At 60.9% G+C, this 57,671-nt stretch carries 47 protein-coding genes and 3 pseudogenes; 23 read left to right on the top strand and 27 right to left on the bottom strand.

Annotation, left to right across the window (positions count from 1 at the left end; all coding sequences use genetic code 11):
* Positions 1 to 841 precede the first annotated feature (841 nt).
* Both AC1DRE_RS17695 and AC1DRE_RS17690 read right to left on the bottom strand, forming a co-directional pair.
* Entirely contained in the window at positions 842 to 1,864 is a 1,023-nt protein-coding gene (locus tag AC1DRE_RS17695; protein ID WP_476985826.1) for a helix-turn-helix domain-containing protein, read from the bottom strand.
* A 340-nt stretch (positions 1,865 to 2,204) separates the two neighbouring features.
* On the bottom strand, positions 2,205 to 3,443 hold the full coding sequence (locus AC1DRE_RS17690; RefSeq protein WP_476985825.1) for an ROK family protein: 1,239 nt from the start codon (positions 3,441 to 3,443) through the stop codon (positions 2,205 to 2,207).
* A gap of 250 nt (positions 3,444 to 3,693) precedes the next feature.
* Between AC1DRE_RS17690 and AC1DRE_RS17685 the strand changes: the two genes are divergently transcribed.
* The 9 genes from AC1DRE_RS17685 to AC1DRE_RS17645 all read left to right on the top strand — a co-directional run bounded on the left by AC1DRE_RS17685 (position 3,694) and on the right by AC1DRE_RS17645 (position 13,674).
* Positions 3,694 to 4,830 carry a Gfo/Idh/MocA family protein gene (locus tag AC1DRE_RS17685; RefSeq protein ID WP_476985824.1) on the top strand — a complete coding sequence of 379 codons (1,137 nt, stop codon included), beginning with the start codon at positions 3,694 to 3,696 and terminating at the stop codon, positions 4,828 to 4,830.
* The gene (locus tag AC1DRE_RS17680) at positions 4,827 to 5,870 is read left to right on the top strand and encodes a Gfo/Idh/MocA family protein (protein ID WP_476985823.1); all 1,044 of its coding nucleotides are present in this window, start codon (positions 4,827 to 4,829) and stop codon (positions 5,868 to 5,870) included. Before AC1DRE_RS17685 ends, AC1DRE_RS17680 begins: the two co-directional genes overlap by 4 nt.
* Before the next feature lie 44 nt (positions 5,871 to 5,914).
* Positions 5,915 to 7,054, top strand: coding sequence for an ABC transporter permease (locus AC1DRE_RS17675; protein ID WP_476985822.1), 1,140 nt, complete (start codon positions 5,915 to 5,917; stop codon positions 7,052 to 7,054).
* A gap of 65 nt (positions 7,055 to 7,119) precedes the next feature.
* Complete coding sequence (locus AC1DRE_RS17670; protein WP_476985821.1) at positions 7,120 to 8,109, top strand: sugar ABC transporter substrate-binding protein; 990 nt, start codon at positions 7,120 to 7,122, stop codon at positions 8,107 to 8,109.
* An 80-nt stretch (positions 8,110 to 8,189) separates the two neighbouring features.
* The gene (locus AC1DRE_RS17665) at positions 8,190 to 9,041 is read left to right on the top strand and encodes a TIM barrel protein (RefSeq protein WP_476985820.1); all 852 of its coding nucleotides are present in this window, start codon (positions 8,190 to 8,192) and stop codon (positions 9,039 to 9,041) included.
* Positions 9,034 to 9,888: a sugar phosphate isomerase/epimerase family protein gene (locus AC1DRE_RS17660; protein WP_476985819.1), complete on the top strand. Its 855-nt coding sequence runs from the start codon at positions 9,034 to 9,036 to the stop codon at positions 9,886 to 9,888. Before AC1DRE_RS17665 ends, AC1DRE_RS17660 begins: the two co-directional genes overlap by 8 nt.
* The gene (locus AC1DRE_RS17655) at positions 9,885 to 11,381 is read left to right on the top strand and encodes a sugar ABC transporter ATP-binding protein (protein WP_476985818.1); all 1,497 of its coding nucleotides are present in this window, start codon (positions 9,885 to 9,887) and stop codon (positions 11,379 to 11,381) included. The genes AC1DRE_RS17660 and AC1DRE_RS17655 overlap by 4 nt, the downstream gene beginning before the upstream one ends.
* Before the next feature lie 26 nt (positions 11,382 to 11,407).
* Positions 11,408 to 12,421, top strand: coding sequence for a sugar phosphate isomerase/epimerase family protein (locus AC1DRE_RS17650; protein WP_476985817.1), 1,014 nt, complete (start codon positions 11,408 to 11,410; stop codon positions 12,419 to 12,421).
* A gap of 260 nt (positions 12,422 to 12,681) precedes the next feature.
* Complete coding sequence (locus AC1DRE_RS17645; protein WP_476985816.1) at positions 12,682 to 13,674, top strand: aldo/keto reductase; 993 nt, start codon at positions 12,682 to 12,684, stop codon at positions 13,672 to 13,674.
* A gap of 170 nt (positions 13,675 to 13,844) precedes the next feature.
* On the opposite strand, the gene AC1DRE_RS17640 is transcribed toward AC1DRE_RS17645, so the two are convergent.
* On the bottom strand, positions 13,845 to 14,186 hold the full coding sequence (locus AC1DRE_RS17640; RefSeq protein WP_476985815.1) for a DUF5655 domain-containing protein: 342 nt from the start codon (positions 14,184 to 14,186) through the stop codon (positions 13,845 to 13,847).
* A gap of 30 nt (positions 14,187 to 14,216) precedes the next feature.
* On the bottom strand, positions 14,217 to 14,975 hold the full coding sequence (locus AC1DRE_RS17635) for a DeoR/GlpR family DNA-binding transcription regulator (RefSeq protein ID WP_476985814.1): 759 nt from the start codon (positions 14,973 to 14,975) through the stop codon (positions 14,217 to 14,219).
* A gap of 148 nt (positions 14,976 to 15,123) precedes the next feature.
* Here AC1DRE_RS17635 and AC1DRE_RS17630 point away from each other — a divergent pair, with 148 nt between their 5' ends.
* The 9 genes from AC1DRE_RS17630 to AC1DRE_RS17590 all read left to right on the top strand — a co-directional run bounded on the left by AC1DRE_RS17630 (position 15,124) and on the right by AC1DRE_RS17590 (position 25,738).
* A complete protein-coding gene (locus AC1DRE_RS17630; protein WP_476985813.1) occupies positions 15,124 to 16,626 on the top strand; it encodes a rhamnulokinase in 1,503 nt (500 codons plus the stop codon).
* The gene (locus AC1DRE_RS17625) at positions 16,623 to 17,396 is read left to right on the top strand and encodes a class II aldolase/adducin family protein (protein ID WP_476985812.1); all 774 of its coding nucleotides are present in this window, start codon (positions 16,623 to 16,625) and stop codon (positions 17,394 to 17,396) included. Before AC1DRE_RS17630 ends, AC1DRE_RS17625 begins: the two co-directional genes overlap by 4 nt.
* A 104-nt stretch (positions 17,397 to 17,500) precedes the next feature.
* Entirely contained in the window at positions 17,501 to 17,689 is a 189-nt protein-coding gene (locus AC1DRE_RS17620) for a sensory rhodopsin transducer (RefSeq protein ID WP_476985811.1), read from the top strand.
* A 44-nt stretch (positions 17,690 to 17,733) separates the two neighbouring features.
* Entirely contained in the window at positions 17,734 to 19,254 is a 1,521-nt protein-coding gene (locus AC1DRE_RS17615) for a sugar ABC transporter ATP-binding protein (protein WP_476985810.1), read from the top strand.
* Positions 19,251 to 20,285: an ABC transporter permease gene (locus tag AC1DRE_RS17610; protein ID WP_476985809.1), complete on the top strand. Its 1,035-nt coding sequence runs from the start codon at positions 19,251 to 19,253 to the stop codon at positions 20,283 to 20,285. Before AC1DRE_RS17615 ends, AC1DRE_RS17610 begins: the two co-directional genes overlap by 4 nt.
* A gap of 64 nt (positions 20,286 to 20,349) precedes the next feature.
* Positions 20,350 to 21,348 (top strand): ABC transporter permease, encoded by a 999-nt coding sequence (locus AC1DRE_RS17605; protein ID WP_476985808.1) that lies wholly within the window; start codon positions 20,350 to 20,352, stop codon positions 21,346 to 21,348.
* Between the two features lie 58 nt (positions 21,349 to 21,406).
* Positions 21,407 to 22,465: a rhamnose ABC transporter substrate-binding protein gene (rhaS, locus tag AC1DRE_RS17600; RefSeq protein ID WP_476985807.1), complete on the top strand. Its 1,059-nt coding sequence runs from the start codon at positions 21,407 to 21,409 to the stop codon at positions 22,463 to 22,465.
* A gap of 164 nt (positions 22,466 to 22,629) precedes the next feature.
* Entirely contained in the window at positions 22,630 to 24,666 is a 2,037-nt protein-coding gene (locus tag AC1DRE_RS17595; RefSeq protein WP_476985806.1) for a bifunctional aldolase/short-chain dehydrogenase, read from the top strand.
* Between the two features lie 118 nt (positions 24,667 to 24,784).
* Complete coding sequence (locus AC1DRE_RS17590) at positions 24,785 to 25,738, top strand: ribokinase (protein WP_476985805.1); 954 nt, start codon at positions 24,785 to 24,787, stop codon at positions 25,736 to 25,738.
* A gap of 74 nt (positions 25,739 to 25,812) precedes the next feature.
* Here AC1DRE_RS17590 and AC1DRE_RS17585 read toward each other — a convergent pair.
* The 12 genes and pseudogenes from AC1DRE_RS17585 to AC1DRE_RS17530 all read right to left on the bottom strand — a co-directional run bounded on the left by AC1DRE_RS17585 (position 25,813) and on the right by AC1DRE_RS17530 (position 39,013).
* Positions 25,813 to 26,402 (bottom strand): annotated as a pseudogene (locus AC1DRE_RS17585) (ATP-binding protein).
* A gap of 133 nt (positions 26,403 to 26,535) precedes the next feature.
* Positions 26,536 to 26,640, bottom strand: a pseudogene (locus AC1DRE_RS17580) (Mu transposase domain-containing protein); the annotation flags it as partial.
* A gap of 223 nt (positions 26,641 to 26,863) precedes the next feature.
* A pseudogene (locus tag AC1DRE_RS17575) lies at positions 26,864 to 28,069 on the bottom strand (Mu transposase domain-containing protein); the annotation flags it as partial.
* Between the two features lie 401 nt (positions 28,070 to 28,470).
* Entirely contained in the window at positions 28,471 to 29,034 is a 564-nt protein-coding gene (locus tag AC1DRE_RS17570) for an RpiB/LacA/LacB family sugar-phosphate isomerase (protein WP_476985804.1), read from the bottom strand.
* Positions 29,035 to 29,813: 779 nt separating this feature from the next.
* Complete coding sequence (locus AC1DRE_RS17565; protein ID WP_476985803.1) at positions 29,814 to 30,845, bottom strand: nucleoside hydrolase; 1,032 nt, start codon at positions 30,843 to 30,845, stop codon at positions 29,814 to 29,816.
* Between the two features lie 222 nt (positions 30,846 to 31,067).
* Positions 31,068 to 31,793, bottom strand: a complete 726-nt coding sequence (locus AC1DRE_RS17560) for a gluconate 2-dehydrogenase subunit 3 family protein (protein ID WP_476985802.1) — start codon at positions 31,791 to 31,793, stop codon at positions 31,068 to 31,070.
* Between the two features lie 44 nt (positions 31,794 to 31,837).
* Positions 31,838 to 33,490: a GMC family oxidoreductase gene (locus AC1DRE_RS17555; protein ID WP_476985801.1), complete on the bottom strand. Its 1,653-nt coding sequence runs from the start codon at positions 33,488 to 33,490 to the stop codon at positions 31,838 to 31,840.
* Positions 33,491 to 33,563: 73 nt separating this feature from the next.
* Positions 33,564 to 34,625 carry an ABC transporter permease gene (locus tag AC1DRE_RS17550; protein ID WP_476985800.1) on the bottom strand — a complete coding sequence of 354 codons (1,062 nt, stop codon included), beginning with the start codon at positions 34,623 to 34,625 and terminating at the stop codon, positions 33,564 to 33,566.
* Between the two features lie 43 nt (positions 34,626 to 34,668).
* Positions 34,669 to 36,264 (bottom strand): sugar ABC transporter ATP-binding protein, encoded by a 1,596-nt coding sequence (locus AC1DRE_RS17545; protein ID WP_476985799.1) that lies wholly within the window; start codon positions 36,262 to 36,264, stop codon positions 34,669 to 34,671.
* A 59-nt stretch (positions 36,265 to 36,323) separates the two neighbouring features.
* Positions 36,324 to 37,499: a sugar ABC transporter substrate-binding protein gene (locus tag AC1DRE_RS17540; protein WP_476985798.1), complete on the bottom strand. Its 1,176-nt coding sequence runs from the start codon at positions 37,497 to 37,499 to the stop codon at positions 36,324 to 36,326.
* 128 nt (positions 37,500 to 37,627) lie between these two features.
* Positions 37,628 to 38,473 (bottom strand): aldo/keto reductase, encoded by an 846-nt coding sequence (locus AC1DRE_RS17535; RefSeq protein WP_476985797.1) that lies wholly within the window; start codon positions 38,471 to 38,473, stop codon positions 37,628 to 37,630.
* 102 nt (positions 38,474 to 38,575) lie between these two features.
* On the bottom strand, positions 38,576 to 39,013 hold the full coding sequence (locus AC1DRE_RS17530) for a GlcG/HbpS family heme-binding protein (RefSeq protein WP_476985796.1): 438 nt from the start codon (positions 39,011 to 39,013) through the stop codon (positions 38,576 to 38,578).
* A 514-nt stretch (positions 39,014 to 39,527) separates the two neighbouring features.
* Here AC1DRE_RS17530 and AC1DRE_RS17525 point away from each other — a divergent pair.
* The gene (locus AC1DRE_RS17525; protein WP_476985795.1) at positions 39,528 to 39,824 is read left to right on the top strand and encodes a hypothetical protein; all 297 of its coding nucleotides are present in this window, start codon (positions 39,528 to 39,530) and stop codon (positions 39,822 to 39,824) included.
* A 6-nt stretch (positions 39,825 to 39,830) separates the two neighbouring features.
* Here AC1DRE_RS17525 and AC1DRE_RS17520 read toward each other — a convergent pair whose 3' ends face one another.
* From AC1DRE_RS17520 to AC1DRE_RS17475, 10 genes are all read right to left on the bottom strand, one after another.
* Complete coding sequence (locus tag AC1DRE_RS17520; protein WP_476985794.1) at positions 39,831 to 40,046, bottom strand: hypothetical protein; 216 nt, start codon at positions 40,044 to 40,046, stop codon at positions 39,831 to 39,833.
* 1,114 nt (positions 40,047 to 41,160) lie between these two features.
* Positions 41,161 to 41,958: a putative hydro-lyase gene (locus AC1DRE_RS17515; RefSeq protein WP_476985793.1), complete on the bottom strand. Its 798-nt coding sequence runs from the start codon at positions 41,956 to 41,958 to the stop codon at positions 41,161 to 41,163.
* Entirely contained in the window at positions 41,955 to 42,854 is a 900-nt protein-coding gene (locus AC1DRE_RS17510) for a carcinine hydrolase/isopenicillin-N N-acyltransferase family protein (protein WP_476985792.1), read from the bottom strand. The genes AC1DRE_RS17515 and AC1DRE_RS17510 overlap by 4 nt, the downstream gene beginning before the upstream one ends.
* Before the next feature lie 15 nt (positions 42,855 to 42,869).
* Positions 42,870 to 44,552, bottom strand: a complete 1,683-nt coding sequence (locus AC1DRE_RS17505; RefSeq protein WP_476985791.1) for an ATP-binding cassette domain-containing protein — start codon at positions 44,550 to 44,552, stop codon at positions 42,870 to 42,872.
* Positions 44,549 to 45,442: an ABC transporter permease gene (locus AC1DRE_RS17500; RefSeq protein WP_476985790.1), complete on the bottom strand. Its 894-nt coding sequence runs from the start codon at positions 45,440 to 45,442 to the stop codon at positions 44,549 to 44,551. The genes AC1DRE_RS17505 and AC1DRE_RS17500 overlap by 4 nt, the downstream gene beginning before the upstream one ends.
* Positions 45,439 to 46,443 (bottom strand): ABC transporter permease, encoded by a 1,005-nt coding sequence (locus AC1DRE_RS17495; RefSeq protein ID WP_476985789.1) that lies wholly within the window; start codon positions 46,441 to 46,443, stop codon positions 45,439 to 45,441. The genes AC1DRE_RS17500 and AC1DRE_RS17495 overlap by 4 nt, the downstream gene beginning before the upstream one ends.
* A 9-nt stretch (positions 46,444 to 46,452) precedes the next feature.
* The gene (locus AC1DRE_RS17490) at positions 46,453 to 48,084 is read right to left on the bottom strand and encodes an ABC transporter substrate-binding protein (RefSeq protein WP_476985788.1); all 1,632 of its coding nucleotides are present in this window, start codon (positions 48,082 to 48,084) and stop codon (positions 46,453 to 46,455) included.
* A 1,551-nt stretch (positions 48,085 to 49,635) separates the two neighbouring features.
* Positions 49,636 to 50,151 carry a flavin reductase family protein gene (locus tag AC1DRE_RS17485; RefSeq protein WP_476985787.1) on the bottom strand — a complete coding sequence of 172 codons (516 nt, stop codon included), beginning with the start codon at positions 50,149 to 50,151 and terminating at the stop codon, positions 49,636 to 49,638.
* Between the two features lie 33 nt (positions 50,152 to 50,184).
* Entirely contained in the window at positions 50,185 to 51,519 is a 1,335-nt protein-coding gene (locus tag AC1DRE_RS17480; protein WP_476985786.1) for an NtaA/DmoA family FMN-dependent monooxygenase, read from the bottom strand.
* 354 nt (positions 51,520 to 51,873) lie between these two features.
* A complete protein-coding gene (locus AC1DRE_RS17475; RefSeq protein ID WP_476985785.1) occupies positions 51,874 to 52,608 on the bottom strand; it encodes an NADPH-dependent F420 reductase in 735 nt (244 codons plus the stop codon).
* A 164-nt stretch (positions 52,609 to 52,772) separates the two neighbouring features.
* Here AC1DRE_RS17475 and AC1DRE_RS17470 point away from each other — a divergent pair, with 164 nt between their 5' ends.
* The gene (locus tag AC1DRE_RS17470; protein WP_476985784.1) at positions 52,773 to 53,093 is read left to right on the top strand and encodes an ArsR/SmtB family transcription factor; all 321 of its coding nucleotides are present in this window, start codon (positions 52,773 to 52,775) and stop codon (positions 53,091 to 53,093) included.
* Positions 53,094 to 53,295: 202 nt separating this feature from the next.
* On the opposite strand, the gene AC1DRE_RS17465 is transcribed toward AC1DRE_RS17470, so the two are convergent.
* Positions 53,296 to 53,997, bottom strand: coding sequence for a GntR family transcriptional regulator (locus AC1DRE_RS17465; RefSeq protein ID WP_476985783.1), 702 nt, complete (start codon positions 53,995 to 53,997; stop codon positions 53,296 to 53,298).
* A gap of 234 nt (positions 53,998 to 54,231) precedes the next feature.
* On the opposite strand from AC1DRE_RS17465, the gene AC1DRE_RS17460 reads away from it, so the two are divergent.
* The 3 genes from AC1DRE_RS17460 to AC1DRE_RS17450 form a co-directional block, all read left to right on the top strand.
* Complete coding sequence (locus AC1DRE_RS17460; protein WP_476985782.1) at positions 54,232 to 55,398, top strand: mandelate racemase/muconate lactonizing enzyme family protein; 1,167 nt, start codon at positions 54,232 to 54,234, stop codon at positions 55,396 to 55,398.
* 93 nt (positions 55,399 to 55,491) lie between these two features.
* Positions 55,492 to 56,868, top strand: coding sequence for a cation:dicarboxylate symporter family transporter (locus tag AC1DRE_RS17455; protein WP_476985781.1), 1,377 nt, complete (start codon positions 55,492 to 55,494; stop codon positions 56,866 to 56,868).
* 114 nt (positions 56,869 to 56,982) lie between these two features.
* The coding region (locus AC1DRE_RS17450) for an NAD(P)-dependent oxidoreductase (protein WP_476985780.1) at positions 56,983 to 57,671 on the top strand (689 nt) is incomplete at its 3' end.

Here is a 57,671-nt window from a genome sequence, read left to right as displayed (position 1 = left end):
GCAGACGTACCGTTTCAGTGGCGGCGAAAACTTGCCGTGCGGACGGTGCACGTATGCCGTCATTTTTATCTTCGGTAACTATGTTATCTTATGTTCATATTGACATTAAAAGACTTTCCTGGGCCTGCGATAGTTTCGAAGTCCCGGCCCCGTTGATGTCCCACATCTCACAATTAAGTCCCTTCCCTGGTAACCCGCCGCGGCCTGGCTCTGTTTTTAGCAGCCAACATTAGTCGCGGACCAGTTTTCACATCGCGGATCTCCAGGCCAACGCGTCAGGGAAATGAACAAGACATAAACGTCCAGAATTGCTGAAGTGCTGTTAGCGGCGATGAAAAGCTGCCCATAGGCCGGCGGCCCGCGAAAATGCCCTCTGGTGGCCAACAAAGCTGCCCGTACACGCAGGGAAATTCACTAATCTTGGTTCACATGATGCCGGCTGGGAGGCTAGTCTAGGCCCCTGAGGCGTGACTCATGGACATTCTGCCCGAACCAGTCATCTGGCTCGGTGCCTTGATCAAGCCTCGTTCACCCCGGACAGTAGGCATGCGCAGGTCGACCCGCGCTTGACCTGATAAATGATTGTCCGGTTTCCGATGTGGCAGAAGCTGCGACCCGTGAGATAAGCGCCTCAACGCAGCTCCACCCCAAACTGTACCGACTATGGAAGGACCCGACGGACCCATCAATCTGGCGGCCAACAGGGAGAAGTAATGACCATCGAAAAGTGGATCAGATGATGAATGCACCGTCCCGCTCGTAGCAGAAGGGACGATAGGCGATACCGAGACCGGGTTCGCCGCTGGTCCATCCCCGTGACTCCGACCGCAATACCACCTTGTTAGGGCCTCAGTGACTCGCGCAGTCGTTGCAGGGCGACACGAACGTCGGTCTCGGATCGATGGATCTCCCTTACATTCATCCCGGTAAACTCTTTCACCGCACGACGCATGCTTTGAATGTTGGTGAATCCGCACGATGCCGCAATTTCTGAGTAGGTTATCTTTTGAGCGTCGGCCTGCAGGAGTAGCTCCAGCGCTCTGCGCGTTCTCAAGGCGCGTATGCGCTCACCCAGGTGGAGCTCTTCATTCTCGAAAAAGTAGAACAGGGAACGACGGGAGAGATTGAACCTTTCGGCGACCGTTGCCACGTCCAGATCAGCGTTGTCATAGTTAGCATCAAGGTATTTCTTCACCGCCCGACTTAGGGCTGGTTTCTGCGCCTCATCGCTGACCGGCGTTTCAAGCAGGGAACCCACCAGGGTCGCCATCACGGATCGGAGAATATCTCCGGTTCCCGATGCCTCGCGGTCAATGCCCTGCCGTTTCCAACTCAACAGCGCAGGAATTACGAAGGTGCCTACAATCGGATGCTTTGCGAGGTCAGGCAGGCGAAGTAGGGAGCCTAGCGCGGCCTCGCTCACATCTAGGCTGCTGCGGTCGATGTTGATCTGCAAGGCGTGAAAGCCCTCGGGCGCATCAAAACTGCCGCCCAGCGAGGTATCGATGAACCTGACGGCGCCCGGTGACACTGGCTCAGGCACGCCGTTGAGAGCGAGAATTAGGGCGGGCGCTTTCCTAAAGTAGGCCAGTCGCAGATCCCTACTGTCAGGATTCGGCGCCCACGAGCCCAAAGCCGGAGCGTTGACTATTTCTATGAGGCTGAAACCTGGCCCCGCAAGACTAATGGCCGAAGGAGTGAAAGGCACGGGATCAGCATGTGCCAACTTTTCCAACCGCATCGGAGTCTCGACAGCACTTCCGTACCACGTTCGCCAATGTTCGAACCTCTGTTCGGGGCTAAGCCCCTCCGGCACTGCATATCGTCGCAGATGACCGCTGTTCTCGGGAGCAGATTGAGGCATGCTATCCTCCTTTACACAGCTGAACCTTTCTGGCGGTCCTGGGGTGGCCACGACGTCTGAGGAAGCGGTTACGGTGGCTCATAAGACTGACCAGCAAGGACCTCAGCTGTTAGGTGTATTTTACCTGTGTACGTTTTGATTGGTGCGGTTATGGCTTTAATGCCGGCGCCCGAACCGTCCGGTATGGGCACCGCCTTCGCCTGGATGACATGCCGGTGGATAGGGCACGGGCTCGGAAAACGCCGCTATCGCCCACTCCACACACTGGCGTGCGCCTCTTCGACATCTCCGTTTGGAGACGTGGTCAAGGAAATGCGGATGCAATTGTTCGGCCACGGCGTCACGGAGCGGCCGGGAAACTTTGGGCGATGTGTTCCACGCTCTGCAGATCATCGGTATTTTGGTGTCCGCCGGGGTGCAGCCTGATCGCGAAATCATTGACTCGTTGAGGGGCGAGGGCATATTCGACAGCCAAGATGCTGGCCCCGACGACTCCAGCTTCCGGGCCGGTTTCGGATTGAGTGATATTCAGGTGCTGGGTCGCCAACGGCGTTGAGCGTGCATAGACCGTTTCACGGATTCCGGCGATCAGATGTTCTCCGGATTGAGCAAGTGATCCGCCGACGACAATCAGGGAAGGGTTGATGAGGCTCACACACATGTTGAGCATTTCTCCGATGTCGCGGCCAGCCTGCCGGACGGCTTGAATAGCAGCCAAATCGCCGGAACGGACGAGCAAGACGACGTCGTTTGCGGTGGTTGCTTCGAGTCCGTTTTCGCGGAGCTGGGCGGCGACGGCCGGAGCGCCTGCGATGGCCTCCAGGCAGGCAGTCTTGCCACAGCGACATTGAATTTCTGCCGCGTTGGAAACGGCAATATGACCGACGTCTCCGGCGACTCCTGCCGCGCCTCGCTGCAATATTCCTCCGCTAATAACACCCGATCCGATGCCGGTGGCGACTTTAAGGAAGATCATGTTGTCCACGTCGGGCCAGCGTGTCGCCCGCTCGCCGAGGGCCATAATGTTGACATCGTTGTCAACGAGTACGGGAACATCAAAGGTCTGCTGAACATAAGCTGGCACATCGAATCCATCCCATCCCGGCATGATCGGAGGGCTGGTGGGCTTCCCGGTGGAGTGTTCCACGGGACCGGGCAACCCGATCCCGACAGCGATGATGTCCGTTGCCGGACGCTTCTTCGTTTCCAAATGACCCTGCATTGTCATCGCTAGCCAGTCCAGAACAAATTCGGGCCCGCAGGAAATCTCAAGTCGTTCAGTAGTTTCCAGGAGAATCCTTCCCGACAGGTCCGTGAGAGCCACGGTCGCGTGCGTGGCGCCGATGTCGGCGGCAGCGACCAGCCTTGCACCGGGGTTAAAGGCTAGTCGCGCTGAGGGGCGGCCTCCGGTGGAAGCCGCATCCGACACCGGCACAACTAGCCCGAGTTCCAGGAGGGCCTCGAGGCGGGAACTGATGGCAGCTCGCCCCAAGCCCGTTATCCCGGCCAGGTCGGCCCTGGTTCGCGGGCGTCCGTCCCGCAGGATGCGCAAAAGTTCGCCGACACCGCCGTTGTGCATGTCTCTCCGTTTCGGGGCTCAAAAGAGGAGTGGGGAGCGTGAGGTCTTGACACACCACGCTTCACAGGACTCCGAGGGGACCTCATCTCCACTCAGTGTCAAGGTGCCCACTCACTCCCGTCCACTCGTCGAGGCCCTCAGCATCACAAAGTGCAGCTTCGGTGCGCAAACCGCCCCCAAGAGCGTCAAAAGGTGCAGACTTTTGCTGGTTGACTGACGAAAGCCCCGTGCTGCATGTCACTGTTTCGGCATGGAAAACAACAGAACCACGACAGCCCCCACCCGGTTACGGGCCGGGTTTGTCGGCGCCGGGTTCATGGCGGAGGTGCATAGCCGAGCCGCCCGTGCCGCAGGGGCGGAAATAGCCGGCATAGCGTCTTCGAGCCCTGCCAGTGCCGCCCGCGCCAAGGACCGCCTCGGCGTCGAACAGGCTTACGACTCCGTCCAGGACCTCGTCCAGGACGACATGATCGACATTATCCACGTCTGCACCCCGAACGCCACGCACGCCGCATTGGCGGAGGCCGCGCTGAAGGCAGGCAAGCACGTTATCTGCGAGAAGCCTCTGGCTACCAATGTGCAGGATGCCACCAAACTGGTGGAGCTGGCGGCTACGGCCGGGACGGTCGCGACCGTTCCCTTCATCTACCGGTTCCACCCGATGGTCCGGGAAGCCCGGGAACGTATTGCATCCGGCCAGACGGGACGGATCTCCACCATTCAGGGGTCCTATCTTCAGGACTGGCTGCTGTCGCGGGACGACGATAACTGGCGGGTGGACGCAAGTCTCGGTGGCCCTTCGCGGGCGTTCGCCGACATCGGCTCCCACCTGTGCGACCTCCTCGAATTCGTCACCAATGACCGGATCACCCGAATCGGCGCAGTTAGCCGCACACTGTTTTCCGGCCGGGCAAACCACACCGACATCCAGACGGAGGACCTCGTTGCCGCTGTATTCGCGACTGAGACCGGGACCGTGGGAAACCTCCTGGTCAGCCAGGTTGCGCCTGGACGGAAGAACCGCCTGATGATCGAGATCTCGGGTTCCGAGAGCACGGTCCAGTTCGACCAGGAAGCACCGGAGACGTTGTGGCTTGGTAAACGGGCCGGTTCCCAGCTGCTGGTCCGCGACCCGGACGCGCTCAGCCCCGAAGCGGCACGGCTCAGTGTCCTGCCGGCCGGGCATCCGCAGGGTTATCAGGATGCGTTCAATGCTTTTGTCGCCGATACCTACGCCGCAATCGACGGAGACATCCGCGATGGCCTTCCCACCTTTCAGGACGGGCTCAGGGCAGCCGTCCTAACAACAAGCATCATCGAATCCAGCAAGGGCGGTCAGTGGATCGATGTTCCCGGCATGAAACAACTAGAAGGAGTCCAGAAGTGAAGATTATCCAGGTAGGCCTCGGCGCATGGGGCGCTTCATGGCTGAACGTCATCCATCAAAGCAAAACCTGGGAACTGGCCGGCGTTGTTGACGTCAACCCGGACGCCGCTCGGACTGCAGGCGAACAATACGGAATCCCGGCCTACGCGAATATCCAGGAAGCCCTCAACCAGAAGGAAACCTTCGACGCCGTCCTCGTCATCGTTCCGCCCGAGTACCACGCCTCAGTGTCGATCCCGGCCCTTGAAGCTGGCGTGCACACACTAATTGAGAAGCCTCTTGCCCACAGTCTTGAGGACGGAGTCCGGATCATCGAAGCAGCGGAGAAGTCCGGCAAGCAGGCCATGGTGTCGCAGAACTACCGTTTCAAGCGGGCGGCCCGGACGGTTCAGCGCCTCATCAGCGAAGGGGTGATCGGAGACCTCGAGCACGTCTTCATTGATTATAAGAAGAACCCGCCGTTCGAGGGCTTCCGGCTTGAAATGGATGAACCCCTCATCGTGGACGCCATGATCCATCACCTTGACCAACTCCGCGGCATCGTTGGTGTCGAACCCACCGCCGTGCGTGCACGGTCCTGGAACACTGGCACCTCCAGGTTCAAGGGCAACGCCTCCGCGGTCGTGCAGTTCGACTGCGGCAACGGTGCCCGCGTCGTATACACCGGTTCATGGAGCTCCTACGGCCCGCAGACCAGCTGGGATGGCGACTGGGAAATCCAGGGCAGCAAGGGTGCCATCACATGGAAGAACAACGAGGTCACCATCAACTTCGCCTCACTGTTCGACACTGTATTCCTCGCCGGTGCGGTGGAACACGCCGGCGTCATGCATGTCGATCTGGATCCCCTGCCGGTCGAGGAACGCCTGGGGACCCTGGCAGCCTTCCGCGACGCCATCGAAACGGGGCATAAGGCTGAGACGGACGTCACCGATAACATCCAGAGCCTGCAGCTCGTCATGGCCACCGCCGACTCCGCCCGCCAGGACGGTGCGCCCATTCTTTTGAAGACCAACGCCGAACTCTTCGGCAGCCACTAGCACTTCCGACCCGAGGAAGTGTCGAATTGACTGGAGATACAACCATGCAGCCACAAACAGCCACCGGCTCCGCCGGTCCGGGTTCCGGGAAGGCTGGCCCCGGAAAATCCCAAGACGAGTCCCGTTCACGGCTTTCCGGCGTCGGTGACTTCATCGGTGCGCAGGGCCTGCTCGTCGTCGTCTTGCTCTTCGGTGTACTGCTGACATTCCTCAGCCCGGTATTCCTGACCACGGTCAACCTGGTAAACCTGCTGTACCAGTGCACGATCCTCGGTGTTTTCGCCATCGGCATGACCTTCGTGATCCTTACCGGCGGCATCGATGTCTCGGTAGGCTCGACCGCTGCCCTGTCGTCCGTGCTGTCCATGGGCGTGATCGTCAACATGAACATGCCGCCGGCAATCGGACTCCTGACCGGCCTCGTGGTTGGTGCCGGCGTCGGAGCTGTCAACGGGCTGATGGTCACGAAGCTGGGCATATCCCCGCTGATCGCGACCCTGGCAACACTCTCCGCCGGGTCGGGAATCGCCTTCGCCTACTCCGACGGCGGCAACATCACACCTGTTCCAAAGGTGCTCACCGACATGGTCAGCGCGAAAATCGCAGGAATCCCCCTGCTCATACCGGCCGTTCTGGTCCTGGCCTTCCTGGCCCACCTGGCCCTGACCCGTACCACCTACGGACGCTCCATTTACGCCGTCGGCGGCAACAAGGAAGCAGCCCTGCTTGCAGGGATCCGCGTCGACCGTGTCACGATGAACGCCTATATCATCGCCGGTCTCTCGGCGGGAATGGCAGGGCTCCTGCTCACCGGCCGCCTGGCCTCCGGAAGCCCGCGTGCCGGCGACGGCATTGAACTGACCGTCATCGCCGCCGTGGTCATCGGCGGAACCAGCCTCTTCGGCGGCCAAGGAAACATCAAGGGCACCCTGCTCGGCGTGCTGTTGATCGCCATGGTCTCGAACGCCGTAAACCTGCTCGGCATCCCCTCATCCTACGACCGTATCGTCCAAGGCGTCGTCATCTTCGCCGCCGCCGCCCTTGACGTGTACCGCTACAAGTACGTCCAAAAGAACCTGTCGCGGAAACGCAAGATCGGGCCGGCTCCGGCGATAGACCCGAAGACGGCCGGCACCCCGATCACCGGGCCCGCCACAGCGCACACCACCCGAACTTCGGCCTGACACCTCACCCGCTTACAGCCCGGCCCAGCAGGCACACCCAAGCACTCAACAGAAAGAGTAAGTCAATGAAGACCTCACCCAAACTGGCGGTCCTTGCGGCAATCTCCGCCGCCACCATCGCCCTGACCGGCTGCGGTGCACCCAGCGCCGCACAGGAAGCAAACAACGGAACGAAGACAAAGAAAATCGCCGTCCTGCTCTACAGCCAGAGCTTTGAATTCATGGTTGCCCTCGGGCAGGGCGTCAAGGATAAGGCGAAGGAACTCGGTGTGGAAGTCACAGTCCTTGATGCCAAAGGCGATTCCAGCACCCAGATCAGCCAGATCCAGGACCAGCTTGCCCAGGGCGTAGACGGCATCGTCCTTAGCCCGAATAACTCCGCTGAGCTCGTTCCCGGAGTCCAAATGATCCACGATGCCGGAAAGACCGTCACCACCGTTGACTCGGTGATCCCGGGCGACATCGCTGACGCTGCCGTCGCCTTCGACAACGAAAAGGCCGGCAAACTCGGCGCTGAAGCCTTGGCCAAACTGATGGGAAACAAGGGAACCGTCCTTGAATACCAAGGAGCCAAGGGCGCCTACCACGCAATTCTTCGCGGCAAGGGCTTCACCGAGGGCATCAAGCAGTCCCCCGACATCAAGGTCATCGGCCGTGACGCGCAGTGGACTGCAGATAACGCACTGTCCCTGACCGTCGATAACTTCACCGCCGATTCAAGCATCAACGGTCTCTTCAGCCATAACGACGAAATGGTGCGTGGCATCGTCTCCGGCCTCTCACAGATCAACAAGGACGCCCCGGTCGGAGCCGCAAACCACATCCCGCTCGTCGGAGTCGACGGCACACCGCTCGCCCTGGACCGCATCCGCAAGGGCATCCAGGACGCCACGATGGACCAGAACCCCTTCGAAATGGGAGCACTGGCCCTTCAGGCCCAAGTTGATCTGCTCGACGGCAAGCAGGTCCCCAAGATGCAACTGACCGACACCAAGCTCATCACCAAAGAGAACGTCGATGACCCCAAGCTGTGGGGCAACATCTTCAAGGACTAGAGCCCCCAAGCTCTAACTGCCGGGGCCGGGGCCTGCCACTAGGCCCCGGCAGAACCAACAATTCCAACTCAAGGAGAAACATGTCCCGCTTCAAGTATTCCTACAACGCCATCGTCTACTACCAGGAAGACATCGCCAAAGGCATCGACCGCGTTGCTCGCTACGGCTACGACGCCATCGAACTCGTAGGAGAACCCGCAACGCACAACGTCGAAGAAATCAACCAGCTCACCAAGGACGCCGGCATTGACGTCAGCTCCATCTGCAGCATCTGGTTTGGGGAGGAACGCGACCTGATCAATCCCAGCGCCGCCAACCGGCAGAAGGCCCTGGACTACGGCAAGTCGGTAGCCGACTTCGCCGCCGCCGTCGGAGCTCCGACCATCATCGTCGGACCTTCCCCTGTGGGTAAGACCGAAGCCCTGGCCAGCGACGAACAGGAATGGGAATGGGCTGTCGCGAACGTCCGCACGCTCGGCGAATATGCGGCCAGCGTCGGCATCAACATCACCCTCGAACCATGGAACCGGTACGAGACACATTTCCTGAACCGGCTCGACCGCGCCGTTGAACTCCTGGACGCTACCGGCCTGAAAAACGCCGGCGTGCACGGTGACCTCTTCCACATGAACATCGAAGAAGACACCATTCACGGCGCCTTCGCCCGTGCCGGCAGCAAGGTCAACCACGTCCACCTCGCCGATTCAAACCGTGCAGCCCCCGGCGTAGGACACATCGACTTCCGTCCGACACTGCAGACGCTGAAGGACATCAACTTCGACGGCTACCTGACCTTCGAACTCCTGCCCGCCGCATCAAACCCCTTCGCAATGATGGCACGCGGCGGCCACCTGGAGTTCCTGGACCCCTACACCGAAAAAGCCATCAACGAAATGAAAAAGCTGGAACAGGAGCTGTGGCCCAATGAGTAAATACCAGTTCGGAGTCAGCACCTTCATCCTCGTCTCCCCGTTCACCGACCAGGACGTCGATCAGTTCGATGTCGCCAAGGAGATGGGCTACGACCTGATCGAAGTCTGCATTGAAGACCCTGCCGTGGTCAGCGCAGAAGCACTGAAGAAGGCCTCAGAACGAACCGGGCTGCCCGTGTCCATCTGCGGCGCATTCGGCCCGGACCGCGACGTCTCACACGAGGACCCGCAGAAGCGGCGGCAGGGCATTGACTACCTGAAACAGTGCGTCGACATCGCCCAGGCCGTCGGATCACCCCACGTGGCCGGACCGATGTACTCAGCCACCGGCAAAGCCCGGCTGCTTCCCCCCGGGGAACGCCAGCAGCAGCGCCAGTGGGCGGCCGACAGCCTGCGTGAAGTGGCCGACTACGCCTCCGAACGCGGCGTCACCCTGGCCATAGAACCGCTCAACCGGTTCGAAACCGACCTGGTCAACACCGTCGAGCAGGGACTGGAACTGTGCGAGCTGATCGGCCGGGACAACGTAGGCCTGATGCTCGACACGTTCCACATGAACATCGAAGAGAAGACCATCGGTGCCGCCATCACCGCTGCCGGTGACAAGGTCTTCCACTTCCAAGTGTCAGAAAACGACCGCGGAACGCCCGGCAGCGGACACGTCCCGTGGTCCGAGACCTTTGACGCACTGAAAACGATCAATTACGAGGGTTCCATTGTGGTCGAATCGTTCCTTCCCACGGTCGAGGAAATCGCCAAGGCCGTTTCGCTCTGGCGGCCGGTGGCGCCCTCCATGGACGCGCTGGCCCGAGACGGACTCACCTTCCTCAGGAGGGAACTGGCATGACCGAGAAGCCCGGACTCGCTCCAGCAATCGTTGAAGCACGCAATCTCGTAAAACTGTTTCCGGGCGTCGTCGCCCTCTCCGGCATGAACTTTGAGCTTCATGCCGGAGAGGTGCACTGCGTCTGCGGCGAAAACGGAGCCGGAAAATCAACGCTGATCAAGACCCTCAGCGGGTTCTACACACCCGACGAAGGCGGCGTGTACGTGGACGGCGAACTCATGCCCTCCAGCACCGTAGCCTCCAAGGCCGCCGGCATCGCCACCATCTACCAGGAGCACAACCTGGTCCCGGACCTGTCCGTTGCAGAGAACGTTCTTCTGGGAAACTGGGGCGGACACAACGGCATCCTCTCCCGCCGCGAGATCCGCAAGCGCGCACGCAAAGCCCTCGACCAGGTCGCACCCCACCTCAACCTCGACACCCCTGCCATGGCCCTCTCAACGGTGGACGGTCAGATGGTGGAAATCGCGCGCGCCATAGCCCAGGACGCGAGAGTCATCATCATGGATGAGCCCACCACCGCCCTGACCGAGCAGGACGTTGAGAAACTGTACAAGCTGGTCAACGAGCTGCGGTCCAAGGGCCTGGCGATCATGTACGTTTCGCACAAACTGGAAGAAGTCTTCACACTGGCCGACCGGATCACCGTCATCCGCGAAGGCAAAACGGTCGCCTCATCCGTCCCGGCAGATGAACTCGACGCCCGCTCCGTGGTGCAGCTGATGGTGGGCAAGGACGTCGACCTCTACGAGCACATACCCCGCGAACGCGGTGAACTCGTTCTTGAGGCCCGGGGCCTCAGCCTGGCCGGTGCGTTTGAGGACGTGAACCTCCAACTGCACGCGGGAGAGATCGTTGGACTCGCAGGACTCGTCGGTGCCGGCCGGACCGAGGTTGCCCGATGCATTTACGGGGCAGACAAAGCCGACGCCGGAACCGTAGAGGTAAACGGCCGGAAACTGCGTCTGAATGGTGCATCTGCCGGCATCGCTGCCGGCATTGCCCTCGTCCCGGAGGAGCGAAAGCTGCAGGCCATCATCCCGATGCTGTCCATCCGCGAAAACACCACGCTGACCCTCCTGAAACAGGTTAGTAAATGGGGCGTGCTGCAGAGGGACTACGAAAAGAAGATGGTCGGCGACTACATCAAGGAACTCGATGTCAGGACCCCGTCTGCGGAAACGCCGATACAGTCCCTGTCCGGCGGCAACCAGCAAAAGGTCATCATCGCACGATGCCTGGCAAGCAACCCCAAGGTGCTCATCCTGGATGAGCCAACAAAGGGCATCGATATCGGTGCGAAGGCCGAGATCCACCGTCTGATCGAACAGTTGGCCCGCAGAGGCGTAGCCGTACTTGTGATCTCCAGCGAACTCCCCGAGCTGCTCGAGCTCTCCGACAGAGTCATGGTCATGCGGTCCGGCCGAGTAGTGGCCGAGCTGGACAAAGCCCAAGCAACCAAAGAGAACGTCATCGCTTACGCCGCAGCCTAAGCGATCCCACCAGAACGGATACAAGCATGCCCGATCAGCAGACCCGCCCGTACACCCTGTTCACCGGCCAGTGGGCCGACCTCCCGTTCGAGGAAGTCGCGCGCCTGGCCTCCGGCTGGGGCTACGACGGCCTCGAAATCGCCGTCTCCGGGGACCACCTGGACGCCTGGCGCTGGGACGAACCCGGCTACGTCGAAGCCAAACTCGCCGTCCTGAAGAAGTACAACCTGAAGGTCTGGGCCATCTCCAACCACCTCAAGGGCCAGGCCGTCTGCGATGACCCCATCGACTTCCGCCACGAAGCGATCGTCGGGTCCAGGGTCTGGGGCGACGGCGACCCCGAAGGCGTCCGCACCCGCGCCGCCGAGGAAATGAAACACACTGCCCGGCTCGCCAAAGCCCTCGGCGTGGACACCGTCGTCGGGTTCACCGGCTCCTCCATCTGGCAGTACGTCGCCATGTTCCCGCCCGTCCCGGAAAAGGTCATCGACGCCGGCTACCAGGACTTCGCGGACCGCTGGAACCCCATCCTGGACGTCTTCGACGAATGCGGCGTCCGCTTCGCGCACGAAGTCCACCCCTCCGAGATCGCCTACGACTACTGGACCACCGTCCGCACCCTCGAAGCAATCGGCCACCGCGAAGCGTTCGGGCTGAACTGGGACCCTTCCCACTTCATGTGGCAGGGCATCGACCCGGTCTCCTTCATCTGGGACTTCAAGGACCGGATCTACCACGTGGACTGCAAGGACACCAAGCTCCGCCCCACCGGCCGGAACACCGTCCTCGGCTCGCACCTGCCCTGGGGCGACCCGCGCCGCGGGTGGGACTTCGTCTCCGCCGGCCGCGGCGACGTCCCCTGGGAATCGTCGTTCCGCGCCCTCACCGCGATCGGCTACACCGGCCCCATCTCCGTGGAATGGGAAGACGCCGGCATGGACCGCCTCCACGGCGCCCCCGAAGCCCTCGCGGCGCTGAAGAAGTTCGACTTCCCCGCCTCGCAGACCAGCTTCGACGCCGCCTTCAGCAGCAAGGACTGACAATGCCGGGCAGCGTCGTGCAGCTGGGGCCAACCGGTCAATGGCTTTCGTCGGCCGTGCAAGAGAACAGAGAAGAGAAACTGTCGGATCATGACAGCTCATTGCCGTCGTAGACACGGGCGTACGCGGCTCCATCCGGTACAAGACCTTGAAGCCATTAGCAGCAAACGGATTTCGGGGGATCTGTCTCGCGACCCAGAACGGGTGCGAGATAGGTCCTTCGAGACTCTTTCGCTCCTGCCGAATTGAAGAGGGTAGAGATGAAGAAGCGAATGCTTGGCCATAGGGGATTGCCAGTGACGTCCGTGTGCATCGGAATTGGCACAGTGGATACTCACTCCGGACAGCTGAAGTTCCGAGCCGGTTTAGAAACGGCCGTGGCGACCATTCAACGGGTGCTGGAGGGACCTTTCAACTTCATGGATGCGAGTGGTGAATACTGGCAAGGAGCGGAGGGATCACGTCGGATTTCGCGCGCCATTCATGAGGCAGGCGGCCTGCCCGACGGATTCGTGCTGACGAGCAGAGTGGGACCCGCCTTAGGTCTCGACTTTTCGGGCGACAGCATTGTTCGGGCCGTGGAAGAGAGCCTTCAGCGGCTTCGCCTCGACAGTCTCCCGCTGGTCTTGCTACAAGATCCCGAAGGGCTCAGCCTTAAGGCAGCCACAGCCCCTGGCGGCCCTCTCGGGTCCCTTGTCGGGTTACGGGATCAGGGCTTGATCCGTCACCTCGCGATCGAGGGCGGTCCGGTAGATCTCCAACTGAAGTACTTGGCAACTGATGCCTTCGACGCCGTGTTCAGCCACACTCCGTATAACCTGATGGATCGGGCGGCCGAACCGCTGATCCAGAATGCAGTCTCCCGGGAGGTGGCATTCGTAAATGCCGCGCCGTTCACCGGCAGCTTACTTCTGCAGGGAGCGGGAACGCCCCCCCGTCGCACAAATTGGGAGAGGAGCCCGGCACGTCTGGAACGAAGCGATAAGATGCGGTTGATCTGTGCGGCGTATAGCATCCCCCTGGCGGCAGCTGCACTGCAGTTCTCGGTGCTCGATCCACGGGTTGCCTCAACGATCGTTGGCGTCAGTACCCCGTCGCAAGCCGAGTTTGTCGCGGACCTCGCACAGTGGAAAATTCCCGCTGCTGCCTGGGATGACCTACTTGATCTGGTGGAGGAAACCGACCTCGCTGTAAGTTGTCGCGATGATGTCATTCCGACCACGGATCTTCGCCTTACAGGGAGCAGCGTGTGACATTTCCTGCCCCCAATGCGCTCCCCCACACCCCCGACCGGCAACCCTGACAGCATCTTGAACGACAGACAAGAATCGGCACCGGCTCCCACCGCCTCGTTGCAACCATCGCCCAACAAGCTCACCGATCCGCGCCATGAACACCGCGGCGAGGGGCCACCGTGGCCGCCTCAGACGGTGTGGGCATATCCTTCGCGGATCCAGGTGAGCAGTTCGGCGTCGATCTCTGAGGGGTCCGTCAGGATGACTTCGTTGTGCCACCGGTTGGCCGACACTCGCTCGGCGCGGTGAATCCGTGCCGATTCGAGTTCTCTGGTCAGAACGATGTTGACCAGAATCCCACCACGGCGGGGATGGATACCAAGAAACGCTCGTCCGTGGACCACGTGGAACGACGACGCGTTCTCTAGCAGCTCACACCTGCGGAGTGGAGAGATCTTGTCCATAAGCGCACCGTAAATGCTGGACGAAATCGGGTCACCATCAATGCGTTCTCTTGCCGTGCGGGCCATTCAGCTAGCATACGGCAGGCCGACGACGCTTCAGAGGATGTCAGTGACGTCTCGGAAAGGGTCCAGTTTCGGGTCCTTGGGGTCGAGTTCCGTGACGAGCAAATCGATCCTGGCCATTGGGAGGGCGCGAGCGACGGAACGCGTACCGAGCTTCGATGAGTCTGTGGCGATGACAACCAACTGGGACGCGTCCGCCATCGCCTTCTTCACCTCAACCTGAGCCATTGTGGGTTCGCTGGTGCCGATGACCGGGTCGATGCATGTCGTCGAGAGAAAACATGTATTCAGTAAGAAACTGGACAACGAGGCCACGGCCAACGGCCCGACGAGGCTGGCGTTCTGCTCCTCGGATTCCCCTCCGGTGAGGTACGCGCGTATCCCTGGCCGATGTTGAAGGGCCGTGAACGTGGCCAATCCGTTCGTGATAACTGAGAGTTGCTCGACATCTTTTAGCGCGCTTGCGAGCTGAAAGACCGTAGTTGATGCATCAAAACCGATTGCTTGGTTTGACTTGATCAGGGGCACCAACTTCTCGGCGATACGGCGCTTTGCGGCAAAATGACGACCTTGGCGTTGATGGAAATCCTCGACACCGACGTAGACGGCACCACCCCTGACACGACGTGCGATCCCTTCCCGTTCCAAATAATCGAGATCGCGGCGAACGGTCATTGGGTGCACGTCGAGTTTTTCAGAGGCGGCAGCCAGGTCAACTGTGCCGTCCTCGCGAAGGATCGCTCTGAGCATTTCTCGGCGTTCTTCCGTGGCTGCAGTGCCGCTTAGCGTCATGTCGCCCCCTTGGTTGTCATAGAACTAATCCTACCGCCATTTGTTAGATCGTGTTCAAAACTCTTGCATCGAGTGAAATTCCTTGATAAATTTCACAGCATGTACCACCCGGTGCATCACCGTCTTTCAGTGTCGAGAGTGAGGATCCATGCCTGCGTTTATAGCGGTTGACCTTGGAGCCACGAGTGGGCGGGTCTGTTACGGGATCATCGAAGATACACAGATCGAAATGAAAGAAGTAACACGATTTAGCAACGACCCGCTTCTGGTCTCGGGCGTTTTGGAGTGGGACACTGCCCGGCTGTTTCAACAGACGCTCATTGGCCTTCGCACCGCCCTCGCGTCGCTAGGCGAACGGGGCCATTCGGCCAACGGCGCAGGTATCGACAGTTGGGGTGTCGACTACGGCATCGTCCGCTCTGGCGCACAGGACTTCCCGCCAGCGCGCCATTACCGGTCAGCTCCGTCCGAGACCGTCGAACGTCTCCGGCAGCGGATCCCGGCCCGGGTCGGGTACAGCATCACGGGCATCAATCCGCTCCCCATAAATACGCTCTACCAACTCTCGGACGCTGCCCAGCGAGGCGAACTGGATGGTACAGAGAGAGCCCTCCTAATCCCCGATCTCTGGGTGCACGGCCTCACAGGCACCTTCGGGGCCGAGCGTTCGATCGCGTCAACCACGGAACTCGTGGACATATCCACCGGTAGCTGGTCTCCGCAACTGGCCTCACGGGCCGGCATCCCACTCTCAGCCCTGCCACAGCTGTGCGATACCGGGACCGCTGCCGGGGAAATTCTTCCGGCCATCCGCGGCGCCATCTCAGCAGCCGAGCCGTTGATGGTGTATCGCGTCGCAGAACATGACACCGCCTCGGCTGTGCTGGCGCTACCCGCCGAAGAACCGTACGCGTTCATCTCGTGCGGCTCGTGGTCGCTCGTGGGACTCGAACTGGACCGGCCGGTACTGACCGAGGATTCACGATCAGCAAATTTCACGAATGAGCAGGGTGCCTACGGCACGACACTTTTCATGAGGAATCTGGCAGGTCTGTGGCTGCTCGAGGAATGCGTCCGGCAATGGAACAGAGACGTTCGTAGCCGCTTCACAATCCCGGCTCTCCTCCGCGCAGCCCAGGATGTCCGGGCTCATCAATTTGTCATCGACGTTGGCGACCCTGCCTTCCTGGAGCCTGGCGACCTTCCAGCACGAATTGCGAGCTATTGCCAACAAAACGGTCAGCCGGTTCCCGAAAGTCATGCCGAAATGACCAGGTGCATCGTAGACAGCCTGGCCCTGGCATACCGCACAACGATCGCCAAGGCCCAGGAGATCAGCGGGGAACCCGTCGAGGTGATCCACATGATCGGCGGAGGTGCCAGAAACTCGCTGTTGTGCCAGCTGACCGCCGACGCGTGCCAGCTCCCCGTTCTGGCCGGTCCCGCCGAAGCCACGTCCTTGGGCAACCTCCTGGTCCAAGCCATCTCCACGGGTGCAGTCGAAAACGTGGCCCACGCCCGCAAGATCGTTCGGGCCAGCACCGAACCGCTGCGGTACAACCCGGCCTCCCACAGGTCCTCATTGCTTGCCTGGCAGACAGCCGGGCAGAAACTGCATAACCTCCAAGCCGCGCGAAAGGAACAGTCGTGAGCCATGAAATAGCCGACGACATTGTCAGGCTCTGCCGAACCCTCGGAGAACCCGGGCGGGACTTAGTGATCCTTGCTGAAGGAAACGTCTCCGGGCGAGCGACCCCGGAGACGATGTTTGTCAAGGCGTCAGGGGCTAGCATGGCGGCGGCCACCCGAAAAGACCTGGTTGAGGTCCGGCTGGCTCCGCTTCTGGCCCTTCTGCACGATGACACGGCCGATGATGGAACGGTTGCGCGCGTACTGATGGAAAGCCTCGTCGACTCCGAAGACAAGAGGCCCTCCGTTGAGGCTTTGCTGCACGCTGTCTGCCAGGAATACGGGGGGGCGCCGGTCGTCGCCCACACCCATCCGGTCAGCGTCAATGCGTTGCTTTGTTCCGACCAAGCCACGGAGCTCGTCTCAGGATCCCTCTTTCCCGACCAGGTGGTGGTCCTGGGCAAGCACCAGCTGCTCATTCCCTACACCGACCCGGGGCTACAACTGGCCCGCAGCGCACGCCGCGAACTTCAGCACCATATCGCTGCGTTCGGTGGGCCGCCGAAGGCTCTATACCTTGTCAATCATGGAATGTTTGCCTTGGGCCAATCTGCCACGGAGGCTCTGCACATCACAGAAATGGCTGTGAAATGCGCCCGCATCATCGGTGGCGCCCTTTCCATTGGCAACACTACACACCTGTCCGAACCAGACGCCGAGCGCATCGACTCGCGTCCGGACGAACACCTCCGCCGCCAGGAGCTTCTCAACTCCGGCGGCCAGCACCAGTGACCTCGGAGTTGGTGCGGCTCACCCTGAACCGCAACTGACCCAATAGACGACCAATGCCATCATCGGCACCGAAACCAGCCTTACTACATCGATCGGGAGATCCCATGTCTGATTCTGACAAGCACGAGAAAATTTTGACACGGCTGGCGAACCATGGCCTGCACATCCCCGCAGGAGTCCCCTATGCCCGCATGGTGACCAGCAACATCCCCGGGCTCGCTCAGTACAGCCGCTTGGATACCACGCAGGGCGCCTACACGTTGACGAACGCCACCCCCACGGGAAGGGATTAATCCACTTGTCCAGTCACGCTTCCACGGCCTTCGTCGGCGATGTTGTGCTTGAGCTGTCCGGAGTCTCTAAGTCGTTCGGAGCAGTGCAGGCGCTCCGAAACGGCGAGTTGACGCTCAGGGCCGGCTCCATTCATGCCCTGATGGGTGAGAACGGAGCCGGTAAGTCAACAATCGTCAAGATCATTGCAGGTCTGTACCACCGGGATGCCGGTTCGTTCGCCCTCGACGGAATCGAGGTGGACTTTCCGTCCACTGCTGAATCCAAGAATGCCGGCATCGCCGTCATTTACCAGGAGCCGACCCTCTTTCCCGATCTTTCCGTCACCGAGAACATCTTCATGGGCCGCCAGCCCATGAAGTCCTGGGGACGGATCGACCGGGCGGCGATGAGAAAGCACGCGCAGGAGCTTTTCAATCGCCTGAATGTGCATATTGATCCTGACAGGCCCGCCCAGGGACTGTCCATCGCAGATCAACAAATCATCGAAATTGCCAAGGCGATATCGCTGGATGCGAAGGTCCTGGTCATGGATGAGCCGACGGCGGCCCTTAGCCTCGCCGAGGTCGACCGGCTGTTTGCCATCGCCAGGGCGCTGCGCGACGAGGGGCGTGCGCTGTTGTTCATCTCGCACCGATTCGAGGAAGTGTATGCGCTCTGCGACACGGTGACCGTAATGCGCGACGGCGAGTACATCTCCACCGATCTGATCGGGGAGACCGATGTCCCGTCGCTCGTGCGAAAGATGGTCGGACGGGATGTGGACTCACTCTTTCCAAAGGAAGAGGCCACGATCGGTGACGTCGCCTTAGATGTCCGGAACCTGAACTCCACCGGGACGTTCCATGACATCAGCTTCACCGTGCGGGCTGGAGAGATCGTTGGTCTCGCTGGCCTGGTTGGGGCCGGGCGCAGTGAGGTCGCCCGAGCCATCTTCGGTGTCGACAGCTACGATTCGGGGCATGTCTCGGTCTACGGCGACACTGTTCCGAGAAAAAACACTGCCGCGGCAATGAAGCTCGGTGTTGCGCTTGTGCCCGAGGACCGGCGGCAGCAGGGCCTCATCCTGGATTTCGGTGTGGCACGAAATCTGACGCTCTCCATCTGCCGAGGACTCGCTCGTTTCGGTCTCCTCTCCTCCAAGGCGGAGAATTTGGCGGCTGACGGGTGGGCCCGGCGCCTGCAGGTCAAGTCCCATTCCTTGGCGACGGCAGCAGGAACGCTCTCGGGCGGCAATCAGCAAAAAATCGTCCTGGCCAAGTGGCTCGCGTCTCAGCCACGGGTACTCATCGTTGACGAGCCGACCCGCGGCATCGATGTGGGAACCAAAGCGGAGGTCCACCGCCTGCTCTCACAGCTTGCGGGCCAGGGGCTCGCAATCCTCATGATTTCCTCAGAACTACCGGAGGTGCTCGGCATGGCCGATCGTGTTCTCGTCATGCGTGAAGGAAGAATCACGTCACAGATTCCCCGCGCAGAGGCGACGGCGGAAACCGTGATGTTCGCAGCAACGCACGACAGGCACCAGGTCCTGGCGGCCACGAACGTGATGGAGCCGACCCAGTGACAACCCTCATCTCCCCTGCGCGCAAGAACCCCGGAGCGCAGGCTGTCGAAACGCTCCTGAAGTCCCGCGAAACGGGCATCGTTCTCGCCCTCCTCCTGGTCCTCGTGGTGACAACGGTCCGAAGCCCCGCGTTTCTCGTCAGCACCGACGGTTTCCGGGACCTCCTCCTCACTCCGGCAATCTTTGTGCTGCTGGCCATCGGACAGGCGATGGTCATCATCACCCGCAACATCGACCTTTCAGTCGGATCCGTCGTCGGGCTCACCGCCTATCTGACGGGACGCCTCTTCGTTGATTTCCCTGGGATACCGATTCCGGTCGTCATTATTGCCGGAATCGCCCTCGGTGCTCTCCTCGGACTGATTAACGGAGCACTGATCGCCTATGCAAAGGTTCCCGCTCTCGTGGTCACGCTGGGTACGCTCTACATTTACCGGGGTGTGGACGTGTGGTGGGTCGGGCGCAAACCGATCAACGCGTCGGACATGCCACGCGACTTCCTCGGCTTTGGTGTCAGCTCGTTCCTGAACATTCCCACGCTGGCCATCATCGCGGCGCTGGTGCTGGTCGCCGTCGGATGGTACATGAAGACCACGCGTGGGGGCCGCGAGCTTTACGCCATCGGCTCCGATCCCTCAGCAGCGACGCTGTATGGTCTGCGCATCACGAAGCGGGTAATACTCGCCTTCGTTGCATGCGGGGCGCTGACCGGCCTCGCCGGCGTCTTGTTCGCCGCCCGTTATGGGACGGTCGATTCGCAGGCTGGCACCGGCTTTGAACTCGTCTCTGTCGCGGCCGCCGTCGTCGGCGGAATCGCCATCTTCGGCGGCAGCGGAAGCGTGCTCGGAGCCGCGATCGGTGCCGTACTCCTGCTGACCATCAATCGGGCCCTACCGCTTCTGGGAGTGCAGGATTTTTGGCAGCAGGCGGTCGTCGGAGCCCTCATCCTCGGCGCCATCGCGCTGGATCGAGTTCTCGCCCTTCGCCAATTCCACAAACTCATCGAGATCAGGGACAACGCAAATGACTGACTCATCCACATACTTTCAGCCTGCCCCGGCCCGGAGCCAAACCTATCCCTACTACAGTGCCCCGATGTGGAAACGGTTCTTCCTCACCCGCGAATTCGCCGTCGTCATCGCCTTGATTATCGTGGCTGTCGTCGCGTCGATGTCGATCCGCAAGTTTTCCAGTCCCCTCACCTTGGGATACTTGCTGCTGGATGTCACCCCGATCCTCCTCATCGCGTTGCCGATGGCCCTGATTCTGATCTCAGCGGAAATCGACCTTTCGGTGGCAAGCATTGTCGGACTGAGCAACGTCACGCTCGGGGCCTTGTTCGACGCCGGTTGGCCCGTTGAGCTCGCGGCGCTGGCAGCGCTGGTGCTCGGCGTTGTCTGCGGAGCCATCAACGGTTTTCTCGTCACCGTCGTCGGGTTACCTTCCCTCGCCGTGACAATCGGGACGCTGGCGCTATTTCGTGGAGTCGCCGTCGGCATCCTGGGAACGAAATCCGTGGTGGACTTTCCCGACTATTGGACGACACTGGCGACGTCCGTATTTGGCAAAAGCGGTATCCCCTACGTCATCGTTCTGGTCGTCGTTCTGGCCCTTGCCTTCGTCCTCCTGCTTCATTTCACGCCCTTCGGACGCGGGATATTCGCCATCGGACGCAATCAGGAAGTCGCCGCCTTCTCCGGTGTGAAAGTTCAGCGGACAAAGTTCATCCTTTTTGTCCTGTCGGGGCTCGTCGCGGCCCTTGCCGGCATCTACTTTACGTTCCGCTACGGGAGCGCGCGCGGTGACAACGCGGAGGGACTGGAGCTGACGGTCATCGCCGCGGTACTTCTCGGCGGCGTCTCCATCTTCGGCGGCAAGGGTGCAATCCATGGAGTGCTCGCAGGCGTCCTGTTGATCGGCACGCTTCAAAGTGCCCTGCGTTTTGTCAACGTAACCTCCGACGTCATCAACATTGTGGTCGGCGCACTGCTGGTCGCGTCGATCGTGTCACCAAGCTTTCTTGCCTGGCTCAAGGGGAAAATTACCCGGGCCGCCAAGGAGGGGGCATCGAAAACCCCAGCCCATCATGGGTAGGCGAACCTCCGATCCAGTCCCATCTCACTTTTGTCCGTCATTGAAAGGAAACGAAGAAATGTCGCTATTCACATCCCGAGGGACACGTGGCTCTCGTCTGGCCGCACTAGCAGCGGTCGCCGCCAGCGTGGCCCTCGTCACCTCCGGCTGCGGCGCAGGAGAGACCTCTGCACCGTCCGGCTCCTCCCAGGAGGGTGCCGCCAAGGACCTGAGCATTGGCTTCCTGCCCAAGGCGCTGGGCAATCCCTACTTCCAGGATGCGGCCAAAGGCAGTGAGGAAGCGTCAACGGAGCTCAAGGGGACGTTTGCCGAGGTCGGACCTGCTGTTTCGGCAGCAGATGCCCAGGTCAGCTTCATCAACACACTCAGCCAACAGGGCGCATCCGGAATCGTACTCTCGGCCAGCGACCCCACTGCTCCGGGTTCGGCTCTGACTGCGGCACGGAAGGCCGGAACGAAAGTAGTGACCTTCGACTCCGACGTTGAGCCTAAGTTCAGGGACTTGTTCATAGCCCCGGCGACTGATGAGAGCATTGCCAAGATTCAGGTGGACCTGCTCGTAAAGCAGATCGGTGAGAGCGGAGAGGTCGCGATCCTCGGCGCATCGGCCAACGCCAAAAACCAGAACGCATGGATTACCGGCATGAAAGCCGAACTGGCGAAGAACCATCCGAACCTGAAGCTGGTGGACACCGTCTACGGCAATGATGACGACCAGGAGTCATTCAACAAGACCGCCGCGTTGCTGCAGTCCCACCCTCAGCTCAAGGGCATCATCGCCTGCACCAATGTGGGCCTGGCCGCCGCAGCACGCTACATCTCGGACTCGTCGTCCAAGGGCAAGGTCGCTTTGACCGGCTTGGGCACACCGAACGCGACGCGCGACTACATCAACAACGGCACAGTCTCAGCCTTTGCACTGTACAGCCCGAAGGACATGGGCTACCTGGCCACCTACGCGATCAACGAGCTTGCCAAGGGAACGATTACCGGCAAGGAAGGCGAAACCTTCACAGCGGGCCGGCTAGGGAAATACACCGTCGGCAAGGACGGCGTCCTTAACGTAGGTGACCCGATCGTCTTCGACAAGAGCAACATCGGCAATTTCGACTTCTAACACACCACGTCGAGGGGTTTGCTGCTGGCAGGGAACTACACCCTCCAGCGGCAAACCCCTCGTTCGATGAGCAGGACTGCGAATTGTCCTGCCAGCAGAGAGTAACGCTGACCAAACAGCCGCTGAGCACCTCAGCACCCAGCCCGATTGGAAGCATGATTAACATGGAAAACCACGCTGTTGAAGACCTGATTGCACGTTCCAACCGCCTGGGCGCGGATAAACGGAACACCAACTTCGCCGGCGGCAACACCTCGGCGAAGGGCACGGAGAAGGACCCGGTGACCGGTGAGGATGTCCAGCTGCTCTGGGTGAAGGGCTCCGGCGGTGACCTTGGCACGCTGAAGGCTCAGAACCTTGCGGTGCTGCGCCTGGACCGGCTGAACGCTCTGAAGAGCGTCTACCCCGGGGTGGAGCGTGAAGATGAGATGGTGGCTGCTTTTGATTACTGCCTGCATGGCAAGGGCGGCGCTGCACCCTCGATCGATACCGCGATGCACGGGCTCGTGGACGCCGCGCACGTGGATCACCTGCACCCGGATTCGGGCATCGCGATCGCCACCGCGGTGGACGGGGAGGCGCTGACCACCAAGATCTTCGGTGACAAGGTGGTGTGGGTGCCGTGGCGCCGTCCCGGGTTCCAGCTGGGCCTGGACATCGCCGCGATCAAGGACGCCAACCCGCAGGCCGTCGGCACCATCCTGGGCGGGCACGGCATCACCGCCTGGGGCGCCACGTCCGAAGAAGCGGAACAGAACTCGCTCTGGATCATCGACCAGGCCGAGAAGTTCATCGCCGAGAACGGCCGGTCCGAGCCGTTCGGTGCCAAGCTTCCCGGCTACAGCGCCCTCCCGGAAGCGGAGCGCAAGGCCAAGGCTGCCGCCCTCGCCCCGGTGATCCGCGGGCTGGCGTCCACGGACAAACCGGTCCTGGGGCACTTCAGTGATGACGCCGTCGTGCTGGACTTCCTGGCAGCCGCCGAGCACCCGCGGCTCGGCGCGCTGGGCACCTCCTGCCCGGACCACTTCCTGCGCACCAAGGTCAAGCCGCTGATCCTGGACCTGCCCGCGGACGCCTCGATCGAGGACTCCATCGCCCGGCTGCAGGAGCTGCACGCCGACTACCGCGAGGACTACCAGGGATACTACGACCGCCACGCTACCCCGGAGTCCCCGGCATTGCGCGGCGCTGACCCGGCGATCGTGCTGGTCCCTGGCGTGGGAATGTTCTCGTACGGTGCGAACAAGCAGACCGCCCGCGTCGCCGGGGAGTTCTACCTGAACGCCATCAACGTGATGCGCGGCGCCGAGGCGATCTCCACCTACGCCCCGATCGAGGAATCCGAGAAGTTCCGGATCGAGTACTGGTCCCTGGAGGAAGCCAAGCTCGCCCGCCTGCCCAAGCCCAAGAGCCACGCCACCCGCATCGCGCTGGTGACCGGTGCGGCGTCGGGCATCGGCAAGGCCATTGCCACCCGCCTCGCCGCGGAAGGTTCCTGCGTGGTGATCGCGGACCTGAACCTGGCGAACGCGCAGGCCGTAGCCGCGGAACTCGGTGGCCCGGACGTGGCCATCGGCGTGCAGGCGGACGTCACCGACGAGGCGCAGATCGCCGCGGCCATCCAGGAAGCGGTGCTGGCGTTCGGCGGGCTTGACCTCGTGGTCAACAACGCCGGGCTGTCCATCTCCAAGCCGCTGCTGGAAACCACCGAAAAGGACTGGGACCTGCAGCACAACGTCATGGCCAAGGGCTCCTTCCTGGTGGCCAAGGCCGCTGCGAAGGTCATGATCGACCAGGACATGGGCGGGGACATCATCTACATCTCCTCCAAGAACTCCGTGTTCGCCAGCCCGAACAACATCGCCTACTCCGCGACCAAGGCAGACCAGGCCCACCAGGTCCGGCTCCTCGCGGCCGAACTGGGCGAATACGGCATCCGCGTCAACGGCATCAACCCCGACGGCGTGGTCCGCGGCTCCGGGATCTTCGCCGGCGGCTGGGGCGCCAAGCGCGCCGCGGTCTACGGCGTGGACGAGCAGGAACTGGGCAAGTACTACGCCCAGCGCACCCTGCTCAAGCGCGAGGTCCTGCCCGAGCACGTGGCCAACGCCGCCGCAGTGCTCACCAGCGCCGAACTGTCCCACACCACCGGCCTCCACATCCCCGTGGACGCCGGCGTCGCCGCCGCCTTCCTGCGGTGAAGAATGTTACAACTTCCGGAACGTCGAGCCGGGAACGTCGCCGACGACGGGCGCATGCCCGACGGAAGATTCGCGTCGGTTAATCAAGAACCGGCATCCACGAACACCAAGGAGAAGCATGTCCGCTGAAGTAGTCATCGTCGGGTCGGCAAATCAGGACTACATCATTGAACTCGATGTGCCGCCAGAACCCGGGCAGACAGTCCTGGCACATCGTTTCCACACGCAATCCGGCGGCAAGGGCGCCAATCAGGCCGTGGCTGCGGCACGATTGGGGAGTTCCGTCAGGTTTATCGCCGCCATCGGAGACGACGCCGAAGGAGCATCAATGCTCAGCAGCCTCAGAGCCGAAGGAATAGATACTCGCCAGGTCCAGGTCCTGCCGGGCGGCCGAACCGGTGCCGCGTTCGTCTCAGTCTTCCCCGACGGAGAAAACTCCATCTCAGTGGTTGCCGGTGCGAATCTTGGCCTGTCCGAAGCCCACGTCAGAGAATCCCTGAGCCACATTGGCCGCGGGGCAGTCGTGGTGGTCCAGGCTGAGGTGCCGGTGACTGCTATCCAGGAGACCTTGAATGCCTCACAGCGGGCCGGATTGCGATGCGTACTGAACCTCGCCCCCTACGTGCGCATTGACCAACGTCTCCTTCGCCATGCCGATCCCCTCGTGGTGAATGAGTCCGAGGCCAGCGCGCTGATATCCAAGCCCGTCTTCGATGAAGCCAGCTCCCGCGACGCAGCCCGTCAGCTTGGCGAGATCGCCTCCTCAGTAGTCATCACAATGGGCGCCGCAGGCGCCTACTGGCTCGACCAGAAGAATGAGGGCCACGTTTCGGCTCCGGCGATTGGCTCCGTGGTCGATTCCACCGGGGCGGGAGATGCCTTCGTGGGCGCACTCGCTGCGTGCTTGGCCGGCGGCGGACCACTCTCGGAGGCGGTCCAGTTGGGTGTTGTTGCGGGATCATTCTCGGTCATGAGAATCGGCGCTCAGTCTTCCTACCCGACGGCCAAGGACCTACGGAGCCACGAGGAGTCAACACGGTCTCCGGTCTTGCAGTACCTGCCCGTCCGGTGACATCGGCTACCCTGTCAGCGCTGGTCGAAAGTTGAGCCGTTACGTGGGGTGAAAACTGAGCCACGTTGACGGAATTATTCTGCCGTATTTTCTGTCTTGTCGAGGGCAGCGATTCGATCTGGTGGTTCCTGAGCCGGCTGGAGCCTTTGAGGGTGAGGACTTCCGCGTGGTGGACGATGCGGTCGCCATCGCGGAGGCGACGACTTGGTCCCCGAATACATCGCCCCAGCGGGCGAAGCTCAGGTTCGAGGTCAGGATCATCAAGGCGTGTTCATAGCGTGAGGACACGAGCCGGGAGAACAGCTTCGCGGCGTCCTGTTCGAACGGGAAGTAGCCGGCTTCGTCGACGATGACCAGACCGTAGCGCCGGCGCCGAACCAGTTCTGAGGACAGACGGCCGGTCTGGTGCGCTCCCTGCAGCCGAGTCACCCAGCCTGTGGCGGTGAACAGGACGCGGTGGCACAGCTGGGTGGCCCGCAGGCCGAGCACGGTGGCCAGATGGGCGATGGTTTCCCGTTTCAGCCAGGGTTGATGGTCGAAGATGAAGTCCTCCAGCGACTTCCCGGGACAGAACGGCGGCCAGGTATTCCTCGTGGCATCAGCCGACCTCGCGCGCCTGGTCAGCCGGACGGGCCGCGTACTCCCGGATCCGCGGTGCCAACATGGGCCGGGTCGGTGATCGTCTCTGGCCCCTGTCCCAGCACCGCAGGTGGGTCCCGGCGTTCCGTCCCTCGAAACTGATCCGCACCGTCTCCAGATCCGCGCGGACCTCCACGAAGCGTCCCTATGGCCTGCGTGTTCACCGAGTAGTCGTTGGAAGCGGCCCGGACGCAGTAGTCCCGGGGCCGACGGACCCGGGAAGAGAACCCCGTCGGCGGTGACACCGGCGGCAGCGCCAGCATCGCGGCCCGGTTGGCGCCGATCATCTGCGGGGCTTTCTCCGGTGTATCGCCCCGGGCCTAATGGAGGATCTTGATCCCGCCAAAGGGTTCAGAACCAAGTAAGCACCGAAAAAGTACCCGGACGAGCTGCGGTAGAGGGCGGTACGCCTCTGGTTGCCTCAAGTATTTATGGCCCCACCCGGTCCGAACCGGCCCTATCCGAGGGTATGTTTGAGGCGTGTCAGCGGGCTTCGACCGCGACGACGTCGGCACTGACAGCACCCACCTCCAGGGCCGAGACGGTGCCTGCAGCGGCATCCCCATAGAGCGGCGGAGCAGCAGGACATCGATAAGTTCACGCGTCCCGTCGGCGTCGCCGTTGACCGCCGAAGCAGCCCAGAACGGCTCATGCGCGCTGGTAAACGTCCCGGACTCCCCCACCCTGGCCGGGGCCGCCCGGCTTGGTCCTGAGGACCTCCAGAAAATGGTCCAGCTGGACCGACTGGCCGTTCTTGGCAACGATCCGCGGATGCCTGGCGGGCCACGGCACGGCACTCGAACACCACGACCTCCGACGCCCGCATGTACACCCGGACTTTCCGGCCGATGAACCGGGGCCAGGACGGGATACTTCACCATCCGCGGTGATCATCGAGGACCTGTCCACCCTGGGGTTCAGCACCAAGCCGGGGTCGAAGACCTCTCCCGGCGGCGGTGCCAGGAAGGGCTGTTCGGCGGCGAAGTCCTGCCCGAGGGTGCGATTCTGTCATTGATCCGCCGGGCCTCAACCTGGGCTTCCCAGTCCCGGATGCGGTCGTTGAGCTCGTCCAGAGACTCGGCGGCAGGAATGGGTCAAAGCGCTGTTGCGGCGGAACCACCCCACTTCCCCTTCGACTCCGCCTTTTTCGTGTGCCCCGGCGATGCCGGGCTGGCACTATTAAGGTGTCGAAGCCGTAGTGCGAGCGGAACAGGACCCTCCGGTCGTTTTCCTGGTGCTGCTGGCCCTGCCCGACCATCACCGCGGCGACCGCGCTGATGAGGTTGTCGTAGCGGATGTGCTTGGTCGGGATGCCGCGCAGGACGTGAAAGGCCACGATATGGCCCTCTAGGAAGGCTTCCTGCGCCTGTGCCGGATAGATCCGGTGGATGGCCTTACCCGAGTTCGAGATTCGGAAAACGTACATGTGGCATTTCGACTTCACGCCGTTCAGGATGGCCCAGACTCACCGAAATCCATCTGGGCCTCCGCTCCCGGGGCATGCTCCCGCGGGACAAACACTTCCACCCGGCGGCCGGCCTCGACATCGACGTGGGCCCGGCGGCCCCGGACGTAGTTAAGTACCGTCGGATACGACAACTCCTCCGCCCCGCGCTCCTCGACGAGCCGGGCCAGGACCCTGGTACCCGCATCGCAGCGAAGGCAACAAGCCTGAAATTGCGGCGATACGGTCGTCGCGGCGTACTTAACCAACCGGCGGCCAGATAGCCCGGACACCTTCGATCCTGCCCTGCCCGAAGTGGGCTGCGAGCTTTCTGGAGAGCTGAAATAGCCGTCTGTCTCTTGGACCTGCACCGATGCGATGCGCGTAACAAGACGGGCGATGTCGGCTTCGAGCGCTGCATCCGGCTTCTGGAGGAGCAAACATCTCTAGGTACTGCCCGGGTCTACGCCTGCGACTCTGACTCGCCTGGCAATGCGACTCGAAACGGGAACATCCGAGAACGTTTTTTGGCCTTCGGATTGGATCTTGCCGGTCAGACAGAGCACGACCGATCCCAGCTGCCGCAACGCCCGCTGCGCTCTTTCACGCGGGTCGGATGAAAGGCCCTCATTGTGCTGAGAGTTGCCCCCTAAAAGGCAAGGCCGCGTGGCTCTGAACCGAGGTCGGCGTGCTTCGGATCAATGACCTCGAATCCATTGGCTTTGTAGGCGTCGTAATCGAAACTCTCACACTCGTCGAAGCCGACCCGGTGGTAATCCCAAAAGCCCTCCCAGTCTTCGTATCCATCACCAAGGCTGCTTTCGAGAAAAGCATCGGCCATCGCCATTCCGAGGCGTGGCGCGGTGTAAAAGGCTCCCATTGCAAGAACGTTCGCATTGTTCGCCGTCGCGGCGCGTCGAGCGGTCACCACGCTCTCGCAGACAGCGGCGTGCACGTGGGGACACTTGCTGGCGGCAATGTGGATCCCCATTCCGGAACCGCAGAACAGCAATCCTTTCTCGAATTCACGCTCAGAGATGCGTGAGCCAACAAGGAACCCTACGCGATGGTACATCGGCGCATCATTTTGAACAGGTGTGAGGTCGGTAACACTCCAGCCGCGCTCGATAAGATGCCGTTTGATGGCTTCTTTGAGAGGAAAGCCAGCAAAGTCAGCGCCGACGACGACTTCCTTGTTACGTGTGGTTTTCAAGTTGTTTCTTCTCTTTCTGCAGGGGGAGGGAGCAGGGGCTCTTCGTCGTTGGCTGCGTGCGGTAACCACCAACCTAAGAGGTCTTCACCCATTCACGATGTAACCAACGTCTGACTCAGTACATCTAGGCGCGGCGAAGTCGATGAATATCGTCGGGACGGAATCAGAGCCTTGTTTTCTGACGCGCCAAGGCCGTGTTTGAGGCAACCATGCCGGCGTCCCCTTACCGTGACAAAGTTTCAACGGTCCAGTCGGCGCTTCCACGCTCATGACTGATTCGGCACGCATATTCGTGGTGCGCGGCAGCTCCCTGCGGACTCTGCACATCGGCTGTCACATTGACCGCCCAAACCGGGTCACTTCCCGATCTAGTGACATTGCTGAAGGCAATCGAACCGGAATCATGCAGTGCCGCTCTGATCGTTTCATAGCAGGCCTTCTCGGCGGCTGCGCCGGTATTGCCCTGGAAAAAAGTCGCAATCCACGCAAGTAACAGAATCAGCATAAAGATCACACGGCGCCCGCGGAGCCGCGGACCGCCTCGGCCTTCAGCGGCTGCCGTTCTGGTACGCTCCCCAATTGATGCGGGTCCCTGATCTAGTTGCATGTCCTGCTCATTTCACCAATATGCGGCCGGCACCTGCTCGTGCGGGCATAGGATTTCCATTGAAAACGCCCTGGAATAGGGCGAAACATCCTTACATCAGGGAGCTTGCCCGAGAGTCATGTGCCACTCCGCCGGGGGTCGGGCGGAGTGGCACATGCTCCGTCTGCGGAATCTACGAAGAGGCGCCCTGGGTTTCCAGTTCCTTCGTAACACCGTTTCCGAGGGGCGCGGTGATGCGATCCGCGAAGAAGTGGCTGACCCGGGGACCGTCCACTTCGAGCGCCACGTCCATGTTCGGCGGCAGCTTCTTGGGGTTGGTACGCAAGAGATCCTGCTGTCCGTTCGCGTTCGCAACGTACATATCACGTTCGATCGGGGTCTCGTTGTACTCCGTGGCGATGTGCAGCGGGAACAGCGTCAGCAGAGTCTGATCGAAGGCATGCATGACCACGAGCGGATCATGCAGCCACAGGGCCGTGTGCTCCGTTGCAATTCCCACAGCGGTGTAGATCAGCTTCTCCTGCGGCGGCCACAGGTCGAGAATCCGGGTAGCCATTTCCGTAATGGGAGTGTTGGCTTCCCTGATGCGGTCTTCGTCCTCTTTCAACAGCGGCGTGTAGAGCGTCACATCACACGGAACGTACGTGATCGGCATGCCGGAGTTGAGAACGATTTCAGCAGCGATCGCATCGTTGTTGAAGTTGTACTCCTCACGAGGCGATCGACGGACACCCTTCTCATCCACAATCGGGATAACAACGCCCGCCATGATGATGAGTTCCTTGATGTTCTCCACGACCCGCGGTTCGCGAAGGATGGCGTGGGCGACGTTAGAGACCGTACCCAGTGTGACGACCTTGATTTCACCCGGGTTGTTCATGATCGTTTCGATGATGAAGTCAACCGCGTGCTGGTCTTCGTACTGGGGCTCTTCGCCCTCTTCGAGAATGCCTTCGCCCTCGAAGCCGAACATCAGTGCGTGGCCGCGCATCGGCATGCCGATTCCCTTGAATACCGGGATGTCGCTGCGGCCGGCCGCTTCCAGGACCTTTACTGCGATCTGAGCCCGAAGGTGCGTGTCTCCGTAGCAGGTAGTGACACCTTCGACGATCAGCTCCGGCGACTGCGCCGCGAACATCACCGCAAAGGCGTCGTCGTAGTAAGTTCCAATATCCGTATCGAGAATAATGCGGGTCTTTTCCACTTTCTTACTCCAATCTTCGTTGGCTGGGTAAAAGCTGCGTCTTACAACTTGTTACAAGTATCATTATATTACATCTAAACAGGCCTTCGTCAAGTGCAAACTAGGCAAACTTGCCGTCCGGATCGCGAGAACCTCCGCGCGTGGTGTTCTTATTAACATTAAATAACACGCGTAGGGTTCCTTTGCCTGCGGACCGTATAACCCTTCCGCCTTGGGGTACTGTCAGCGGCCGAAGCGCTGAACCGCCGGACTTTGCGGATACGGCCAGGTGGCTCCCATGATCATGTAGTCAGTGGTTGTGTACTGGCCGGCCACCGTGTCAGCCAACGATTTCGGGCCATCGAACCCGATGACCCGCCATCCGACAAAGTCCTTGTTCCCTCCATATACGGGATCAGCGTAGAAGCCCTGACGCGTATGGGCGACGAGCATGTCAAAGAATCCGAAGCCGCTGTCACTGACTGGCTGATTGGTCGGGGGCGGCCCGCCTTCCCCTGAGTTGAGAACTTCGTCATCCTGCAACTGAACGTGCTTCGGTTTTGGCCGGCCAGAGGTCTCAACAAGCAAGGCGTCCTGCTCATCCTCAGACAGGTCGTAGAACTCCTTGGCGTGTTTGTCCAAACTTAGCGCCTTCAGCGCCGCTAGTCCTTCGCGGTACACACACTGCCGGTGCCTGATTCGCGCTTGCCAGGCTTCGGCTTCCTTCCCGCGTATTTCCAGGAATCCGTCGCCAGTCGCACTGGCATACACGAAGTCACCGGACAGAAAGCGGTCCAGAAATCGTACGACGTCGGCCTCCGCCGCCCCGGGATCGTAATCCGTGGGGATGATTCTGGCCGTGGCTGCCCGGACTATGGCCCACTCATCGTCGGTAAAAAACAGGGGCCCGTCTACGTCTCGAGTCGAAATTGGCACCGTGGGCCAGTGGGCCTGGGATTGGCTGACCATGGGAGAAACCCTCCTTGTTGTCTGTTGAATCAGGGAAAGAGGCATCAGGCCGCTGTGCGGCCTTTGCCACGGACATTGATAATGCGTTCAGTGCACCGCCAGGCGTTGGCCATGATGGTGAGTGTCGGATTCACGCCAGTCGAGGTTGGGAAGAAGCTGCCGTCGAAGATGTAAAGGTTCGGCACATCGTGGGTTTGGCACCATTTGTCGACGACGGACTTTGACGGGTCGTCGCCCATCCTTGCCGTACCCATTTCGTGGCAGCAGTTTCCTGTGATCTTTTCGAGGTTGACAGGGATGATCTTGCTCGCGCCTGCCACCTCCAGGATTTCCGTATTTTTCGCAACCTGCCACTTGGCTTGGGCGAAGTCGTTGGCGTGAGGCGTGTGGGTAATGCGCGCCACCGGCAGCCCCCAGGCATCGACGACGTTTGGGTCGAGGTCTACACGGTTGGATTCGACGGGGAGATCCTGGACCATGACTCCGAGCTTCATGCTGTGGTTGAAGAGATCGCGATCAGCGTCCTTCGAGGCCTGCCCCCACGTGGGTCGCCCGGGGAAGGTCCAATTGACAGGGTGGCCAAGCATGGATGCGAATATAAGGGTCCCGAGCATGTGTCCCCGGTCGTAGTCAGTATGGTAGTAGTCGAACGACATGGTGTTCATGTAGTGGCCAGCCCAGGGATACAGCGGATCAACCACTTCCTTATCGAACAGGCCGATCGCGAAGAGGTACTCGTGAAAAGTGGCGTTTGCTCCGAGTAGTCCACTGCTGTTGGCGAGCCCGTTGGCATGAGTCGCCGACTTCGATAGTTGAAGCAGTCGCGTAGTTTCAATTGCCCCGGCGCAGCAGATCACGATGTCGGCAAGCTGCTCAACCTCGTTGCCATCCGCGTCGGTGTAGATGACGCCCTTGGCTGTTCCATTCGGGTTGAGAATGATCTCCCGGACATAGCAGTCCGGTCTCAGATCAAGCAGCCCCGTGGCAAGCGCGTCCGGAATGAACGTGTTCGCTGTTGAAGATTTGGCCCCTACGGGGTCGCCATATTGCTGCCAGAAGCCCGAATTCACGTGGGCGTTGCGGCCTCGATAGGGCTCGGTGACCATTGCCTGCGGAATCGGGAAAGTGCTCTGGCCCATCTTCTTCATCGCCTGAGCAAAAACACGCCCATAGTGTGTCAGCTCGACCGGCTTCGTGGGATATCCCTTAGATCGCGGTCCTTCCCATCGGTTGGCGCCGGCAAGTCCCGAAGTGCCGAGCTCCCATTCAACACGCGTGTAGTACGGCTCTAGGTCTGCGTACTCTATGGGCCAGTCGACCAGGCTCGCACCGGGGATATCGCCGTGCAGCGAACGGAGGCGGAAGTCGTCCTCCGTCATTCGGGGAACGATACCCCCCCAATGGATTGTTCCGCCTCCAACGCCCTGTGGGGTCGGGGAGAACTGGACTTCTTCCTCTGGGCTTTCCTCGTCGGGCCGGTACGTACGCGGCTTCAACTGCGGATCCGGCCAGACGTAGTTCCGGTTCAAATATTTGAGTTCGTCACCGGAAAATTGTTCATTTCGCAAGAACGGTCCGCGGTCAAGTGCGACCACGCGGATCCCGGCTTCCGTAAACACCTTGGCCGCCGTGCCGCCGGAGGCGCCCGCACCGATGATCAATACCTCGGCCGGCTCAGGTTTCTTCCTCGGAATCATGACTACCTAACCTTTCGTTACACCTATGAAGCGGTGACCTTTGATGGAATGAGAGGGTGCCAGACTGAACGTGTCAGCGCGGTAACCCGAAGAGGAGGATTGCGCCCAGTGCCAGCCCACATATCAGCGGCACAGACCTTTTCAGCGCTTGGACCGACGTTGCCGATCCCCTCCTGTTGAGTGCGACGACCGCGATCAGGATGAGCCCCTGAACCATGGCCTGAATGTAGGGATTGACGTTGAGCAGATCCAGGATGTTGGTGATGAACTGGATGATCAGGACGCCGACGGCAACACCGCGGATTGTTCCGACTCCGCCCGTGAGCGGGGCACCTCCGACGACGACCGCCGCGATGGCTGCAAGTTCATAGCCGCGACCATATGCCGGGTCCGCGGTCTGCAGCCGTGACATCAGGACAAGGGCGCCCATGCCGGCACAGAGACCTGAAATCATGTACACAGTCATGCGGTGCCGCACCACTGGGATGCCGGCGAAGTGCGCTGCTTCCTCGTTGCCGCCGAGGACGTAAATTTGACGTCCGAAGACCGTCTTTGACAGCACAACCTGGGCAATTGCAACGGTCAGAATGAAAACGATCACCGGAACAGGTATTCCTAATACATCGGCGCTGAGCCACTTCAGGGCATTGTCGCCCCGCAGCCTGATCGGGTTGGAGCCCGAGAGGAAGAAGGCGGCGCCGGTGGCGATGGTCATGGTTCCCAGAGTGATGATGAACGGCTGCAACCGGCCGAAGGCAATTCCGAGTCCGTTAATTGCGCCGACAAACAGCCCGGTCAACAAGGCACCCAGGATGACCCCCACAGGGCCGTAGGGCGCCATCTTCGCGCCGACAATGGCAGCAAGGGCCAGAGTGGCTCCAATCGAAAGATCGATTCCTGCGCCGCCAGCGATGATCACGAAGCCCTGTCCTACTGCCAGCAACCCGATGATCGAGGCTAGGCCCAAAACGTTTCGGATGTTGTCGACAGTCATGAAAAACGGTGAAAGGGTCGATCCCAGGATCAGGACGACAAGGAGTGCCGGCAGCGCCCCGGCTTTCCGTAGGGCCGCCGGAGTCAATTCGCGACGGGAGTTCTGCTTTTGGGGAGTCGGCGTTGCGACTTCAGTGCTCATGTGAGTTCCTTCTCAGAGAATCAGAATGGTTCCGGGGCCTTAGCTAGACCATCGCGGAGGAGAGGATACGTTCTTCTGTAGCCCCTAGGGCCGGAATGTCGTCCACAAGGCGGCCGTCCCGCATGACAAGGATCCGGTCCGCAATCGCCAGCAGCTCAGATAGCTCCGAGGAGATCACAAGTACCCCGGCTCCGCCCTTTGCGAGTCCGTTAACGAGCCGGTAAATCTGGAACTTTGCGTTCACGTCAACCCCCCGCGTGGGTTCGTCGAAGATATAGATCGGGAAGTCGTTGAGGAAGCATCTGGCGATGACCACCTTTTGCTGGTTTCCGCCGCTCAGGGTCCCCACGGTCACGCCGGCTCCGGCCGCCTTTACGCTGAGTTTGCTGATCAGCTCCCGGGCAAGTTGCGCTGACCGCGTCTTTCTTAGCCATCCGGCCGTGGAGATGACCTCCGGCTGCGCTAGCGTGAAGTTCTCTTCGATCGTCATGCCCAGCACCAACCCCTGGCTTTTCCTTTCTTCAGGAACCATGACGATGCCTGCGCGGAAGGCTTCTCGGGGGCTGCGTATCCGGTGGGGGACCCCGTTCACCTCGACTGTGCCGGAATCGTAGCTGTCAACTCCGAATATCGCCCGTGCAACTTCACTGCGGCCCGCTCCCAGCAGCCCCCCCATGCCCACGATTTCTCCGGGGTTCACCTCAAAGCTGATGTCCTCGAATTTGCCTGCGCTCGATAGATTCTTTACCGAAAGCCTCGGAGTCATTGTGATCTGCCCGGACTTGACCTCGTATTCAATGTCTGCGCGGTTTTGAATCTCATGCGTGAACCGTTCAATCGGACGCCCCACCATGGCCTTGACAATATCGTCGTGGCTCATCTTGCTCATCGGCTCGGTGATGATCTTGACTCCGTCCCGGAGCACGGTGACAGTGTCGGCAATCCGGGAAAGGTCTTGGAGACGGTGGCTGACAAGGATGAAGGCTGTGCCAGCAGCTTTGGCCTTGTCCACAACGTCGAAAAGGTGGGCGACTTCCGGTTCCGTCAGGGCAGCGGTGGGCTCGTCCAGAATGATAATCCTGGCCTTGCTGACAAAACTCCTCCCGATCATGACCAGTTGTTGTATGCCGGGGGAATGCTCGCTCAGCTCTGAGAACGGATCGATGGTGAGGCCTAGCGAATCCAGCACCGGCTGTGCCTTGGCCCGGAGAGCTTTGCGTGAGACTATCCCGGAGCGCGCCGGGAAGGAGGCGACGCAGATGTTCTCCGCTACTGACATGTTGGGGACAAGGGAAAGTTCCTGGGGGACGGCGCTGACTCCGAGTAACCGGGCGTCGCGGGGGGAGGTGAGGTGAACCCTTTTGTTATCGATGTATACCTCCCCCGCGTCGGGCTGCACGAGGCCGCAGATGACCTTCGAAAGGGTTGACTTGCCTGCCCCGTTTTCGCCGCTGATCGCATGGACGGTTCCGGGGAAGATGTCCAGGTCCACGGAGGTGAGGGCTTGCACCCCCGGGTAGGTCTTCGTTATGTCGCGCAAGGCCACGACCGTCCCGTCGAACGTGCCGCTACGTGTCTCGGAGGCTTGCTGCTTCCCGAGGGGAGCTGATCCGTGGGTTGGAAGCCATGATTTCGTCATGAGAGTTGTCTTTCCTGCATCGGCGGTTGCTGGATGGCGGAGAGTCGGTCATACCGCATTTAGCCCGCGGATCCCCAAGTGGTCTTGTCGTACGCCTCGGCGTTTTCTTTGGTCAGGAGAAGCGGCTGCTCAAGCATGATGCGCTTCGGGAAATCCTTTTTCTCTATAGCCCGAATGGCTACTCGAAGGGCCAGATCCGCGTGCAGGGGCGTCGCGGGAACAGCGGCTAGGACTTCTCCGCGCTGGATGGCCGCAGTGGTGGACTTGTCGTCCCCCCATGTGTAGAGAGGAATGTCCGTCCGGCCCGTCTGCTGCATCGCGGCGTAAACACCCAGCGCCATTTCGCTGTACTGGGTGTACCAGGCGTCGATCTTCTGCCCCTGTGGTGACTGAAGGAAGCTGAGTGCGGCCTGGTATGCCTTCGTGCGATCGAAGTCGCCGGGAGAAGTTTCATTCACAGTGATGTCCGGGTACTTGGTCTTCAGGGTCGCTATGAAACCTTCGTGTCGCAGAATCTGCGGGGAGGACCCCATCGTTCCTTGCGTCTCCACGACGGTGCCTTTACCCTTCAACGAGTCGCCGATGGTGTTGGCAATTTGGATAGCACCCTGCTTGTAGTCAAGGTAGACCCAGGAGTCAGGGCAGTCGGTATCAACCGTCCGTTCCATGCCGATGACGAAAATGTCGGCTTTGCAGATTGCATCGATGGCGGGAGTCAACGGACCCACGGACTGGGGAAATACCAGGATGCCGCTGACCTTCTGGCTCACACAAGACTGGAGGTCCGCGACTTGTTCGCTCGGATCATTCGTTTCTGTGTATTTGATCTGGACATTGGGGTGCTTGGCAGCCTCGATCATAAGGCTTTCCTTCTGCGCAGTGGACCAGGGATTGTTGGCCAGCCCTTGAGAGAAGCAGAAAGTATAGGTCTTGGCCGGGTCTCCAATCGGCCCGTCGGCGACTGGCAACGCTCCGGCATAGGGGACGGTCAGCGTCTGCTTGGTGATTGGTCCCGCTACAGGCTGTCCCGGAGCCGGTTTGACCACTGTCGCATCTTCCGGGGCATAAAGGGCGGTGTTCTCGGGGAGGTAGAACTCATCCTTCGAGCCTCCGGCGTTTCCTGGAGTCCCGGCACACGCGGAGAGTGCAAGCACAGCTGCGCCCATGAAGGCTGCCGCTCGAACGAAGCTCCACCTGTGGTTCGACTGCTTGGCAGCCAACGAACACTGAATCATTTTTGTATCCTCATCGTTGAGTGTTACATGATGTTATTAAACACACTATCGCGACATATTCGATGGCGAAAGTCTTCGCGTGAGATTTGTTATTTAATGTGGCAATTCCATCGATTGGTTGCGTGAGCTCAATCAATGAGGTCCGGGTCATACGGGTTCCGGATCCCGGTCTCAAGTGCGGCAATCTCTGCGAGATCAGTTTCCTCGAGCTGGAAGTCGAAGACTTGCGTGTTCTCGATCATTCGCTCGGGACTCACGGTCTTCGGGATGACCACGTTTCCTTGTTCGATGTGCCATCTGATGATCACCTGGGCCGCGCTCTTGCCGTGCTTCGCCCCGATCTTCAGAAGGAGTGGGCTGTCAGTCAACTTGCGATTAGCAAACGGGTTCCCGGCCAGGGGGGACCATGCCATCGTCGCAATGGAATGTGAGGTGTTGAATGCCTTCAACGCTGCCTGCTGAAGGCCTGGATGCAGTTCGATTTGATTGACGGCGGGAACCACGCGTGTCTCGGCCAGCAGGCGTTCAAGGTGGTGGATCTGAAAATTTGCGACGCCAATCGATTTCGCAAGGCCCTCTTCTTGTAGTCGCTCAAGTGCCCGCCAGCTCTCGACGTATTTGTCAATCCTCGTCATCGGCCAATGGACCAGGAACAGGTCGATGTAGTCGAGGCCGAGCCGCTTCAGGCTGCCTTCGAATCCGCGGAGCGCTGCGTCGTAGCCGTGGCTTTCATTGCCCAGCTTTGTGGTGACGTAGATTTCATCACGCGGGACGCCGGAACGGCGGATTCCCTCCCCCACGCCGGCTTCATTTTGGTATTGTTCGGCCGTATCCAACGACCGGTATCCCAGCTCAAGTGCCGTAGCCACAGTGTCGGCAGCCGCGGTGTCATCCGGGCCGAAGATACCGAGACCGATCTGGGGAATTGTACAACTGTCATTGAGGGCAATGCCTGGAATTGACTGAATTGACAAATGGTGCTCCTAGTCTTGGGACATTTACAGTGGGAGTTGGGCTGGACTGAGTGTGGGCTCCTGTACGCAAAAGGTGTGCATGAAGCGCACGAAAACGAAGTGTCACGGCGTCAGGGAAGCTACAACGGCCTCGACGGCGGCCCCTGCGATCTCACGGTCCTGGCTCATGGAGCTCTTTCCGGAGATTCCGACGGCACCGATCAATCCGTCGTCGTACAGGACAGGTAGTCCTCCCCCGATGATGGTTGCGCCGTCGATCGAGGCCAAGCCATGCAGCAGGGCCTCCTCCTGACGGACAACTTCCCAGAACTCGTGCGTGGCCAATCCGTTGCCGGCGACGGAGTACGCCTTGCCTGAGGCGATTTTCGCCGTTTGAAAAGGCGCCCCGTTCATTCGCTCGAAACACACAAGATGCCCGGCGCCATCGGCCACTGCGATACTGACACTCACACCCAACTCCGTGGACTTTAAGACGGCGGCATCGACGGCAACGCGAGCCAGCTCCCGAGTAATGTTTCGTGACTCGATGAATTTTTTCACAGAAAGCCTCCTTGCGTACTATTCACCAGTGATGTTACATAAGGTGAGTATTAACAACATCGATAGCGTAGAGCTCCTTGGTCTGTGTTGTCTATAGCCAGAATTTCCAAACGTCCGCCGTCCAAAGTCGAAGCACCATCGGCAGATAGCCTTTGGGCCTTGTTCACCGCAGCGCACGGGAGCGCGTTGTCCGTAGCCCATGCCTAAGGGAAGTCAACCGGCGGTGTCAGCAGTCGGACGCTTGCCAATGACAGAAGGACGTTACGGGTGGCCCTGGCGCCAACCGGGCTGACAGGAAAACCATCACGGGCAGCAGCTCGTCGGAGGCCCGCCCCGAGGGGCATTTCACAGATGGGAACCGTCAAACTCAGCCCCCAACAGCAGTCCTCGGCGCGCCGGAATTCGCGCCTCACCGCAGTGCTGGCCTTGCGCTCACAGCCCGGCAGCGCCACCTAGGCAGGGGCGGCCGGCCCTCGCCCAGGATCATGAACCGGCACAGTAAAGGAGTAGACCCGTGAAGAAGAAGAAGAAGAAGAAGGCATCGCCACGCCCGGCCGAGGTGTCCTTCCCGGCCCAAAACTGGACCAGCCTTGTGCCGGGACAGTCAGTCCGCGTCCGGGACTACGATGGTCAGGACTTCGTCGGCATCATCGACGTGAAGGCCGGCAATTCACATGCTGTGTGGTTCATCCGAGATGACACACGGACCCGGCATGTGATCGGAAATACCGAAGGCGTCGAGCTACTGCCGATCGATCAAACTGCACACACCCATCCACCAGCTGAGGTCGAAGACCTAATACGAAAGTAGTGGCTGTCAAGCTGCCGTGGTCGGGGTGACGTTGAAGTTGACGTTGAAGCCGAGGCTGTTGGGTCTTTTGCTGCGTTGTTTTGGCTTTGATCGGTTCAACCGGGTGAAGCGGTCGGTGCCGGGTCCGCCGTCGGCGAGTAGGTGCAGGATGGATTGTCGATAGCGACGATGGCTTTCATCGGGCAGCGATGCGCTGGTTCCTGGCGGCCAGGTACTTCCCATGGAGCACCTGACTAGGCTGGCTCCACCACTGACAAGATTCATAAACCGTTGCAACGACCCCTGACATCCGCCGCCCACGAAATGGCTCACCTTCGACCGGCGCGGACACCCCGGAAGAAGAGCCCGGATCCCACACACCTGGACTCTGTCGACGGATCGGACGCCGGCCATAGTAAACCCCAAAAACGTTCCCTGGTCGACGGAGGAAGGCCGCGATCGCACACACCTGCACTCTGTCGACGGATCCGACGCCACAGCCGCAGATTCAGCAAAAACGTTCCCGCTGAACCCGGAACGTCCAACGACACCGACGATAAAAGCCGCAAAGTCATGTCGCCTGAAACGGAGAACTTCATGAAGTGGTGAAGGCAGAACCATGAGGAAGGGACCAAAATGCGGGTCGAAAAGCCGCCCGTGCACAAAGGTGTGCACGAGGTGCACACCCCCTTTGGCCGGACAAACATGCGATGCGCGCACTCTGCCTGGCTCGCAGAGAGCAGCTATCCGAGGAAGACCCTCGAAGAACATTCGGCTTGGTCATGTCGTCACCACAACTCTTGGCCAAGAATGAGTGACGGCCGCATCTAAAGGGCTGGCAGCTCTGCTCAAATGTAACGTATTGGTCGAGTTATGACCTGACGTAACGACGGCTGAACTTCCCCCGTCGCCCATAGTTATCTTGACGGCACAGTCAACAGCCTGGGCAGTTGACCCTGCGGTCTCGTACTCGATTTCAAACTCCGTGATGAGTTTTTCGAGTCGATTCCGAACTTGGTGCGGCATATCTCATGGCCATCGGCGGGCAGTCCTATTGGCCGTCAGCGGGCATTTTCGTGGCCGCCTATAGTCAGTTTTTCATGGCTGCTAACAACAATCCGCCGATGGGGTCGGTTTCTGGCTCCCATCCGAGATCGGCGCGGATTCGGGCTCGGGCAGGTCAGAGTGCCGGCCTTGCTGCCGGAATCTTCCACGTTTGGTCCTGTTCGGGGGCCCTGTTGTCGGCCCGGCTAGGCGCGTTGCCAGCCTGCAGCGGGTGGCGCGTGGACGGGGCCGAAAGCTGCTCCCATGAGGCCTGCCAAGGGGCCATCCAAACCTGTCGGCGTCAGTGCGCCAGTCAGGATGGAGCATTCGTTCGGTAGCTGCTCTCCAGAACGTCGGTGATGAACATATGCCCGGGAGCGTGGCTAATGGCAAACTCTGGCTTGGAAGCCATGACCGCGCTCTGCGGCGTTACGCCGCAGGCCCAGAAGACCGGAACCTCGCCCGGGCGTATCTCCACAGCATCACCGAAGTCCGGGCGGTTGATGTCCACAATGCCGATCTTATCCGGAGAACCGACATGGATGGGCGCGCCGTGTACTTGCGGCACCTCACCCGTGACACGGGCGGCCGTCGCAACCAATTCCGGCAGCATCGGGCGCATTGAAACTACCATTGGGCCGTGTATCCGCCCGGCCGGGGTACAGTCGATGGTGGTGCGGTACATCGGAACGTTCCGACCCATCTCGACATGACGCAGTGGGATGCCTTCCTTGACCAACGCAGCCTCGAAGGTGAAGCTGCAACCGATGAGGATCCCGACCAGGTCATCGCGCCAGACTGAAGTAACGTCATCCGTCTCCCCAGTCAGCTCGCCGTTCTGCCAGACCCGGTAGGCGGGAATGTCGGTGCGGATGTCGGAACCAGCAGCCAGTGCGCTAGTAACTTCACCCGGCTGGATGACGTCAATAACCGGACAGGCCTGGGCATTGAGTGCACAGAACTCCAATACTTCTTCGGCGTAGTCAGCGGGGACCGCGATTAAGTTGGCTTGAGTGAAACCGTCGCTCCATCCGGCCGTGGGGGTGACTAGCCCCCTGCGAAATATTCCACGGGCTTTTGAGGGCGCCATGCGCGCGGGGAAGTTGGTCATGCTGCGAGTACCTTCGTTCCGTAGAGAGTTATTGTGCCATCTTCTGTGGTTAGCAGTCCTGTATGGTCCACCTTCGATACCTGGAACGGCAGGTACTCACCCCAGGAGTCTCGAATAAAACTTTCGTACCCGCGCGACGTGCCTGAGGGCCATCCGTAGCACCACCAAAGGGTGCCCTCAGCAGGGACGATGATCTCACTGGATATTGTTCCGCTTTCCTTGCCGTGAGCATCGACGGTCCGCGCCTCCTGGCTGTTGGCGTCTTCCTGGTCATCATTTTGGGCAAGGGCCGAATGCAGGGCCTGACGGACATCCTGTACTTCGAGGAGCGGCGTGGACTCCACGACGGCGGCCTGGCCGAGGCGTTCTTTGGAAAAGCTCTCTCCTACCCAAACGTCATCGTCGGGCTCTTGTCCCGCGAACCAGGAATTGGTGCAGGCGATGTTTTGCCCGGGTTCAATTGTTCTCCGGGTCGAGCGTTGACCATTAATGGTGACCACAACAACCCCCTTGCCATCGGCTATCAGATAGTTCCCGTCGTTTAGTGTGGAAGCCCGCTGTTGCAGCAATGAAACGAATTCCTCCGCCGAAGCCGCCTGGCCCAGTGCATCTCGGGTTCCCCGCCGGTCTACTAGCTTCCTGTATCCATTGGATTCCGACTTTGATGCGGGCACGTAGGAATAAGTGAAAGCGACTCCATGTGCATTCAGGCCCCTGGTCATCACCGAGTTCCAAGGGACCGCCTCTGCGGCCCTGTAGGTGGTCACTTCCGTTCCGACGAATGGATAGGCCCCTTCGGTTGATGCCAAGACCCGGCTGCCAACGAGATATGGATTGTCGCTGTTGCTGCCTAGTACCGGTCCGGCCGTGGATTGTGCGGCAAGGAGGGTGCACATTCGAGTTACCTGCTTTCAGCCCACGCGGCCCGGCAGGGCCGGGACGGTGACGGTCGGAAGTACCCCGATTCGGCTGGGGTCGGGCATCGCATCGAGAAGGGCCTGCGAATAGGGATTTCGCGGATTGCGGTAGAACTCTTCGGCGGGAGTTGCTTCCATTAGCCGTCCCTTGTACATCGTTATTACCGTGTCGGTCATGTCCCTCACCAGCGCGAGGTCGTGGGACACCATGATCAGCGTGAGGTTGTTTTCGTCCACGAGTTCCTGGAACAGAGACATGATGCGTTGCTGGTTGGTGACGTCCAGGGCGCTGACCGGCTCATCCGCGACAAGGATCTCCGGATTCGGCGCCAGCGCCCGCGCGATGGCGACGCGCTGGCGCTGGCCTCCGGAAAGATGGGTGGTGCGCAGTCCGAGAATGGTCCGGGGGAGGTGCACTCGATCGCACAGCTCGAGGACCGCAGACGGCGAAGCCTTCCGGTCTGCGACGCCCAGTGCCTCGAGGAGGAGCTCTTCGGCCGTGTAGCGGGGGTCCAGGCTTCGGCTGGCATCCTGAAATACCAGCTGGACTTTACGCCGGAACTCCCGTTCTGACGCCGGATTAAGCCTCGTCATGTCTTGACCTGCTACGGTGACGCGGCCAGCTGTCGGTTTTTCGAGGCCTACCAGCAGACGCGTCAACGTTGACTTGCCTGATCCGGATTCGCCGACGATAGCGGTGGTGCTGCCGCGCGGGATCTCAAAACTGACGTCACTTAGGGCGTGAACAACTGCTCCTCGACCGAAAATACCCCGAGTGCCGTACCGCTGGCTGGCGCCTTGAACGGAAATGGCAGCGGGTTCATTCGTCCGGGCTGCATTGAGGGGAGCGCGCAGAACGTGCGGCGACGAGAGGCGTGGCGAGGCATTGAGCAGCTCGATCGAGTAGGGGTGCTGCGGGTTCTCCAGGACCGGTGCAACGTCGCCCGATTCGACGATGAGCCCATGCTCCATGACGCTGACCTCGTCACAGAGTCCCGCCACGACGCCGAGGTTGTGCGTAACGAAGACAATACCGAGACCATCGTCGGCCAGCTGGCGCAGGAGACGGAGTACTCCTGCCTGAACTGTAGGATCCAGGGCGGTTGTAGGCTCGTCAGCGATCAGGAGACTGGGACGGTTGGCAAGTGCGAGGGCGATCATTGCCCGTTGGCGCATGCCACCGGACAACTGGTGCGGAAACCGGTTTGCCACCTTCTCTGGCTCAGGCAGTCGCGCCTGACCGAGCACCTCGAGCACCCTTGCCCGTGCGGATTCCTTGCCAACGCCATGATCCTGCAAGGAGTGGAAGATCTGCTTGCCTACGGTGAGCATCGGGTGGAAGCCGCTCAGCGGATCCTGCAGCACCATGGATACGACGGAGCCTCGGAGGCGGCGCTGTTCATTCGGGGCGAGATCCAGGATCGGTTGCCCCGCGACAAAGACCTCTCCACCCGTGCGCTCGATGCCCTGCGGCAGCATCCCGAGGCAACTCAGCCCGGTAAGCGTTTTGCCGCTGCCAGACTCACCGACAAGTCCCAGCACTCGACCGGGAGCGACCGAAAGTGAAACTCCCTTGACCAGGTCCCGGGCTCCCCGGGAGGCAGTTAGTCGGAGATCCTCGATTCTCAACACGTGCCTGCCCAGGTCCTCCCCCATTGGAGTGTGGAACTTGGTCATGATGTCCTCTCGGTTTGTCCGGTGGAAAGGGTGATTTCTTCGTTGGCAGCCGAACGTAGCCCAGCACCGGCGAGCCATTCCCTGACGGCCTCGCCGGTCAAGGCAAAGGAGACCACTGACAGGCACAGCACCAGACCCGGCATGAGGCTAATCCACCACTGGCCTGTGGCGACATAGTTGGCTCCCATGGAGATCACGTAGCCCCATTCGGGTGTGGGGGGACGGACACCGGCCCCTAGGAAGCTCAGTGCGGCGGTGAGGAGTACGGAGACACCCAGGCTGACCGAGATATTCGCCACTGCGCTGTCAACGGAATTGGGGAGGGCATGCCGCGTAAGTGTACGGATCGTTCCGAGGCCCAATATACGGCAGGATGCCACGAGACCTCCCTGCACTACTGAATGCAGGGATGAGCGGATCAGCCGGGCGAAAATCGGGGTGGTCACAAAGATAACTGCAGTAATCACGGCACCGGTTCCTCGACCAAAAATCGCCGTTAGTGCCAACGCAAAGACGGTTACTGGAATCGACTGGAAAACATCGAGGGCAGCATCGACGATCCGGGCGAGTACCCTCCAGATCCGGCCGCCAGCGGCGGAAAAACCACTGATGGAACCGAGCAGGAGTCCGAGGACGAACGAAGCGCCGACGCCAAGCAGGGCGATCGAGAGGTCCGTACGGAAGGCCGCGATGACGACTGAGAAGATGTCGAGACCAGATGCGTCGGTTCCGAAGGGGTGCGTGAAGCTGGGTTCCTGGAGGACATCCACCGTGGGCTTTTCCGGGTCGTAGGGAGCGATCCAGGGACCGATGACGGCAAGGACGACGGAGATGAAGGTGCCAACCACGCCTACCTTCCCCGCAAGTGTGGTGGGTATCAGGGTTTTCATGCTTTCCTCAATTGCGGATCGATTGCGGCGTGTAGAAGGTCGTTGGCGAGGTAGACCATGGCTGTAAACAGTCCGGCAATGAGAACGAAGCCCTGCACGCCCACGTAGTCGGAGCGGGTCACAGCTGCCACTGCATACTGTCCTACACCGCCCCAGGAGAAGACGGTTTCGACGAGGACGGCTCCGCCGACGAGAAAGACGGTGGTGGAGGCGAGCGTCGTGACCATAGTTGGCGACGTGAAACGCAGAATGTACCGAACACGTCGCCACGGAGAGATACCCCACGAGTCAGCGAAGCGGGCGAAATCCGAGCCGTTGACTTTCTCGGTCACTGCGGACATGATCCGGATGACAGGTGCCAGGTAGACAAAGATCAACGTGATGCAGGGCAAAATGAGATGTGCTATTGCGTTTGCGACAGCTGGTGGATCGCCGGCGATGGCGGCGTCGATCAGTCCGACGTTCGTTACCGGAGGGACGGTAATTCTCGCGTCCAGCTGGCCGCTCGGCGATGCGCCGATTCCGAGCTGCACGTAGAGCAGGGAGACCAGGCTGAGGCCAACCCAAAAATCGGGAACGACGCCAGCGAGAAACCCGTATCCGCTGACGACCTTGCGGGCGAGTCCCTGTGGCCGCCAGAGCAGCCACCCGACTAGCACTAGCGCCAGCAGGATGATCATGAGTAGGGAGAAGAACATCAGGAGCAGGGTTGCGGGTGCCCTCTGCACGAGGTCCTGGACGACGGGACTGTTGGTTTGGATGGAGGTGCCCCAGTCCCCTTGGAGGACACCGGAGACGTAGTGCCAGAACTGGACCCACAGAGGCTGGTCCAGTCCCATCGACTGGCGAATTCGCTCCACCTGCTCGGCTGTTGCCTGACCCCCGGCGAGGGCATAGGCAGGATCGCCTGGTATCAGTCGCGTGAGGAAAAAAACAAGGACGAGCAAGCCAAAGAGCTGGACGGGTAGTAGGGAAAGACGTCGGAGGAGGAAACGGCCCACGACACGGCCCTACTTCACGAGCTTGAGATCGGCGAAGCGGACCCCATTATTCGGATACCACGTGACGTTGGAGACGCGCTTTGAATGCGCGACGTGCCATCCGGGGTTGGCTAGGAGCACCCAGGGCTGCTCCTGCATCCAGATTTGCTGGGCGCGGCCAGCCTTCAGGTTACGGGCTGATGGCTCGGGTTCGACCAGCATCTCTTCGATTAGCGTGTCGAACTCTGCGTTCTTCCAGGACCCGACGTTGAGGTAAGACGTGGACTTCCAGTAGACACCGAGGGCATAGGCTGGGTCAGCGACGAAGGGCCAGAATGCGGCGAGATAGGCTTGACCCCCGCGCTTGTACAGCTTGTCGAAGTAACTCGACGCCGGCAATCCTTCGAGCAGCACGTTGATCCCGATTTGCTTGAGGGCGGCCGCAACGATGGGCGCTATCAGCGGATCTTCGTAGTTGTCGTTGGAAAAGGTCAACGTCAAGTTGAATCCGGACGCGCCGGCCTCCGCCATTAGGCTCTTGGCCTTGTCGAGGTTGGTCTTGTACTCGTTATACTTTGCGGTGTGGCCCGGGTAGTCCTCCGGAAGGGGGCTGTTCAAGCCGGTTGCCGTGCCTAGGTACACGCTGCTCAGGATGTCGGCGTAAGGCAAGGCGTAGGCGATTGCCTGGCGGATCCGGGGATCCTTCAAGTTCGGGTCGAGCGCGTTGAGCGGCATCACTTGGATCTTGTTCGACTTATAGGACGTGACGGTGAGCCCCGCCTTCTTGGCTGACTGCAGCTGGCTCGGGCTGAGGTTCATGGCGATGTCCGCTTCGCCCGACTGCAGCAACGCGAGCCGGTTCGCACTGGTCGGCACAGAGCGCCATACGACCTTGTCGAAGTCAGGCCTTGTCAAGGAATGCGGGTTGGCGGAGAGCGTGACCGTTTGGCCTTCTTGGAAAGCCGAAACGGTGTAAGCGCCGAAGCCGGCGGTGTTCTTGCCGAGCCAACCCTGCGCCCACGGATCGTCGGAGGTGGCGTGCTGCTTCGCGGCAACGGAGTCAAATAGTCCTGCATAGAGCTTGGCTGCGTCGACCTTAAAGAAGATGCTATTCGGCTTATCGAGGGCGAACCTGACTGTGCGCTCGTCCAGGGCGACTACTTGGTCAGCACTTGTGATTCCCATCGAGTTGGCCATGAACAGGCCGGTTTGCTTGAGGGCGAAGTTGCGTTGAAAGGACCAGACGACGTCGGCAGACTTCAACTTGTTGCCCAAATTCGAGACGATGTCGTCCCTGAGAGTAATGGTGATGGTTCGCTGATCAGCCGAGACGTCGATTGTCTCGGCAAATCCATTCTCAAGGCCGCCCTTTATTCCACTCGCAAGGATATCGGCGATGGAGGTGCCATTGACCTGCGTCTTGCCGAATGCCACGATGTCACCGCCATAGGTGTTTCCGACTATGTTTTCACCGGCCACGTTCGCACCGGCAGCGCTGTCGGTATCAAAGTTGGCCGGGAAATCGGAGCCGACATACACAAGAGTGGAACTGGAACCGCCGCCGGCCGTAGCCCCGCGCGACGAACAGGACGCGAACAACGGAGTCGCGCCAGCCAGAACACTCAGTGCAAGGAAGCCGCGCCTCGACAAATTAGTAGCCATTAGATCCATCCTCAGGATTTTGGGAGAGGGGACATGCCCAGACGGAAGCGGAAGCAGCCGTCTTTTTGCCCCATATTTATCTGAACCCGCAACCGGGAAGCAGCTGTTGTGGTTCTGTCGTTTTCCATGCCAACAGTGACACGCACCACGTGGCTTTTTCAGTCAGCCAGCAAAAGTCTGCACCGTTTGACGCTCTTGGCGATGGAATGCGCACCGAAGCTGCACTTTATGATCCTGGCGCGTCGAGGAGTGGACGGGAGTGAGTGGGCGCCGTGACACTGAGTGGAGATGAGGTCCCCCCGGGTCCTGTGAGCCTGATGCGTCAAGTCCTCAGTCTCCATATGACAGAGCAAGCAAACCAGAATTGCCCGGAAGAAAGTCCGGATCCCACACACCTGAACTCCGGCGACGGCTCGTACGCCAGCCATAGATAGACGTTTCCGGCTGACGGGAACGCCCAACGACACCGACGGTCTGGCCGCAAAGTCATGTCGCCTGAAACAGAGAACTTCATGAAGTAGCGAAGGGAGAACATGAGGAAGGGACCAAAATGCAGGTCGAAAAGCCGTCCGCGCACAAAGGTGTGCACAATGTGCACACCCCCTTTGGCCGGACAAACACGCGATGAGCGCACTCTGCCTGGTTCCCAGCGAGCAGCTATGCCAGGAAGATCCTCGAAGAACATTCGGCTTGGTCATGTCGTCATCACAACTCTTAACCATGAATGAGTGACGCCAAGAACTGGCCAGCGGAAGAGCAAGAAAGGATGGCACATAACCCTAGATTCCAGCAGGCGGAGGGGCCACCAGCCAGGCCCTCACCGCGCCACCCATACAGCTGAACAGGCGACCGCGGCGCCAGCACAGACCGGGAACACTGTCAGAGGGACCCCTCGAGGGACAATGTCCACACATTAAAGCAAAAACCCCTCTGACGAGGGGTTATGCGTGCCCGAGGTGGGACTCGAACTGCATTCTGGCCCCTGCAAACACTGGGTTCTCCCGGAAACATGCCGAATCCGGGCCAGACCGGCCCCGGTTCGACCCGGTCCGAAGCCCAGGGTGTGCACAATGTGCACACGCTCTTTTCCCCACTTCGATGCTCGATCCAACCGGCTCGCGCGCCCGCAGAGGCGCCGGAGTCCACTAACTCGGTTGATCCAGAACCAGTCCCGCGCGTTCTCGTATCGCCCTCCCCTTACCGGCTGGTCGGCTACGACGACATCCCAGAATGGCTAACACGCAAGGCAAAGCCAGGATGTGCCGGCTGAGGCCAGAACGACGAAAGGGTTCTTATCGGCCCAGCGGACTCATGCATCCAAGCAGGAGTCCCGCCCATCCTGCCCATTTTGTCCACGCTGGTGTTTAAGGTTTCACCCCTACTGCAGCCTGTGCAACCCGATCGGACTCCCATAAGGCTGAACTACAGCCAACTGACGTCAGGCTTTCACTCAAATTGTGAATCGCAGCGGTATTTGGCGTCGTTTTGTCAGCTGTAAATGACGGTGCCCGTCAGAGAACTTCAGAGTGACCTTGTCGGTGTAACCGGCTTTCATAAGTTGCTAATCGGGCGAAGCGCTCGGTACTGCCCTTCGAAGTACAACAGGGGTTCGGGAGGATAGCCGTCGGTTGCGCCCAGCTCAACAACCTGTCCGAGGACGACGATGTGGTCGCCGGCGTCGTGCTCGGCCCAGATCCGGCAGTCGAGCCATGCGACATTTCCGGCCAGCACCGGGTTCCCCTGCTCCGTCTCTCTCCACGAGATATTCGCCCATTTATCGGTTCCTCTGCGCGCAAACTGATTGGATGCTGTTTCCTGCCCAACGGACAGAATGTTGACCGCGAATTTCCCCGTAGCGTGGATTCGCGGGTAGGTGGTTGAGGTCTTCATGACGCTGAAGGAGATAAGCGGTGGATCGACCGAGACGCTGTAGAAGGACTGGCAGGTGAACCCGATCGGTCCATGGTCGTCGCGGCCGGTGATGATTGTAATCCCGGAGGCGTAGTGGCCGACGGCGCTTCTGAAGAGGGCCTGGTCAATGCCGTGATTGGTGGTGGTCGTCGTCATTTCTCTGCTCGTTCGTCGTGCGGGGTGGCCATATTATTCGGTGGGCTTGCCGAGCCGGGGATCGAGTCCGTACTGCGTGTGGGCACCGAGATGGTCCCGGAGGGTGGAGCCTTCATAGTCGCGGTGAAAGAGACCGCGTTCCTGCAGAAGCGGAACGACTTCGTCGACGAAGGTGTCGATTCCGTCCTCGTAGACGTCGATGGATACCCAGAATCCGTCGCAGGCACCCGCTTCGAACCATTCCTGAAGGTGGTCCGCTGTTGTTGAAGCAGGACCGACCGGTGTCGGGTGGTAGTCGATGACTCCGTGCGCCAGCACGTCGCGGATGGTCCACCCCTCGTTGGCGACCTCCAGGGCCCTGGCGGAGCGGGGATCGAACGGGCTGGCGTGGGCTGCGGCCAGTTGGTCGGGCGTCAGTGGTTCGTCGAGTTGGCTGGGGTCCAGGGTCAGTCCTAGCATGGATCCGAGGTACGGTACCCGTGCCGGGAAGACCCTTTCGCCCAGTGCGACGCGGCGGTCGAGCGCGGCTCGTTTGGTGGTGGCGATGGCCGGCATTACTCCGGCGAAGAATTTCACCTCATCGGGATTGCGTCCTGCCCGACGTGCCGCTTCGCGGATCGCCTCGCGCTGATTGCGTGCGTCCTCGATGGTAAACACCGCGCCGATGACTGCGCTGGCGTAGCGGCCGGCCAGTTCCAGCCCGTTTCCACCACCTCCGGCGGAGAATATGACCGGTTGGCCCTGCTCCGAGGGTGGGATGGGCAACGGTCCGCGGGAGGCGACGTGCTCGCCTTGCATGTTGATTGGTTGAATCTTCGCCGGGTCGACGAACCGTCCGGTCGTCGTGTCCTTGATCCAGGCGTCCTGCTGCCAGCTGCCCCATAACGCCTGGGTGATCTGGATGGTCTCGTGGGCGCGCTGGTAGCGCTGCGGTCGTGGGGCGATCTGCTGTCCGAAGTTGGCGGCAGATGTGGGGTCGCTGGTAGTCACCGCGTTCCAGCCGGCACGACCGTGGCTCATCACGTCCAGGGCCTTGAACTGGCGGGCGAGGTTGTAGGGCTCGTTGAAGGTCGTGGAGCCGGTAGCTACGAGGCCGATGCGCTCGGTCTGACGCGCGATGGCGGCTAATGTCATCATGGGTTCGAGGGTGAGCATGGGCGACTCGCGGTCCACGTCTCCCTGCAGGGCCAGGAAGTCAGGGAGGAACAAGAACGCGAACTTCCCGCGTTCAGCGGCTTGGGCGTAGCGCACCTGGGCGTCGAAGTCGGTGTAGTTGGAGGGGTCGACGCCGGGAGCACGCCAGGCGGATCCCTGCGATCCGTACCCGTTTCCGAGGTGCATGCCAAGGATCATTTGTGAGTTGGTCAATGTGTCTCTAGTCCGGCCTTCTATTGGCCTTAGGGATTGTCTTCCCACGCATTGGCTGTCGCACGTTCAGCGCGAGGGACGAAGGGGTAGCGGAAAGTGGTGGATGGTTCGTGGCGGGAAGGCGTGCGCCGTCCGGCGGTGACGACAATGGGGGCAGGTAGCAGCAGAACCATGGTGCGCGCCTGGGCAGTGCGGCCGTGCCGAGACCGGAGGGTGAGTCCGGAGAGGATGCCGCCGCCTGCGACGGCGGTGCGTGGTCGACTGCTGCGGGCCTGCGATGCTTTTAGGTATGTGGACTCGTCCCGGCCAAGCAGGCTCCGGGGCGACTACAGAGTGTTCAGCCGGTGGTAGTTGTCAGTGGTGCGCGGCGCGGTTGATCGCCACGGTATCCTCCAGTGACGGTGCTTCCGTGAGTGAGACGAAGTGCTCCATCAGTCGATCACGGGTGATAGGCGCTTTGTCCTTCTCTGCCGCGGCAAGAGCCTGGCCGAGTTCCCCAAGGTTAAGTTCGGTGCAGTAGGCAGGGGTGCCGGGTTGCTGGCGCCACGACTCGGCGAGGACGCCAGCATCGAACGGATCGAAGCCCGTATCGTCGACTAGCTGCATGACTATCCGGCGGGCCACGTCCGAATCGGCGGAGACTGGGATCGCGATGCGATCCGGTGCCCCAGCGGGGCGCCCCTTCATCTGCTGCGTTGCGGCAAGCGCTGCGTTCCACGCCTTCACGATTGGCCGGCCGAGCTGCTCCGCAGCCCAGACGCTCTCGACCTGACCGTTGTCGACTGACTCGACGGCGCCGTTCATAAAGGGGTAGTAGTTCGAGGTGTCGACGATCACTGTGTCATCCGCGGCCTTCGCGAGGTGGTCGGCGAGTTCGGGCTGCTTCGAGAAGGGGATCGACAAAATAATCACGTCCCTGTCCGCGATTGCGGCTTCCGGGTCCACTGTCTGGGCACCTGCAGCGAGTACCTCGGTGGCGACGACCTCGGGGCCGCGGGCGTCCACGACAAGAACGTCATGTGCGGCTTCGCTGAGCCGGCGTGCGAGGTTGCCACCGATGGCTCCGGCGCCGATTACGGAAATTTTCATGGGTGTGTCTCCTGTAGTACTGACTTACTCGCCTGACGTAGGCGAACAGCTGGTCACGCGATCGGGCATAATGTACGTGTTACTGCGTACATCAACCGTAGCCTATGTACGCAGTCATGTGTACATAGGCTACGGTACAACGATCGAAATTAGGGAGGAGGATCATGGCCAGTCGTTTGGCGAACCCACTGACCATTCCCGCGGAGGAAGATATCGATCTGTTCGAGGTCATGTCGGCGTTGACTGACCCTGTCCGACGGGCGATCGTGTACTCCATCGCCCGGGATCCTGGCAGAGCATGTAGCGGTTCTGACTACGGCGTTTCGAAGTCGGCGCTGACGCGCCATTGGCGCATTCTTCGGGAGACGGGCATCATCAAGCAGGAAGTGGAGGGTACCCGGCACCGAAACTGGCTCCGCCGTGACGAGCTCGACCGCCGATTCCCAGGTCTGGTGGCGCTCGTGCTCCAAGAGCACAAGCAGTAAACCTGAGCCACCGCGAGAGATCTTAGGCAGACCTGTCGCGGGTTGCAATGTCTATAAACGACCGTTGATGAGACAGTACGGCGACGTGGATTGGTCGCTCTTTGGCGGGCTTCTATGAGCTCTTTATGTCACGGGCTAAATAGCCGGTGCGGGACAAGCGCCGGCGGCCGGTTCCTGACGATCGGAGGGAAATCGGCGGATACTAGGCGGTTTCCTCCAGGGGCACTGACAGGACGTTCTCGCGTTCCTCCAGAGCTCCGGTGACCGAGGCTGTGAGACTGTTGGCGATGTGGGTCCGGGCGAGTTCGGCGGCGCCGGCGCCGTCCCTGGAAACGACGAGCTCAAGTATCTGGTGATGCTGGTTCAGGTCGATGGTCCGGGGCTCATCGCCCGAAGGAAGTTCCAGGCCAAGGCGGCGGTAGCGGTCCGACTTGTCCCACAGGTCATCCAGGAGCTTGATCATGACGTCGTTGTGCGAGGCAGCGTAGACGGCCCTGTGGAATTCCCGGTGCACCGTGATCGCGTCCTCGCCCCAGACCCGGGTGACAGGCAGGAGCTTCTCGGCTGCTGAGCGCATGGCTGCTATATCAGCGCCAGTCCGGCGGGAGGCTGCCAGCTCAGTCGCCGACGGCTCCAGAGAGAGACGGACCTCCAGCAGCTCACGAGCCTCCGAAGCACTCACGTCAGCCACGCGGGAGTCCCGGTGGGTGTCCATGATGATCAGGCCCTCGCTTGAGAGCCGGCGGATCGCTTCACGCAGAGGGGTGATGCTCATCTGCATGTTCTCGGCCAGTTCGTACTGGGAGACGCGCGAGCCCGGGGCCAGGCCAGCCGAGAGAATCAGCTGGCGGAGTTCGCTGTACGCCAGACTGCCCTTACTGGAAAAGACGTTCGTGGTGCTCATCCAACGCTCCGAATCTCTTACCGAGGTGTGCCCGGCTGCTCACAGTTTACCGTCCTGAAAGTATCTTATAAGAAATTCTCCGAAAGACTTGTGCCCCTCTTCACTCCTGAGCTAGCCTTTGATCCAAGATCTTATAAGATATTCGCCAGAGGGTCTCATGCCCTCAGCACCCTAGGACCAGCTTTGATCCCAGTCTTATAAGAAATAAGATACTCACTCAGGAGAGATTCAAAGATGAAAATCGTTTCCGCCCACGTCGGCACCATCCCCATCAGTTCCTCGATCAGGAACGCCTTCATTGACTTCACGAAGATGGACTGCACGATCATCGCGCTGGTCTCCGATGTGTTCGTCGACGGCAAGCCCCTGGTTGGCTATGGTTTCAACTCCAACGGGCGCTACAACGCCACGGGCATCCTGAAGGACCGCATCCTTCCCCGCATCATGGATGCCCCGTCCGAAGACCTTCTGGATGAGGACGGCCAGCTTTCGCCGGAGAAGGCGTGGGACCTGATGATGTCCAACGAGAAGCCCGGCGGCCATGGTGAGCGCTCGGTCGCCGTCGGCGTGGCCGACATGGCCCTGCACGATCTCGCCGCGAAGATCGCCGGCGTCCCGCTGTACCGGTGGATCTCGGATCACTACGGTGACGGCAACCCGGACAAGGACGTCTTCGTCTACGCCGCCGGCGGTTACTACGCACCAGGCAAGTCCTTGGAGGACCTGCAGAACGAAATGCGCGGCTTCCTGGCCAAGGGCTACAACGTGGTCAAGATGAAGATCGGCGGCGCCGACCTCGCCGAAGACCTTCGCCGCATCGAAGCCGTGATCGAGGTCCTCGACGGCGACGCTTCCCGCCTCATGGTGGACGTCAACGGCAAATTCGACCTCGAGACCGCGCTGGAATACGGCAAAGCCATCGACCAGTACGGGCTGTTCTGGTACGAGGAAGTCGGCGACCCGCTGGACTACGCCCTGAACGCGACCCTCTCCGAGCACTACAAAAACCCGATCGCCACCGGAGAGAACCTATTTTCCCTCCAGGACGCACGGAACCTGGTCCGCTACGGCGGGATGCGCCCGGACCGTGACTTCATCCAGGTCGACCCGGCCCTGAGCTACGGCCTGACCGAATACCGCCGGATCCAGGACATGCTCGCCCAGCACGGCTGGTCCTCACGCCGCTGCATCCCCCACGGCGGACACCAGTTCTCCCTGCACATCGCAGCAGCCCTCAAGCTCGGCGGAAACGAATCCTACCCGGGCGAGTTCCAGCCCACCGGCGGCTTCACCGACGACGCCGTCATCGTCAACAGCCGCGTGGCCCCGGGCGATCTGCCCGGCATCGGGCTCGAAGGCAAGGCCGAGTTCTACAAGGTCCTGCGCGCACTGCACAACTAACCACACCGGTAGTGCCCCGGTCCCGGGCAGCACCACTGCCCGGGACCGCACCTCCCCAACTTTCTCTGTCTGCCGTGCAAAGGAGCACCCAAGATGTTGTCCCACACCATGCAGAACCCGCATCATTCCGCCCACCCGCCCAAGCAGCGATCCCGGTTCGGCCGGCTGATGCGCGAACTCTGGTTCCAAGTCGTCCTGGGTGCAGTCCTGGGCATCGCCGTCGGCTTCCTCCTCCCCGAAGTCGGCAAGCAGCTCACGCCGCTCAGCGACTGGTTCATCGCCCTGGTGAAGATGATCGTCATTCCGGTGGTGTTCTGCGTTGTTTCCCTTGGCATCGCATCCATGGACAGCCTGCGCAAAGCCGGCCGCATCGGTGTGAAGGCCCTGGGCTACTTCCTGGCCCTGTCGCTGCTGTCGATGCTCATCGGCCTGGTTGTCGCCAACGTATTCCGCCCCGGCGAAGGCATGAACATCGATCCGTCACAGCTGGACTCCAGCAAGGTTCCCGCGGCCGCCAACAAGGGCTTCGACGGCCTCGAGTTCGTCAGCAACATCATCCCCGAATCACTGTTCGGCGCACTGACAGGCCACACCGTCATCGCCGCGCTGATGGTCTCCATCGTTTTCGGCGCTGCCATGAATGTCTCCGGTGAAGCCGGTGCCTTCCTGACCAAGGGCATCCAGGCCCTCTCCACGGTGATCTTCAAGATCGTCAACTGGGTCATGCGCCTCGCCCCCATCGGCACCTTCGGTGCACTGGCCGCCGTGGTGGCCAACTACGGCACCCAAAGCCTGCAGCAACTCGGTTACCTCGTCCTGCTGTTCACCGCGACCTGCATCCTCTACGTCCTCGTGGTCCTGGGCATTATCGCCCGTACCTGCGGACTGAACATCTTCACGGTCATGCGGTACTTCAAGGCCGAACTGCTGATCGCCCTGAGCACGTGCTCCAGCGAAGCGGTCCTTCCGCAGCTGATCAAGAAGCTCGAAGCCATGGGCGTCGGCAAGTCCACCGTCGGCATCGTGATCCCGTCCGGGTTCTCTTTCAACCTCGACGGATCCGCCGTCTACCTGACCATGGCTTCGGTGTTCCTGGCCCAGGCCGTCGGCATGGACCTGTCCTGGGAACAGCAGCTGGTCATGGTGGGCGTCATGATGCTCACCAGCAAGGGCACCGCGGGAATCGCCGGCGGCGCGTTCATTGTCCTGGCCAGCACACTCAGCTCCGTCGGGGGAATCCCGCTGGCCGCCCTCGCCCTCATCGTCGGCGTCGACCGGCTCCTGAACGAAGGCCGGGTGTTCATCAACGTCCTGGGCAACGTGATGGCAGCCGTCGTCGTCGGCAAATGGGAAAAGGACTACGACCCGGAACAGGCCCGCGAAGCCCTGCACGCCCATGGCCGGAAGAAGAACGAAATCGAAGCAAACACACCGGCCGCCCAGGAAGCGGAAAAGGTTGACGTCCACTAAAACCGCACCAGTCAGGGCCGCCGCAGCCCGCGGCGGCCCTGCCCGCGCGAACCGTAAACCGACAGCTGCTGACGGCACCGCATCCGTACCGAACACCAAGAGGAAACTACCCACATGGCCGCCCGCATCCTGATCACCACTGACTACCTCCACCCGGGAGATGCCGTTGACCAGCTCCTGCGCGACCACGGGCTGGCACCGGTCTACTCACCATCACGGGGGCTGCGGACCCTGGAGGAACGCCGTTCATTGTTCGACGGCGTCTCAGGGGCGATCCTCGCCAGCGAACCGGTCACCGCCGACATGCTCACCGGGTCCGCCTCCCTGCAAATCATCGCCCGCAGCGGCGTGGGGTACGACTCCATCGACATCCAGGCCGCGGCCGCACAAGGAATCAGGGTCTGCAACGCCCCCGGAACAAACCACCACTCCGTTGCTGAACTCACCATCGGGCTGATCATCATGGCCGCACGCCGCCTCGGCGAGGTCACCACCGCCGTCCGCCAAGGCCACTGGCCCCGGGACGCCGGCCACGAACTACGCGGTGCCACCCTGGGCATCATCGGCTACGGCCCCAGCGGACGCGCCACCGCAAACCTGGGAGCCGCCCTTGGCATGACCGTCCTGGTCAGCACCACCCACCCCGACTCCGATAACAACGCGGTCCGGTTCGCCGATCTCGACACCGTCATCCGCGACGCCGACTACCTCTCGCTGCACACCCGCGGAGGCCACGGCGCCGGCAAACTCATTAACGCGCCCCGGCTGCAAGCGATGAAGCCCACCGCAGTCCTCATTAACAC

This window comes from Arthrobacter sp. P4_H3 (genome assembly GCF_056400885.1).
The sequence above is the reverse complement of the archived record's forward strand: the minus strand, read 5'-3'. Positions and strand labels throughout refer to the sequence as shown.

Excerpts from the sequence above, each read along its gene's own strand:
- AC1DRE_RS17520 (WP_476985794.1), bottom strand. The coding sequence starts at position 40,046 with ATGGGAAGTACCTGGCCGCCAGGAACCAGCGCATCGCTGCCCGATGAA.
- AC1DRE_RS17515 (WP_476985793.1), bottom strand. The coding sequence starts at position 41,958 with ATGACCAACTTCCCCGCGCGCATGGCGCCCTCAAAAGCCCGTGGAATA.
- AC1DRE_RS17510 (WP_476985792.1), bottom strand. The coding sequence starts at position 42,854 with ATGTGCACCCTCCTTGCCGCACAATCCACGGCCGGACCGGTACTAGGC.
- AC1DRE_RS17640 (WP_476985815.1), bottom strand. The coding sequence starts at position 14,186 with ATGGCCCGCACGGCAAGAGAACGCATTGATGGTGACCCGATTTCGTCC.
- AC1DRE_RS17645 (WP_476985816.1), top strand. The coding sequence starts at position 12,682 with ATGAAGAAGCGAATGCTTGGCCATAGGGGATTGCCAGTGACGTCCGTG.
- AC1DRE_RS17455 (WP_476985781.1), top strand. The coding sequence starts at position 55,492 with ATGTTGTCCCACACCATGCAGAACCCGCATCATTCCGCCCACCCGCCC.
- AC1DRE_RS17540 (WP_476985798.1), bottom strand. The coding sequence starts at position 37,499 with ATGATTCAGTGTTCGTTGGCTGCCAAGCAGTCGAACCACAGGTGGAGC.
- AC1DRE_RS17460 (WP_476985782.1), top strand. The coding sequence starts at position 54,232 with ATGAAAATCGTTTCCGCCCACGTCGGCACCATCCCCATCAGTTCCTCG.
- AC1DRE_RS17595 (WP_476985806.1), top strand. The coding sequence starts at position 22,630 with ATGGAAAACCACGCTGTTGAAGACCTGATTGCACGTTCCAACCGCCTG.
- AC1DRE_RS17550 (WP_476985800.1), bottom strand. The coding sequence starts at position 34,625 with ATGAGCACTGAAGTCGCAACGCCGACTCCCCAAAAGCAGAACTCCCGT.
- AC1DRE_RS17670 (WP_476985821.1), top strand. The coding sequence starts at position 7,120 with ATGAAGACCTCACCCAAACTGGCGGTCCTTGCGGCAATCTCCGCCGCC.
- AC1DRE_RS17485 (WP_476985787.1), bottom strand. The coding sequence starts at position 50,151 with ATGACGACGACCACCACCAATCACGGCATTGACCAGGCCCTCTTCAGA.
- AC1DRE_RS17655 (WP_476985818.1), top strand. The coding sequence starts at position 9,885 with ATGACCGAGAAGCCCGGACTCGCTCCAGCAATCGTTGAAGCACGCAAT.
- AC1DRE_RS17620 (WP_476985811.1), top strand. The coding sequence starts at position 17,501 with ATGTCTGATTCTGACAAGCACGAGAAAATTTTGACACGGCTGGCGAAC.
- AC1DRE_RS17500 (WP_476985790.1), bottom strand. The coding sequence starts at position 45,442 with ATGAAAACCCTGATACCCACCACACTTGCGGGGAAGGTAGGCGTGGTT.
- AC1DRE_RS17555 (WP_476985801.1), bottom strand. The coding sequence starts at position 33,490 with ATGATTCCGAGGAAGAAACCTGAGCCGGCCGAGGTATTGATCATCGGT.
- AC1DRE_RS17690 (WP_476985825.1), bottom strand. The coding sequence starts at position 3,443 with ATGCACAACGGCGGTGTCGGCGAACTTTTGCGCATCCTGCGGGACGGA.
- AC1DRE_RS17650 (WP_476985817.1), top strand. The coding sequence starts at position 11,408 with ATGCCCGATCAGCAGACCCGCCCGTACACCCTGTTCACCGGCCAGTGG.
- AC1DRE_RS17675 (WP_476985822.1), top strand. The coding sequence starts at position 5,915 with ATGCAGCCACAAACAGCCACCGGCTCCGCCGGTCCGGGTTCCGGGAAG.
- AC1DRE_RS17660 (WP_476985819.1), top strand. The coding sequence starts at position 9,034 with ATGAGTAAATACCAGTTCGGAGTCAGCACCTTCATCCTCGTCTCCCCG.
- AC1DRE_RS17505 (WP_476985791.1), bottom strand. The coding sequence starts at position 44,552 with ATGACCAAGTTCCACACTCCAATGGGGGAGGACCTGGGCAGGCACGTG.
- AC1DRE_RS17665 (WP_476985820.1), top strand. The coding sequence starts at position 8,190 with ATGTCCCGCTTCAAGTATTCCTACAACGCCATCGTCTACTACCAGGAA.
- AC1DRE_RS17685 (WP_476985824.1), top strand. The coding sequence starts at position 3,694 with ATGGAAAACAACAGAACCACGACAGCCCCCACCCGGTTACGGGCCGGG.
- AC1DRE_RS17605 (WP_476985808.1), top strand. The coding sequence starts at position 20,350 with ATGTGGAAACGGTTCTTCCTCACCCGCGAATTCGCCGTCGTCATCGCC.
- AC1DRE_RS17590 (WP_476985805.1), top strand. The coding sequence starts at position 24,785 with ATGTCCGCTGAAGTAGTCATCGTCGGGTCGGCAAATCAGGACTACATC.
- AC1DRE_RS17465 (WP_476985783.1), bottom strand. The coding sequence starts at position 53,997 with ATGAGCACCACGAACGTCTTTTCCAGTAAGGGCAGTCTGGCGTACAGC.
- AC1DRE_RS17545 (WP_476985799.1), bottom strand. The coding sequence starts at position 36,264 with ATGACGAAATCATGGCTTCCAACCCACGGATCAGCTCCCCTCGGGAAG.
- AC1DRE_RS17630 (WP_476985813.1), top strand. The coding sequence starts at position 15,124 with ATGCCTGCGTTTATAGCGGTTGACCTTGGAGCCACGAGTGGGCGGGTC.
- AC1DRE_RS17475 (WP_476985785.1), bottom strand. The coding sequence starts at position 52,608 with ATGAAAATTTCCGTAATCGGCGCCGGAGCCATCGGTGGCAACCTCGCA.
- rhaS (WP_476985807.1), top strand. The coding sequence starts at position 21,407 with ATGTCGCTATTCACATCCCGAGGGACACGTGGCTCTCGTCTGGCCGCA.
- AC1DRE_RS17470 (WP_476985784.1), top strand. The coding sequence starts at position 52,773 with ATGGCCAGTCGTTTGGCGAACCCACTGACCATTCCCGCGGAGGAAGAT.
- AC1DRE_RS17635 (WP_476985814.1), bottom strand. The coding sequence starts at position 14,975 with ATGACGCTAAGCGGCACTGCAGCCACGGAAGAACGCCGAGAAATGCTC.
- AC1DRE_RS17695 (WP_476985826.1), bottom strand. The coding sequence starts at position 1,864 with ATGCCTCAATCTGCTCCCGAGAACAGCGGTCATCTGCGACGATATGCA.
- AC1DRE_RS17490 (WP_476985788.1), bottom strand. The coding sequence starts at position 48,084 with ATGGCTACTAATTTGTCGAGGCGCGGCTTCCTTGCACTGAGTGTTCTG.
- AC1DRE_RS17560 (WP_476985802.1), bottom strand. The coding sequence starts at position 31,793 with ATGGTCAGCCAATCCCAGGCCCACTGGCCCACGGTGCCAATTTCGACT.